At 57.8% G+C, this 56,391-nt stretch carries 55 protein-coding genes, 1 pseudogene and 1 riboswitch (1 of these 57 only partly in view); of the genes and pseudogenes, 16 read left to right on the top strand and 40 right to left on the bottom strand.

What is annotated here, in order from left to right; translation table 11 throughout:
* Positions 1-629: the 3' portion of a homocysteine S-methyltransferase family protein gene (locus C8N45_RS00290; protein ID WP_108384183.1), read on the top strand. The gene continues 244 nt to the left of window position 1, outside the view; 629 of the gene's 873 nt are visible here — the last part of the coding sequence; the start codon falls outside the window, past its left edge; it ends in the stop codon at positions 627-629.
* 15 nt (positions 630-644) lie between these two features.
* Positions 645-3,095, top strand: a complete 2,451-nt coding sequence (locus C8N45_RS00285; protein WP_108384181.1) for a GcvT family protein — start codon at positions 645-647, stop codon at positions 3,093-3,095.
* A 21-nt stretch (positions 3,096-3,116) separates the two neighbouring features.
* Here C8N45_RS00285 and C8N45_RS00280 read toward each other — a convergent pair whose 3' ends face one another.
* From C8N45_RS00280 to C8N45_RS00240, 9 genes are all read right to left on the bottom strand, one after another.
* Positions 3,117-3,467, bottom strand: coding sequence for a response regulator (locus tag C8N45_RS00280; protein ID WP_108384179.1), 351 nt, complete (start codon positions 3,465-3,467; stop codon positions 3,117-3,119).
* A gap of 114 nt (positions 3,468-3,581) precedes the next feature.
* Entirely contained in the window at positions 3,582-4,919 is a 1,338-nt protein-coding gene (locus C8N45_RS00275; RefSeq protein WP_108384177.1) for a S41 family peptidase, read from the bottom strand.
* A 12-nt stretch (positions 4,920-4,931) separates the two neighbouring features.
* Positions 4,932-6,017 carry a murein hydrolase activator EnvC family protein gene (locus C8N45_RS00270; RefSeq protein WP_108384175.1) on the bottom strand — a complete coding sequence of 362 codons (1,086 nt, stop codon included), beginning with the start codon at positions 6,015-6,017 and terminating at the stop codon, positions 4,932-4,934.
* On the bottom strand, positions 6,014-7,525 hold the full coding sequence (gene gpmI, locus C8N45_RS00265) for a 2,3-bisphosphoglycerate-independent phosphoglycerate mutase (protein WP_108384173.1): 1,512 nt from the start codon (positions 7,523-7,525) through the stop codon (positions 6,014-6,016). The genes C8N45_RS00270 and gpmI overlap by 4 nt, the downstream gene beginning before the upstream one ends.
* A gap of 102 nt (positions 7,526-7,627) precedes the next feature.
* Positions 7,628-8,098: a 23S rRNA (pseudouridine(1915)-N(3))-methyltransferase RlmH gene (rlmH, locus tag C8N45_RS00260; protein ID WP_108384172.1), complete on the bottom strand. Its 471-nt coding sequence runs from the start codon at positions 8,096-8,098 to the stop codon at positions 7,628-7,630.
* On the bottom strand, positions 8,098-8,559 hold the full coding sequence (gene rsfS / locus C8N45_RS00255; RefSeq protein WP_168769367.1) for a ribosome silencing factor: 462 nt from the start codon (positions 8,557-8,559) through the stop codon (positions 8,098-8,100). The genes rlmH and rsfS overlap by 1 nt, the downstream gene beginning before the upstream one ends.
* Positions 8,560-8,765: 206 nt before the next feature.
* A complete protein-coding gene (locus tag C8N45_RS00250; RefSeq protein ID WP_108384170.1) occupies positions 8,766-9,791 on the bottom strand; it encodes a zinc-binding dehydrogenase in 1,026 nt (341 codons plus the stop codon).
* A 57-nt stretch (positions 9,792-9,848) separates the two neighbouring features.
* Complete coding sequence (gene xth, locus C8N45_RS00245; RefSeq protein ID WP_108384169.1) at positions 9,849-10,637, bottom strand: exodeoxyribonuclease III; 789 nt, start codon at positions 10,635-10,637, stop codon at positions 9,849-9,851.
* 90 nt (positions 10,638-10,727) lie between these two features.
* The gene (locus C8N45_RS00240; RefSeq protein ID WP_108384167.1) at positions 10,728-11,711 is read right to left on the bottom strand and encodes an asparaginase; all 984 of its coding nucleotides are present in this window, start codon (positions 11,709-11,711) and stop codon (positions 10,728-10,730) included.
* Positions 11,712-11,906: 195 nt separating this feature from the next.
* On the opposite strand from C8N45_RS00240, the gene C8N45_RS00230 reads away from it, so the two are divergent.
* From C8N45_RS00230 to C8N45_RS00220, 3 genes are all read left to right on the top strand, one after another.
* Positions 11,907-12,437, top strand: coding sequence for an invasion associated locus B family protein (locus tag C8N45_RS00230; protein WP_108384164.1), 531 nt, complete (start codon positions 11,907-11,909; stop codon positions 12,435-12,437).
* Between the two features lie 116 nt (positions 12,438-12,553).
* Entirely contained in the window at positions 12,554-13,729 is a 1,176-nt protein-coding gene (gene rlmN / locus C8N45_RS00225) for a dual-specificity RNA methyltransferase RlmN (RefSeq protein WP_108384162.1), read from the top strand.
* A gap of 35 nt (positions 13,730-13,764) precedes the next feature.
* Complete coding sequence (locus C8N45_RS00220; RefSeq protein ID WP_133175912.1) at positions 13,765-14,169, top strand: hypothetical protein; 405 nt, start codon at positions 13,765-13,767, stop codon at positions 14,167-14,169.
* A 4-nt stretch (positions 14,170-14,173) separates the two neighbouring features.
* Here the strand turns inward: C8N45_RS00220 and C8N45_RS00215 are convergent, their stop codons facing one another.
* From C8N45_RS00215 to C8N45_RS00185, 7 genes are all read right to left on the bottom strand, one after another.
* A complete protein-coding gene (locus tag C8N45_RS00215; protein WP_108384159.1) occupies positions 14,174-15,298 on the bottom strand; it encodes a Gfo/Idh/MocA family protein in 1,125 nt (374 codons plus the stop codon).
* A 9-nt stretch (positions 15,299-15,307) separates the two neighbouring features.
* The gene (locus C8N45_RS00210; RefSeq protein WP_108384157.1) at positions 15,308-16,054 is read right to left on the bottom strand and encodes a sugar phosphate isomerase/epimerase family protein; all 747 of its coding nucleotides are present in this window, start codon (positions 16,052-16,054) and stop codon (positions 15,308-15,310) included.
* 18 nt (positions 16,055-16,072) lie between these two features.
* Positions 16,073-18,439 (bottom strand): glycoside hydrolase family 2 protein, encoded by a 2,367-nt coding sequence (locus C8N45_RS00205; RefSeq protein WP_245882503.1) that lies wholly within the window; start codon positions 18,437-18,439, stop codon positions 16,073-16,075.
* Positions 18,436-19,515, bottom strand: a complete 1,080-nt coding sequence (locus C8N45_RS00200; RefSeq protein ID WP_108384156.1) for an ABC transporter ATP-binding protein — start codon at positions 19,513-19,515, stop codon at positions 18,436-18,438. Before C8N45_RS00200 ends, C8N45_RS00205 begins: the two co-directional genes overlap by 4 nt.
* Positions 19,516-19,517: 2 nt before the next feature.
* Positions 19,518-20,501: a carbohydrate ABC transporter permease gene (locus C8N45_RS00195; protein ID WP_108384154.1), complete on the bottom strand. Its 984-nt coding sequence runs from the start codon at positions 20,499-20,501 to the stop codon at positions 19,518-19,520.
* On the bottom strand, positions 20,494-21,411 hold the full coding sequence (locus tag C8N45_RS00190) for a carbohydrate ABC transporter permease (protein ID WP_108384153.1): 918 nt from the start codon (positions 21,409-21,411) through the stop codon (positions 20,494-20,496). Before C8N45_RS00190 ends, C8N45_RS00195 begins: the two co-directional genes overlap by 8 nt.
* Positions 21,412-21,500: 89 nt before the next feature.
* The gene (locus C8N45_RS00185) at positions 21,501-22,727 is read right to left on the bottom strand and encodes an ABC transporter substrate-binding protein (RefSeq protein ID WP_108384151.1); all 1,227 of its coding nucleotides are present in this window, start codon (positions 22,725-22,727) and stop codon (positions 21,501-21,503) included.
* Between the two features lie 200 nt (positions 22,728-22,927).
* Here C8N45_RS00185 and C8N45_RS00180 point away from each other — a divergent pair, with 200 nt between their 5' ends.
* Positions 22,928-23,965, top strand: a complete 1,038-nt coding sequence (locus C8N45_RS00180; RefSeq protein ID WP_108384150.1) for a LacI family transcriptional regulator — start codon at positions 22,928-22,930, stop codon at positions 23,963-23,965.
* Positions 23,966-23,979: 14 nt separating this feature from the next.
* Here the strand turns inward: C8N45_RS00180 and C8N45_RS00175 are convergent, their stop codons facing one another.
* On the bottom strand, positions 23,980-24,825 hold the full coding sequence (locus C8N45_RS00175; RefSeq protein WP_108384148.1) for an LOG family protein: 846 nt from the start codon (positions 24,823-24,825) through the stop codon (positions 23,980-23,982).
* 187 nt (positions 24,826-25,012) lie between these two features.
* Between C8N45_RS00175 and dapD the strand changes: the two genes are divergently transcribed.
* Positions 25,013-25,840: a 2,3,4,5-tetrahydropyridine-2,6-dicarboxylate N-succinyltransferase gene (gene dapD, locus C8N45_RS00170; RefSeq protein WP_108384146.1), complete on the top strand. Its 828-nt coding sequence runs from the start codon at positions 25,013-25,015 to the stop codon at positions 25,838-25,840.
* 47 nt (positions 25,841-25,887) lie between these two features.
* Complete coding sequence (locus tag C8N45_RS00165) at positions 25,888-26,190, top strand: hypothetical protein (protein WP_108384144.1); 303 nt, start codon at positions 25,888-25,890, stop codon at positions 26,188-26,190.
* Here the strand turns inward: C8N45_RS00165 and C8N45_RS00160 are convergent.
* Positions 26,174-28,099 (bottom strand): hypothetical protein, encoded by a 1,926-nt coding sequence (locus C8N45_RS00160; RefSeq protein ID WP_108384142.1) that lies wholly within the window; start codon positions 28,097-28,099, stop codon positions 26,174-26,176. The genes C8N45_RS00165 and C8N45_RS00160 overlap by 17 nt on opposite strands.
* A gap of 100 nt (positions 28,100-28,199) precedes the next feature.
* Here C8N45_RS00160 and mnmH point away from each other — a divergent pair, with 100 nt between their 5' ends.
* Entirely contained in the window at positions 28,200-29,252 is a 1,053-nt protein-coding gene (gene mnmH / locus C8N45_RS00155; RefSeq protein ID WP_108384140.1) for a tRNA 2-selenouridine(34) synthase MnmH, read from the top strand.
* Here the strand turns inward: mnmH and C8N45_RS00150 are convergent.
* The 6 genes from C8N45_RS00150 to C8N45_RS00125 form a co-directional block, all read right to left on the bottom strand.
* Entirely contained in the window at positions 29,249-31,348 is a 2,100-nt protein-coding gene (locus tag C8N45_RS00150) for a slr1591 family oxidoreductase (protein ID WP_108384139.1), read from the bottom strand. The genes mnmH and C8N45_RS00150 overlap by 4 nt on opposite strands.
* Before the next feature lie 24 nt (positions 31,349-31,372).
* The gene (locus tag C8N45_RS00145) at positions 31,373-31,930 is read right to left on the bottom strand and encodes a pyridoxamine 5'-phosphate oxidase family protein (protein WP_108384137.1); all 558 of its coding nucleotides are present in this window, start codon (positions 31,928-31,930) and stop codon (positions 31,373-31,375) included.
* Positions 31,923-32,957, bottom strand: coding sequence for a lipocalin-like domain-containing protein (locus C8N45_RS00140; RefSeq protein WP_108384135.1), 1,035 nt, complete (start codon positions 32,955-32,957; stop codon positions 31,923-31,925). Before C8N45_RS00140 ends, C8N45_RS00145 begins: the two co-directional genes overlap by 8 nt.
* Entirely contained in the window at positions 32,947-35,331 is a 2,385-nt protein-coding gene (locus C8N45_RS00135; RefSeq protein ID WP_108384133.1) for an ABC transporter permease, read from the bottom strand. The genes C8N45_RS00140 and C8N45_RS00135 overlap by 11 nt, the downstream gene beginning before the upstream one ends.
* The gene (locus C8N45_RS00130; RefSeq protein WP_108384131.1) at positions 35,328-35,984 is read right to left on the bottom strand and encodes an ABC transporter ATP-binding protein; all 657 of its coding nucleotides are present in this window, start codon (positions 35,982-35,984) and stop codon (positions 35,328-35,330) included. The genes C8N45_RS00135 and C8N45_RS00130 overlap by 4 nt, the downstream gene beginning before the upstream one ends.
* 80 nt (positions 35,985-36,064) lie before the next feature.
* Positions 36,065-36,427, bottom strand: coding sequence for a VOC family protein (locus C8N45_RS00125; protein ID WP_108384130.1), 363 nt, complete (start codon positions 36,425-36,427; stop codon positions 36,065-36,067).
* A 134-nt stretch (positions 36,428-36,561) separates the two neighbouring features.
* On the opposite strand from C8N45_RS00125, the gene C8N45_RS00120 reads away from it, so the two are divergent.
* Positions 36,562-37,737 (top strand): acetyl-CoA C-acyltransferase family protein, encoded by a 1,176-nt coding sequence (locus tag C8N45_RS00120; protein WP_108385056.1) that lies wholly within the window; start codon positions 36,562-36,564, stop codon positions 37,735-37,737.
* A 42-nt stretch (positions 37,738-37,779) separates the two neighbouring features.
* On the opposite strand, the gene yaaA is transcribed toward C8N45_RS00120, so the two are convergent.
* The gene (yaaA, locus tag C8N45_RS00115) at positions 37,780-38,556 is read right to left on the bottom strand and encodes a peroxide stress protein YaaA (protein ID WP_108384128.1); all 777 of its coding nucleotides are present in this window, start codon (positions 38,554-38,556) and stop codon (positions 37,780-37,782) included.
* 143 nt (positions 38,557-38,699) lie between these two features.
* Positions 38,700-39,026, bottom strand: coding sequence for a heat shock protein HspQ (gene hspQ / locus C8N45_RS00110; RefSeq protein WP_108384127.1), 327 nt, complete (start codon positions 39,024-39,026; stop codon positions 38,700-38,702).
* A gap of 82 nt (positions 39,027-39,108) precedes the next feature.
* Between hspQ and C8N45_RS00105 the strand changes: the two are divergent.
* Together C8N45_RS00105 and C8N45_RS00100 are read left to right on the top strand one after the other, a co-directional pair.
* A pseudogene (locus tag C8N45_RS00105) lies at positions 39,109-39,989 on the top strand (AEC family transporter).
* 76 nt (positions 39,990-40,065) lie between these two features.
* A complete protein-coding gene (locus C8N45_RS00100) occupies positions 40,066-40,656 on the top strand; it encodes a transglycosylase SLT domain-containing protein (RefSeq protein ID WP_108384125.1) in 591 nt (196 codons plus the stop codon).
* Here C8N45_RS00100 and C8N45_RS22950 read toward each other — a convergent pair.
* The 3 genes from C8N45_RS22950 to C8N45_RS00090 form a co-directional block, all read right to left on the bottom strand.
* Complete coding sequence (locus tag C8N45_RS22950; RefSeq protein ID WP_133175911.1) at positions 40,633-40,893, bottom strand: hypothetical protein; 261 nt, start codon at positions 40,891-40,893, stop codon at positions 40,633-40,635. The two genes, C8N45_RS00100 and C8N45_RS22950, sit on opposite strands and share 24 nt — an antisense overlap.
* A gap of 56 nt (positions 40,894-40,949) precedes the next feature.
* Complete coding sequence (locus C8N45_RS00095; protein WP_108384123.1) at positions 40,950-41,432, bottom strand: RidA family protein; 483 nt, start codon at positions 41,430-41,432, stop codon at positions 40,950-40,952.
* A gap of 158 nt (positions 41,433-41,590) precedes the next feature.
* Positions 41,591-42,001, bottom strand: a complete 411-nt coding sequence (locus C8N45_RS00090) for a M14 family metallopeptidase (RefSeq protein ID WP_245882502.1) — start codon at positions 41,999-42,001, stop codon at positions 41,591-41,593.
* Between the two features lie 277 nt (positions 42,002-42,278).
* A riboswitch (guanidine-I (ykkC/yxkD leader) is annotated at positions 42,279-42,384 on the top strand.
* A gap of 215 nt (positions 42,385-42,599) precedes the next feature.
* Here C8N45_RS00090 and C8N45_RS00080 point away from each other — a divergent pair.
* From C8N45_RS00080 to C8N45_RS00065, 4 genes are read left to right on the top strand one after another with little or no spacing between them, the layout of a single operon-like run.
* Positions 42,600-43,364, top strand: a complete 765-nt coding sequence (locus C8N45_RS00080; RefSeq protein WP_309498317.1) for an ABC transporter permease — start codon at positions 42,600-42,602, stop codon at positions 43,362-43,364.
* Positions 43,361-44,128 carry an ATP-binding cassette domain-containing protein gene (locus C8N45_RS00075; RefSeq protein WP_108384116.1) on the top strand — a complete coding sequence of 256 codons (768 nt, stop codon included), beginning with the start codon at positions 43,361-43,363 and terminating at the stop codon, positions 44,126-44,128. The genes C8N45_RS00080 and C8N45_RS00075 overlap by 4 nt, the downstream gene beginning before the upstream one ends.
* Positions 44,109-45,353: an agmatinase family protein gene (locus tag C8N45_RS00070; protein ID WP_108384114.1), complete on the top strand. Its 1,245-nt coding sequence runs from the start codon at positions 44,109-44,111 to the stop codon at positions 45,351-45,353. The genes C8N45_RS00075 and C8N45_RS00070 overlap by 20 nt, the downstream gene beginning before the upstream one ends.
* Positions 45,343-45,786 (top strand): hypothetical protein, encoded by a 444-nt coding sequence (locus C8N45_RS00065; RefSeq protein WP_108384112.1) that lies wholly within the window; start codon positions 45,343-45,345, stop codon positions 45,784-45,786. Before C8N45_RS00070 ends, C8N45_RS00065 begins: the two co-directional genes overlap by 11 nt.
* Before the next feature lie 421 nt (positions 45,787-46,207).
* Here the strand turns inward: C8N45_RS00065 and C8N45_RS00060 are convergent, their stop codons facing one another.
* The 11 genes from C8N45_RS00060 to C8N45_RS00005 form a co-directional block, all read right to left on the bottom strand.
* Entirely contained in the window at positions 46,208-46,975 is a 768-nt protein-coding gene (locus C8N45_RS00060; protein WP_108384110.1) for an amino acid ABC transporter ATP-binding protein, read from the bottom strand.
* A gap of 15 nt (positions 46,976-46,990) precedes the next feature.
* Positions 46,991-48,289 carry an amino acid ABC transporter permease gene (locus C8N45_RS00055; protein ID WP_108384109.1) on the bottom strand — a complete coding sequence of 433 codons (1,299 nt, stop codon included), beginning with the start codon at positions 48,287-48,289 and terminating at the stop codon, positions 46,991-46,993.
* 3 nt (positions 48,290-48,292) lie between these two features.
* Entirely contained in the window at positions 48,293-49,534 is a 1,242-nt protein-coding gene (locus tag C8N45_RS00050) for an amino acid ABC transporter permease (RefSeq protein ID WP_108384107.1), read from the bottom strand.
* 122 nt (positions 49,535-49,656) lie between these two features.
* Positions 49,657-50,676, bottom strand: a complete 1,020-nt coding sequence (locus tag C8N45_RS00045; RefSeq protein ID WP_108384105.1) for an amino acid ABC transporter substrate-binding protein — start codon at positions 50,674-50,676, stop codon at positions 49,657-49,659.
* A 215-nt stretch (positions 50,677-50,891) separates the two neighbouring features.
* Positions 50,892-51,605, bottom strand: coding sequence for an ATP12 family chaperone protein (locus C8N45_RS00040; RefSeq protein WP_108384104.1), 714 nt, complete (start codon positions 51,603-51,605; stop codon positions 50,892-50,894).
* Position 51,606: 1 nt separating this feature from the next.
* On the bottom strand, positions 51,607-52,272 hold the full coding sequence (locus C8N45_RS00035) for an HAD-IA family hydrolase (RefSeq protein WP_108384102.1): 666 nt from the start codon (positions 52,270-52,272) through the stop codon (positions 51,607-51,609).
* Complete coding sequence (locus C8N45_RS00030) at positions 52,265-53,320, bottom strand: RluA family pseudouridine synthase (RefSeq protein ID WP_108384100.1); 1,056 nt, start codon at positions 53,318-53,320, stop codon at positions 52,265-52,267. Before C8N45_RS00030 ends, C8N45_RS00035 begins: the two co-directional genes overlap by 8 nt.
* Positions 53,317-53,676, bottom strand: coding sequence for a fluoride efflux transporter FluC (locus C8N45_RS00025; protein WP_108384099.1), 360 nt, complete (start codon positions 53,674-53,676; stop codon positions 53,317-53,319). Before C8N45_RS00025 ends, C8N45_RS00030 begins: the two co-directional genes overlap by 4 nt.
* Positions 53,677-53,856: 180 nt before the next feature.
* A complete protein-coding gene (locus C8N45_RS00020) occupies positions 53,857-54,669 on the bottom strand; it encodes a GNAT family N-acetyltransferase (protein ID WP_133175910.1) in 813 nt (270 codons plus the stop codon).
* A gap of 85 nt (positions 54,670-54,754) precedes the next feature.
* Entirely contained in the window at positions 54,755-56,080 is a 1,326-nt protein-coding gene (locus tag C8N45_RS00010; RefSeq protein WP_108384094.1) for a replication-associated recombination protein A, read from the bottom strand.
* Between the two features lie 233 nt (positions 56,081-56,313).
* On the bottom strand, positions 56,314-56,391 hold a 78-nt coding region (locus C8N45_RS00005), incomplete at its 5' end, for an EF-Tu C-terminal domain-related protein (RefSeq protein ID WP_211095447.1).

The raw sequence follows: 56,391 nt of genomic DNA, 5'->3' as shown, positions 1-56,391 counted from the left end.
CTTTGAAAGAGGTCGCAGGCCCCGGCAGGATTGCAGGCGCCATCGGACCTTTGGGCGCATCCTACCGCCCTGACTTGCACCCCGCGCATGATCTGGCGGTAGCGAAATATGCTGAAGTGGCGCTGATCCTGTCACCCTCCGTTGATTTGATCATCGCAGAAACGGTTGCATCAGTGGCCCACGCGCGCGCCGTGCTTGAGGCCGCGCTGACAGTTGGCAAACCGGTCTGGCTGGCGATGACCGTGGATGACCGTGACGGGACCAAGCTGCGCTCCGGCGAGCCTGTGGCCGATGTGCTGACCCAAATCGACGGGGCCGATGCCATTCTGGCGAACTGCTCTGCCCCCGAGGCGATCGGCGCCGCGATGGCTGTTCTGGCGTCAGGCCCGCTGCCCTTTGGCGGTTATGCGAACGGGTTTCAGCAGATCACGTCGGATTTTCTCAAGGACAAGCCAACGGTCGATGCGCTCAGCCCGCGCCGTGACCTTGGCCCCGAAGCCTACGCCGCTTATGCGATGGACTGGATCGCGCAAGGGGCCACAATCGTTGGCGGCTGTTGCGAGGTCGGCCCCGGGCATATCGCGACCCTAGCAGAGGCCATTCGTGCCGCTGGCCACACAATCGTCTAGAAACAGGTTTTCATCATGGCTCTGCCCCCCTCATCCGCACGCGTCGTCATTATCGGTGGCGGCGTCATCGGCTGTTCTGTCGCCTACCACCTTGCCAAACTGGGCTGGAAAGATGTTTTGCTGCTGGAACGCAAGCAGCTGACCTCCGGCACGACATGGCACGCGGCGGGGTTGATCGCGCAATTGCGCGCAACCGCGAACATGACCAAGCTGGCGAAATACAGTCAGGAACTCTATGGCAACCTTGAGGCCGAAACAGGCGTTGCCACCGGCTTCAAACGCTGCGGTTCCATCACCGTGGCCCTGTCCGACGCCCGCAAGGAAGAGATTTACCGCCAAGCCGGCATGGCCCGCGCCTTTGGCGTAGAGGTCGAGGAGATTTCACCATCCGAAGTCAAGAACTGCTATGCGCATTTGAATATCGAGGGTGTCACCGCCGGTGTCTATCTGCCACTTGATGGTCAGGGCGATCCGGCCAACATCGCCTTGGCGCTGGCCAAAGGGGCCCGACAGAACGGCGCGCAAGTCATCGAACACACCTTGGTCACAGGCGTCAGCCGCGATGGTCGCCGCATCACCGGTGTTGATTGGGAACAAGGCGGCGAACGAGGGCACACAACCTGTGATATGGTCGTCAACTGTGGCGGCATGTGGGGGCATCAGGTGGGACGGATGCTGGGCACCAACGTACCGCTTCATGCCTGCGAACATTTCTATATCGTCACCGAGGCGATCCCCGATCTGACCCAAATGCCTGTTCTCCGGGTGCCCGACGAGTGCGCCTACTACAAGGAAGACGCAGGCAAAATGCTACTGGGTGCTTTTGAACCAAACGCCAAACCATGGGCAATGGACGGCATTCCCGCCGATTTCGAGTTTGACCAGCTTCCAGAAGACTTCGACCACTTTGAGCCGATACTGGAGCAGGCGATCAACCGGATGCCGATGCTGGCCGAAGCAGGCATCCACACCTTCTTTAACGGCCCGGAATCCTTCACACCCGATGACGCCTATCATTTGGGACAGGCACCCGAGATGGATAACGTATGGGTCGCTGCCGGTTTCAATTCGATCGGGATCCAGTCGGCAGGCGGCGCTGGCATGGCCCTGTCGCAATGGATGGACACGGGCGAAAAACCGTTTGATCTGGGCGATGTGGATATCTCACGGATGCAGCCGTTTCAGGGCAACAAGACCTACCTTTTTGAACGGTCCAAGGAAACGCTTGGCCTGCTTTATGCAGACCACTTCCCTTTCCGCCAAAAGGCCACAGCGCGCGGCATCCGGCGCACTCCGTTTCACGCGCAACTGCTGGAACGGGATGCTGTGATGGGTGAGTTGGCGGGCTGGGAACGCGCCAACTGGTTCGCCCGCGAGGGGCAAAAACCGGAATATCAATACAGTTGGTCGCGCCAGAACTTCTTTGACAACGTCCGCGACGAGCATCTGGCCATCCGCCAGAATGTCGGCGTGTATGATATGTCGTCCTTCGGCAAATTCCGTGTCGAAGGACCTGATGCGACGGCATTCATGAACCATATCGGCGGCGGCCAATATGACGTGCCGGTGGGCAAGATCGTCTATACCCAGTTTCTGAACGTATCCGCAGGGATCGAGGCTGATGTAACCGTCACCCGGCTTGCAGAGGATCTCTATCTTGTGGTCGGACCAGCGGCCACGCGGGTTGCGGATTTCACGTGGATGCAGCGCAACAAAGGCGCATTCAACGTGGTCATCACAGATGTGACGACGGGCGAAGGCGTGCTGGCCATCATGGGACCGCGCGCACGTGACCTGTTGCAGGCTGTGTCGCCCAACGATTTCAGCAACACGGCCAATCCCTTCGGGACCGCGCAAGAGATTGAAATCGGCATGGCGCTCGCCCGCGCGCACCGCGTCACTTACGTCGGCGAACTTGGCTGGGAAATTTACGTGAGCACCGATATGTGCGCCCATGTCTTTGAAACCGTCGCAAAGTCAGGGGCAGATTTCGGGCTGACATTTTGCGGTATGCATATGATGGACACCTGCCGGATGGAAAAGGGCTTTCGCCATTTCGGGCATGACATCACCTGCGAAGACCATGTGCTGGAAGCCGGGCTTGGTTTCGCGGTCAAGACGGACAAGCCTGCCTTTATCGGCCGCGACGCTGTTCTGCGCAAACGCGACGCCGGGTTGGCGCGGCGTCTGGTGCAATTCCAACTGACCGATGCAGAGCCGCTGCTTTTTCACAACGAACCCGTCCTGCGCGACGGCAAGGTCGTGGGCCATCTGACATCAGGCGGCTATGGCCACTACGTCGGGTCGGCCATTGGCATGGGCTATGTGCCTTGCGCGCAGCCGGGGGAAACAGCTGCGGACATGCTGGCCAGCAACTACGAAATCGATGTGATGGGGACGCGCATCAAGGCGGTGGCGCAGCTTAAACCCTTCTATGACCCTACTGGTGAGCGGGCCAAAGCTTAGGGGTCAGGTCCGCGGCCGCAGTTAGGAAAAAATTGCAGCAACCAGATCATCTGCGGTCACGGGCTTGGTCAGGGCCACTGCGTTGGGATAGCGATCGACAGCCAGATTAACGTCACCGAAGCCCGACAGAAAGACAATCTTTGTCCCGGTCCCCGCAAAACGATCTGCAATAGGGTAGACCTCGCCATCTGGCAGGCAGACGTCGAGCAAGGCGGCATGAAAGCTTTCGTTCACCAGCTTCAGCCCCGCTTGCAAAGATTGCGCTGTCGTCACCTTGGCGCGAGCTTCCTCGAAGATATTCTTGAAGACATCCAACAGCAAAAAATTGTCCTCTACGATAAGGACTTTCAGGCCCGATAATTTCTGGGTCATAGGATTACCGTTCCGACTGATTTTGACACGATGTCATTTAGCGCCAAACAGGCAAGGTCGCAACTATAAGTTGCAACCTTGAATCTTGCTTGCCGAAACTGCTGCCAGTCTAAACTAGCGGCTTATCGGTCCAAGAGCGTTGAGCCCCTTGAGGATGTCGATGGCATAGGCCAACTGGTAGTCATCTTCGCGCAACTGCGCTGCGGCTTCTGCACGCGCGCGATCCTCTTCTATCTGGCGAATTTGATCTTCTGTCAGGCTGTCGTTATCCAGTGAGCCACGCAAATCCGCTTCGGACCGCAAGGTTGGCTGATCCTCTTCCCCTTCTTCGGATGCAGGGCGCGGGCGTGGCTGCTCGACAATGATGTCGGGCGAAATACCCAAGGCCTGAATCGAGCGCCCGGACGGCGTGTAGTAACGCGCGGTTGTCAAACGCATGGCCCCGTCGCCGCGCAGCGGTACGACTGTTTGGACCGACCCCTTACCAAAGGACTTCGTGCCGACCACGATGGCGCGGCGATGATCCTGCAACGCGCCAGCCACGATTTCGGACGCCGAAGCCGAGCCACCATTGATCAAAACGACGATCGGTTTACCCTGGGCCAGATCGCCGGGTTCGGCATTGAACCGTTCGCCATCCGCCGGGTCACGGCCGCGCGTTGACACGATTTCACCTGCGTCAAGGAACGCATCAGACACGTAGATCGCCTGATTCAGCAAACCACCCGGATTGTTGCGCAAATCAAGCACAATACCATCGACATTCTCGATGCCGCCCGCCTCTTCAACCTGGGCTTGGATACCCTCACGCAAGTTCGGATAGGTCTGGTCGTTGAAGGTTGTGACACGCAGAACAACGGCATTTCCTTCGGTCCGACTGCGCACCGCAGTCAGCTTGATTGTATCGCGAATGATCGAAATCTCGAATGGCTCCGGCTCGCCCTCTCGCACTACGGTGATGATGATTTCCGAACCGACAGGGCCGCGCATCATGTTGACCGCATCGTCTAGGGTCAGACCCAACACACTTTCGCCGTCCACGCCAGTGATGAAGTCACCTGCCAGCACGCCCGCAGCATCGGCAGGGGTGCCATCCATCGGTGAGACGACCTTGACCCAGCCTTCTTCCTGAGTGACTTCGATGCCAAGTCCGCCAAATTCGCCAGATGTCTGCACCCGCATCTTGGCTGCATCATCGGCAGACAGATAGCTGGAGTGCGGATCAAGCGACGTCAGCATCCCGTTGATGGCCGCTTCTATCAATTCCTTATCGTTGACTTCCTCGACATAGCCGCTTCTGATCCGCTCGAAGATGTCACCGAAAAGATCAAGCTGCTCGTAGACGCTTGCGTTGTTCTTTGATTCTTGCGCCAGCAATGGACCGGCAAGTTGGCTCGTGGCAAAAAGGCCCAATGCGGCACCGCCTACGGCGGCAATGATCAACTTTCTCATATCGTCGTTATCCTACTCTACTTCCAACGCAAACCATGCAGCGGGATTAACCGGAGCTTGCCCGTCTCTGACTTCAAGATAAAGCGTTTGCCGGGTTGCGGTACCGTCAAGTTGCGAATTTTGACTCAATTCTGCGTCACTTTGCTGTTGCTGCCCACCCATCAATCCAACAGGTGCACCTTGCGGAAGGATTTCGCCAACCGTCGCGAAACTTGTTTCCATTCCCGCAATGACAAACAATATCCCGGCGCTCGGCTCAAGGATGGCGACATGACTATAGTCAAGAAGCTCTCCCTCAAACAAGACTGTCACCTGGACCGGTGTCGTGACCAGCGCCCTTGGCTGTGTCGCAATGCGCACGCCCGGCCTGCCCGTGCCATCATCGGCCAGCACTTTTCCTGCGACCGGCAACGCAAGGTTTCCATCCGCCGACAGTGTGATGTCTGATGCGGGGACGGCCCCCAACAGGCCGTTGGCAAATGCATCCAACGTCTGCGAAGTGGCCAAAAGCAGCGTTGTCTGCACCGGGTCTTCTGAAAACCTTTGAGGCACCTCTGTGCGGTCCGAAATCGCTTGCCCCAATGCGCTGCGCGCGTCCTGTGCACCCGCAAGGCCGTCCCGCAATGTCTGCAAAGCCTCTGCGCGCAAGGACCGCACTCCGGCCAACCGGTCCAGTCTTTGCCGGAGCGTCGCAGCACGCCGCCTTACCGCCGGGGTCAGGTCTGCCAAGACGCCGCCCGCGCGCGCCGCCGCAAGTGCCCCGTCAGGATGGGCTTGCAGCACAGGAATGGGCGTGCGTCCGATTGACTGTAGCGCAGCAATGAGAGCCGACAGCTCTGCCGTTTCGGCTTCTAACGCTGTCTCAAGCTCTGTCTGTTCCGCAGCCACCTGTCGCAACCCTTCGTTGAGGGCGATGATCCCCGACTCATAGGCGCGCACGGTGTCGGTCAGGGCCTTGACCCTTTCGCCCTTACTTTGCGCTGCGACCAGACTGGCCTGCGCCTGATCAAGTTGCGCCATCGCATCCTGTGCGATCACCTCGGGGCTTTGCGCCCCTGCGGGCAAGGCCAGACAGAAAAGCAACGTGGCCAGCCTCATTTGATCAGACTGCGCCCGGTCATTTCGGCAGGCAATTCCAGCCCCATCAGGTCAATAACAGTCGGTGCAAGATCGGCAAGCCGCCCGTCACGCAACTGCGCCCCCTGCGGGCCACCAACCAGCGCCACGGGCACCGGGTTTGTCGTGTGGGCGGTATGCGGGCCTCCTGTTTCGGGGTCGATCATCATTTCGCAGTTGCCGTGATCGGCGGTCACAATCATCGCTCCGCCAGCGGCATCAAGCGCAGTCAGCACCTTGCCCAACCCCTGATCGACGGCTTCGCAGGCTTTGATGGCCGCATCCAGATCACCGGTATGGCCCACCATATCAGGGTTGGCATAGTTGGTGACGATCAGGTCATAGCCGGCTTCAATCGCCTTGACGAAATGCTCCGTCACTTCGCCCGCCGACATTTCCGGCTGCAAGTCATAGGTTGCAACCTTGGGCGACGGGGCCATGTAGCGGTCTTCGCCATTTTCAGGTGTCTCGATCCCGCCATTCAGGAAAAAGGTCACATGGGGGTATTTCTCGGTCTCGGCCAGCCGGAACTGGCGCAACCCGTGTTTTGCCACCCAGGCACCCAGCGTGTTCTGGATGTCGCGTTTGGGAAAGACTGTTTCGAATAATTCATCATGCCGGTCGGAATAGCTGACCATGCCCAACAGGGCAGTCATATCAGGTAGTTCACGCGCAAAACCGTCAAATGCAGGATCAGCAATCGCAGACAGGATTTCGCGCGCCCGGTCAGAGCGGAAGTTCAGGCAGAAAAACCCGTCGCCCTTGGCAACACCGGCATAATCACCGATGACGGTTGCGGGGATGAATTCATCTGTTTTGCCGTCTGCATAAGCCGCCTTGATCGCCTCTGCCGGGGTCGCGGCTTTGTGCCCCTCGGCATTGACCATCGCCTCATAGGCGGCTTGCACGCGGTCCCAGCGATTGTCACGGTCCATCGCGTAATAGCGGCCAATGACGGTGCAAATGCGCGCATTCTCCGGCAGGCCCGCCTCGAGCGTTTTCATAAAGGACGCAGCCGATGAGGGTGCCACGTCACGCCCGTCGGTGATGGCATGAATGACCACGGGCACCCCTGCATCGGCAATGATGTTGGCCGCCGCAATCATATGGTCGACATGACCGTGTACACCGCCATCGGACACAACGCCCATCAAATGCGCCCGCCCGCCGCTTGCCTGCATTTTTGCGATGAAGGCCTGCAGTGGGTCCGCCTTGGCAAATGACCCATCTTCGATCGCCAGTTCAATCTGACCAAGGTCCATCGCAACAATGCGACCGGCCCCGATATTGGTATGGCCTACTTCGGAATTGCCCATCTGGCCTGCGGGCAGGCCAGCATCACGCCCGTGGGTCACAAGCTGCGCATGTGGTCCCTGCATGATCTTGTCAAAATTGGGTGTCTCAGCCTGCCTGGGAGCGTTGCCTTCCACGGCATCGCGCAACCCCCAGCCATCAAGAATGCACAAGACAACAGGTTTCCGGGCAGACATCGCAAACTCCTTCGTTGTGAATTGTGCAAGGCTTAGCGCACCTGCAGCAAAAGATGAACATATCGTTTACTGTTCTCGCGACAACCCTGCGGACTGCCCGTATCAGCTGCGATGATAAGGTCCACCTGCCAGAATAGAGGCGGCGCGGTAAAGCTGTTCGGCCAGCATCACCCGGACCAGCATGTGCGGCCAGACCATTTTGCCAAAACTCAACGATGCATCTGCGCGGGCACGCAAGGCCGGATCAATGCCATCAGCGCCGCCAATGATAAATGATACATCCTGCCGACCCTGATCACGCCAGCGCCCCAATGTCTGCGCAAAGTCCGGCGACGCCATGAGCTTGCCACGTTCGTCCAGCGTGCAGATCAGGGCACCATCGGGGACCGCGCGTTCCAACAATGCGGCCTCTGCCGCCATGCCCCCGCCCTTTTTGTCTTCGACCTCGATCAGTTGCGCCGGGCCCAGCGCCAATGCCCGCCCGGTCCGGTCAAAGCGGGTCAGGTAATCATCATAGAGGTCACGCTCGGGGCCCTTGCGCAGTCGCCCGACCGCGCAAATCTGGACCCGCATCAGACTGTTGTCGCCGTACCTGGCTGCCACATCTTTTCAAGCTGGTAGAACTCGCGCACTTCGGGACGGAAAATATGGACAATGATATCGCCCGTATCAATCAGCACCCAATCGCCGGTGTCTTTGCCTTCGATCTTCGACAGAATACCAAATTCCTGCTTCAGACGGTCAGCCAGCTTTTCCGACATGGCCGTCACCTGACGTGTCGAGCGGCCGGAAGCGATCACCATATAGTCGCCCATTTCGGATTTCCCGCGCAGATTGATCTGCACGATATCCTCGCCTTTGTCATCATCTAGTGACTTCAGTACAGCCGCCAAAAGGCTTTCGCTGTCTGCGGTTTTGGGCGCGTTCACTGCGTGCGCCCCTGCGTTGGCCGGATCGTCGGCCGAGGTGATAAGAGACAGTGCATTGTCCTCCTTATAGCGCGCCGTCATGGCCCCGACGCAAGGCTTGTTCATAAAATAGCAACGCAGTTGGCGATTTTCAACAAATCTGACACCCTGCGCAGGCTGCCTTGGCGCAATTCAGCCGTTTGTGCAAGCCGCAGCAGGCGCTTGGAGGCATCCTCGATTGAATCGTTACCTCAAAACAATGACAATTTTTTAGGCTTTGAATAAAATGCAAAGGAATAAGGCACATCGGTAGACCTGTTGCGAAGCCCGCCCTAGCTGCGCGGATCTATGAAAGCTTTTCCGTCAGGTTTGGCCAAGACCCCCGGCAGTTCCGCCATCGCCTGCGACAAAGGCACGACCCCTGCCACATCCGTCGTCCACTTGCCTGTGACGAAACGCTCCTGAATCTCCATGAAGGCCTGTGTCACACGGTCGCGGTCGGTTTGCTTGAGCCAACGGGTCAGCCAGAACCCTTCGATCTGCTTGTTGCGAAAGATCATTTGCCCAAGGTTGGTCAGCTTTGGGGCCTGAGTCGACAATTTCCCGTAGTTGACCCAGCGCGCATGGTTTGGCATGGCAAAGAACAAATCCGCCGTGAACTGATCGCCAACCGCATCCAGCAGGATACGCGGCTTGTACCTGTCAAAGGCCGCCTGCGCTTGGGTCAGCGCATCATCATCGCTGCTGACAATCACTTCTGCTGCGCCAAGTGCGCGCAACATGTCGGCCTGTGCGGCGCGGCGCACAACGGCAATCGGCTTGATCCCATGATCGCGCCCCAACGCGATCAGCAACTTGCATAATTGCGAGCCTGCCGCGTTCAAAACAAAAGAGTCCGCCCCCGCAGCTTTGACAATATCGAACATGGCAATCGCGGTCAGCGGATTGACCACCTGACCAGCCGCATCGGTTTCGGCCAGATCAGGACGGCAGGGAACAAGCCCTTGCAGATCGGTCATCGCATATTCCGCCCATGTGCCGGACCCGGTTGCATAAAAGCTGACCCGCTGCCCCAAAAGCGGGGTTTCACCTGCCACGACCTCGCCCACGGCTTCAAATCCGGCGGGCATCCCGTGCACGCGCGGCTGACCATATTCACCCTTGATGAAATGGATGTCCGACGGGTTCACGGCTGCCAGATGCACCTTGATCAATGCCTGTCCCGCGGCGGGGACGGGCAAAGCAATGTCGCGCAGTGCCAGATAAGGGGAAAGGTCTGACAGGTTTGGCCCGGTGTGGCTGTCGGCGTAACCGCTGTGCAACTGCACCATGGCTTTCATCGTCGTGGGCAGGGTCATAGGCGTATCCTTCCTTTAATTTATCGGGCCTTTTTTATGGCGTCAGGCACGGGGGCCCTAAAGATCAAACGTGGCAAATACGGGGGCATGATCGCTTGGCTTGTCCCATCCGCGCACATCCCGCAGAACGCGACTTGAATGGGCTGCATTCTTGATGTCGGGAGTGGCCCAGATGTGATCCAGGCGGCGGCCCTTATCGGCGGCGTCCCAATCCTTGGCACGGTAGGACCACCAACTGTAAAGCCGCCCGTCGGGGATATCCTTGCGGGTCACATCGGTCCACGCGCCAGCCTCCATCACCTCATTGAAATGGTCCACTTCAATCGGGGTATGGCTCACGACTTTCAGCAGTTTCTTGTGATCCCAAACGTCGTCTTCGCGCGGTGCGATGTTCAGATCTCCCACAAGGATGGATTTCTGCGGCTTGTCCCTCGAAAAGGTGTCGCGCATTTCGGTCAGGTAGTCGAGTTTCTGACCAAACTTTTCGTTGACGGTGCGATCAGCCACATCGCCGCCTGCGGGGACATAATGGTTATGGATCGTCACCCCGTTGTCCAGCCGTGCGGCTATATGGCGGGCATGGCCAAGGCTTGCGAAATCCTCGGCCCCTGCCTCAACCATCGGAATCTTGGAAAAGATTGCGACCCCGTTATAGGACTTCTGCCCCCGCGCAACCTTGTGGGAGTAACCCAGTTGCGCAAACTGCTCTGTCGGGATTTTGTCCACCACGCTTTTGCATTCTTGCAAACACAAGACATCAGGCGCCTCTTCACGCAGCAGGCGGGCCACGATATCTTCGCGCAGCCTGACAGAGTTGATGTTCCAAGTGGCAAGGGTAAAGGTCATGAGGGGGCGTTCCTTGTTGCGGCGTGTGCTCGATGCCGGTCTATGTGCCCGTACGGGGGTGAATGTTCAACCAAGCGCGGCGCAACCGGGTCATCGCAACGCTGCCGCTGGCCTAATGTGGCCCGTGACTGTGCCACGCCGATTGGCAATCGGCGGGTTCATCCGTGCAATAGCTGCCGGATGCAACGCATCCAGCACCCCCAACTTGACTAGAATCGCCGCAATCACACATTCCGCCGCACGGGTTGATCCGTCGGCCGCCTTGACCGCGACACCCAATCGTTTTTCGGGGATTATGGCGGTAAACACGCCCTCGGCCCCTGTCTTGATTGTGACCTTGCCTTGCATGGCGCGCATCAGTTCGGTGCAGGCGCGTCCTTCGCCCGCGACCAGCGCAGGGTGTGCCGCCATCGCCTGCACAAGCCGCGATGCCGCAGTGCTGCGCGCGTCAGAGCGGTCATGTGCACTCGCGAAGAACGCCATCGACCGGGCCAGCCCATGCAGGGTGCAGGCATGGTTGGGGGCCGAACAGCCATCGATCCCGTAGAGCGGGCTGGTTTCCTGCACGGTTTCCTCGAACGCGGATTTGCACAATTGCTGAATCGGATGGTCGATCAGTTCATAATCCGGCCCGGCGCCGATATGCTGGGTCAGATGCAAAAAACCCGCATGTTTGCCGGAACAGTTATTGTGAATTTGGCAGGGCGTTTGATCGGATTTGATCAAGGCCGTCTTGATCGCCGGATCGCGGGGCATCTGCGGACCGCAGCGAAAATCATCATCTGTCAAACCAAGGTCACGCAACCACGCGCCGACGCGGTCGATATGGATCGCGGCACCACTATGCGAAGCGCAAGCCAGCGCCAACTGTTCATCGCTGAGCGCAATGCCGCTTTCCACCAGCGGCAGGGCCTGCACCATCTTGCACGATGAGCGGGGAAAGATCAGCTTGTCCGGATCACCCCAGCACTGCACGATTTGCCCCAAATCATCGCAGACCACGGCGTGCCCCTGATGCACAGACTCAAGCAAATCGCCACGCCAGACCTCTACCATGTCAACCGGTTTACCCATGCTGTCTTCACTTTCCACTTTGATTTCGTTTCAGATTGACCGGCCCGTCGTGTTTGGGGCTTTCCCAGCGGGTCGATTTCTTGTTAGGCTATGGGCTATCGAGTTAAGTCAGGTCCTGCCAGTAGAAAAGCTGCGCAAAGATGCATCAAGGTATCAATGGGACGGCAGAGGCAAGGACAGCTTGGAGGCTGTAAGATGATTTCTATGATTTCGCGCATGATAGGCGTATCCGCCACGGTTTTTTGGGTCGGGTCAGCAGTGGCCCAAGAGGAAAGTAGCAGTCGGGTGGCTGCCAACACCGACTGGAGCGTTTTCGTCGAGAGCAACCCGAATGAATGTTGGGCTGTGTCCGCCCCGAAGGAAACGGTCAATACGCGTGATGGCAATGTCGTCACGGTCCGCCGTGGCGATATCCGGCTGATCGTATTCTATCGCCCCGGCAAAGGCGTAAACGGGCAGGTGATGTTTGCTGGCGGCTACCCTTTTGCTGATGGCTCGACCGTCGATTTGAAAATTGACGATACGACGTTCCAGATGTTCACCGAAGGCGAGTTTGCATGGCCTGCGACTCCCGAAGATGACGCCAAATTCGTGGCGGCCATGAAGCGCGGCGCCACGGCGATTGCCACCGGGCGGTCGGGCCGGGGCACTGTGACGCAGGACACTTTTAGCCTGCTGGGCTTTACCGCAGCGGTCGAAGAAGCGGAAACCCGCTGCACCGGTTGAGAGGTGCGCCTCCGGCGGGGATATTTTTGGCCATAAGAAGTTGGGCACGCTTTCCTTGTGAAGGCGGCCCTTTTTTCTTATATGAACGGCTTGACCCCTGACCAGCGAGACGCTCCATGGACCCCAAGGCCCCGATCACCCAAGATGTGCTGACGATTCCGCGCAAGCAGCCTGACGGCCCCCAAAACCTGATCGGGCTCACGCGTACGCAGATGCGCGATGCCCTGATCGCGGCAGGCACCCCAGAAAAACAGGCCAAGATGCGCGTCGGTCAGATCTGGCAGTGGATCTACCATTGGGGCGTCCGCGATTTTGCGGCGATGACCAATCTGGCCAAGGATTACCGCGCAATGCTGGCCGAAAAGTTTGTGATCGCAGTCCCCAAAGTTGTGACCCGGCAGGTGTCGGACGACGGCACCCGCAAGTATCTGTGCCGCATCGCTGGCGGTCACGAGGTCGAAGTTGTCTATATCCCCGAAACCGATCGCGGAACCTTGTGCATTTCCAGTCAGGTTGGTTGTACTCTGACCTGCTCTTTCTGCCATACCGGCACCCAAAAGCTTGTCCGCAATCTGACGCCCGCGGAAATCATCGGTCAGGTGATGTTGGCCCGTGATGATCTGGGCGAATGGCCGGAGCAGGGAACCCGGTCCGATAGCCCGCGCTTGTTGTCCAATATAGTCCTGATGGGGATGGGCGAGCCGCTTTATAATTTTGAGAACGTGCGCGACGCGATGAAAATTGCGATGGACCCAGACGGGATTCAGCTGTCCCGTCGCCGGATTACCCTTTCGACCTCGGGCGTCGTGCCCGAAATTGCCCGTACCGCTCAGGAAATCGGCTGTCAGCTGGCCGTGTCCTTTCACGCCACAACAGACGCGGTGCGCGATGGGTTGGTTCCGATTAACAAACGCTGGAATATCGCTGAACTGCTGGATGCCCTGCGGGTCTATCCCAAAGTGTCGAATTCCGAGCGGATCACCTTTGAATATGTGATGCTGGACGGGGTGAACGACAGTGATGAAGACGCCCACCGTCTGGTTAAGCTGATTGAGGGTATCCCTGCCAAGATCAACCTGATCCCTTTCAACGAATGGCCCGGCGCGCCTTATCGTCGGTCATCCAACAACCGCATCCGCGCCTTTGCCGATATTGTTCACAATGCGGGATATGCATCGCCAGTGCGCAAGCCACGCGGCGAGGATATCATGGCCGCTTGCGGTCAATTGAAATCCGCGACAGAGCGCGCCCGGAAGTCGCGTGCCCAGATCGCGCAGGAAACCGGGCTTTAACCGTATCTTCACCATGTCCGAGCGATATGGTGCGTATGAAACAAATTTTACTCAACCTCCCGCCCGAACTTGCCGACGCCCTTGAACATCTTGGAGGGCGCGACGATCAGGCGATAGGTGTTTTGGTGTGCGCTGCCCTGTCGCGCGATTTTCAGCGCAGTAAGACAGCGCGCGCAGCAAGGGTTGAAAAGCAGCTTGCGCCGTTACGCGCCGAATTGGAGCATGATCTGCGATCGGCCACCAGTTGGGCAGACCTGCAAAACAGATTGCATCGCCGCGGGTACTATTTCGCGAAATCCGGCGGCGGCCTTTGTCTTGAGGATCTGGCCGGGCGCAGGCTGTGCAGCCTGAGCGATCTTGGCTATAGCCACGCAAGGATGCGGCGCCGGTTTGGCGGCCCGATGAAACCATCGGACGCGCCACCTGTCATGGTCGGCTAGCCGGTCAGGCCAGCAGGGCGCGCGCCTCTTGCGGCGACAATGCTGCGGGACGTGCGCAAGTGGTTGTCAGATCGATGAACCTGCGTTCTTCGCCAGCCCTCAGGATGCTTGTCATGACATCAACGGCATGCACGGCCAGATCGACGCTACAGCGATGCGCGCGCCCTTCGGCAATCGCCGTCGCCATATCGGCAAGTCCTGCACAGCGATAGTTCGCCCGCGTGCCGTCATCCTGATTAGGCACACCGAATGGATGATCCCAAGTGGGAAGCGCCCTGATTTCCTTATCCGGCCCGCCGATTTCGACTGTCCCACCAAAGAAATTCGGGTCCGGCACAAACAGCGATGCATCTTCGCCGTAAAGCTCCATCGGGCTGTGTCGGTTGGCCCAGACATCCCAGCTGGCCCCAAGGGTCACAGTGGCACCATTTGCGAATTCAAGCAGTGCGTGAATGTTCGTGGGTGTTGAAACCGGGATCTGTTCACCGGTGCGGGGCCCGCTGCCGATGGTCCGCTCTGCAAAGGTGGTTGTCGCCAGCGACGCCACCGATTTCACAGGCCCGATCAGTTGCAGCAGGTTCACCACGTAATATGGGCCGATATCCAACACGGGGCCCGCGCCCGGCTGAAAAAAGAAATCCGGATTCGGGTGCCAGCTTTCCATGCCGTGCCCCATCACATGGCATGTGCCCCCGATGATGCGGCCCACATCGCCGGCGTCAATCGCAGCACGCGCCTGCTGATGCGCGCCCCCAAGAAACGTATCAGGGGCCGACCCGACCCGCAGGTTCTTGGCAGCGGCAAGTTCACGCAGCTTTTCCGCCTCTTCCAAGGTCAACACCAGTGGCTTTTCGGAATAGGCATGTTTGCCCGCTTCAAGAATCTGGCGGGTCACGTCAAAATGCACCGCGGGGATCGTCAGGTTGACAACCACATCAATATCCGGCGCCTTGAGCAGGTCAGCGACAGTTTCGGCGCGCAGGTCGAACTCTGCGGCCTTTGCCCGTGCTGCGTCCATGTTGATATCAGCCACAGCCTTGACCGAAAGCGATTTGAACATGGGCGCAAGACGGCAGTAGGCGGTTGAAATATTGCCGCATCCAATGATGCCAACGCCAAGTTGTGTCATGTGTTTTCCTTAGAAGTTCTGGATCGCGGCCAGCGACCGGGTCGCAAAGCGTTGGTGGTCCTTGGGGTTGTCATGTTCAACGACGTAATGATCGCACCCCGCCGCCTGCAATGCGGTATGAATGGCGGGCCAGTCCATTGTACCGTGGCCCACATCGGCCCAGCCGTCCTCGTCCGTGCATTCGCCTGCGGCGGCCACATCCTTGATATGGGCGGCGGCAATCCGTCCGCTGTATTTATTGATCCAGGCGACGGGGTCCTCTCCGGCGCGTGTGACCCAGCCCAGATCAAGCTCCATCATCAAATCGTCAGATGCTCCCATCATCAGATCAAGGGGGAATTCCCCGCTGGCAAGCTTGGTCAGTTCAAAATCATGATTGTGCCAGCCCCAGACAAGGCCCGCATCCTGCACTGGCTTGCCAATCTCGGCCAACCGTTGGCCGAACGCGGCCCAGCCGGCGGCATCCGTGGGGCGCTGATCTGGTGCGATATGAGGGGCGAATACTTTTTTGACTCCCAGATCCTTGATGATTTGCAGCATACCCGCCGGATCGTCAGCCAGCAACTGATGCCCGACATGGCTGCTCGTCATTTGCAGGCCTGTCTCTGCAAGTCCGGCTTTCAACCCTTCCAGATCATTGAACAGGCCATTATAGCCCTCGACTTGGGTAAAGCCTGCGTCCGACAGCATTTTCAGCGTGGCCCCAATCGGCGGAAAGTTGCGGGAACAATAGAGCTGGTAGGATATGTTAAGCATTGTACTTCCTTGATGGCGTTATCGGTAAGTTGCGCTGTGCAAATCACGAAACGTGAATGTCGCAGCCGCATCGGGATCGGCTGGCGTGAAGCACATGGTCGTTTCAGTCTCTGGCAACAGGGTCAGGACGTTCTGATCAAACCGACCTGCAATGTCTGCTTCGACCGCAAAGAAATGCGCCAGCCCTTCCGAACGAACGTGAATCACATTGCCTTCCACACGAAGCAGGAGCTGGGGCGATTGCAGGTCATAGGATTTATAGGGGCGCGGGGCAAAGGTATCATGGGTTTGCTGCCCGTCGGCGGTGCGCCAGACATAATGCAGCATTTCTTGCGGCCCGATTTGGTCGGCCGCGACATGCAATGCGTCAATTGAGGCAGCGTCAGTCATGACCTCGGCCTGCCCGATCTGACGCGTGCGCCCGTCCATAGCCAGCGCATAAGCGCTGATCGCAACGGTTTCCGGCTGTGGCGCATCATTGACGACCCGCAACATGTAGCCGCTGTCATCCGGGACCGCCGTGACCAGCAAAGGTGCAAAAAAATCCTGCGCCATATGGTGCATCAGCTTCCAGTCACCCTGATGGTTCAGGGAAGCCCACGAACAAACCGGCCAGGTGTCATTCAATTGCCAGATCAGCGTGCCCATGCAGTGCGGTTTCAGGCTGCGCCAATGGGTGACGGCAGTTTTGATCGCCAGCCCCTGCTGGATTTGGGACAGATAGACAAAATCATCGAACTTTTCCGGCCAGCGGAAATAGCGAAACATCGTCTCGGCGATCCGGGCATTGCCGCCTGCGTTCTTCTGGTGACTTTCCAGAACAGGGGCGGCGATATTCTGATCCTCTGGCCCGGCGAAGCGTTCAATTTCGATCATCGACGGATAGCTTTGAAAACCGAATTCCGAGCAAAAGCGCGGGCTGACATCGCGGTAGTGGTCAAAGTCGCGGCCTTCGTGCCAGACTGACCAGAAATGCATGTCGCCGGATCCGTCATCGTGCCACGCATCGCCGAAATTCATCGGGCCGGGCGATGGTGATGACGGCCACCAATTCGCGGTGGGGTCGATGTCTTTCAATGCCACCTCAAGCGTGCGGTTCAGACGGTCGTAATTCACGAGATAGCGGTCACGGTCCTTGATCGAACAGGCGTACCAACCCAATGCCCCGATCAGTTCATTATCACCGCACCAGACAGCAAGGCAGGCGTGATGATGGATGCGGGCCACATTATCAGCGACCTCGGCCCTGACGTTGGCCAGGTAGCTTTCGTCAGAGGGATACAGGTTGCAGGCAAACATGAAATCCTGCCAGACCATCAAGCCCAGTTCATCGCATGCATCATAGAAACTGTCCGGCTCATAGCGCCCGCCGCCCCAGACGCGAACCATGTTCATGTTCGCATCCACGGCAGATTGCAGCAACGCGCGGGTCTTGGCGTCTGTAATACGGCCTGGCAAAGCATCTGCGGGAATCCAGTTGGCACCTTTGCAAAACACATCGCGGCCATTGACCCGAAATTTGAACCCAAGCCCCGCGCTATCTGTCTCAGCCACCAGTTCCATAGTGCGCAAACCGACCAAGCGCGTGGCCGTTGCTTTAGCGACGGTAACGGCAAGCCGATAAAGATGCGGGTCGCCCTGCCCTACGGGCCACCAAAGCACGGGGTCAGCAATGCGGATGGAAAAGTCACAAACCCCATCCACACAATCGGCCATGACCGTCTGCCCGGCCAGTGTTGCAGTCACCGCACCCTGCCAATTGTTGACATAAGCGGTGATCTCCACATCCACAAAGCCGTCGCCATGTTCCTGCACGATCGCCATCCGGTCGATGCGCGGGGCTGCTGATGGCTCAATTGCCATCTTTCCATAAATGCCGAACGGAGCCAGCGCGATGTTCCAATCCCAGCCAAAATCAAAAGCTGGTTTGCGCAGCATATTCCCGTTTGGAATCGGGCAGTTATCACTTTGCGGCAAATCAAACGGGTGGGCTTCCTGCCTGGCGGAACCTGCCGCGACAACATTGTGAAATGTCACGCTGATGGTATTGCTGCCCACACGTCCAACGCCGTTTAGTGAGACGCGGTAGGTGCGAAAGGCATTCTCGGCCTCCAACACGATGATATCGTTCACCCGAACCGTCACGACCGTATCGACTTCGGACAGGACCAGATCGACATCTGTCTCCGTCAGGTCAAACCCGCGCGTTGCTGTCCAGTCGCGTTCACAAATCCAGCGCAAGTCATATTCGTTCCGCCCCCAATAGGGGTCAGGGATCAACCCTGCGGCATGCAATGCGCTGATACCGTCAGTGGGCATCGCCATGGTACAGGCATAGGCCCCACTGTCGTCAGACAGCGCCCAGTCTCCTGAGAGGTCATTCAAATTCGGTTCTCGCTGGCCTTGTCAAACAGTGACGCCCGCGCAGGATCAATCCCGATCGCAAGTGCCTCGCCTGCCTTGACAATCGCCTGCCCGTCCATCCGGATGCGGAACCCGTGCTGGCCCAGTTTGGCATAGATCAGGGTGTCAGAACCCATAGGTTCGACCAGATCAACGTCAACAGTATATTGCAGCGGCGCATTACCGACCAATTCGCCCGTGACCACATGCTCTGGCCGGATTCCGATTACTGCAGCACGGTTACTTGGTTGGCCCTCGACGTATTCGTAGCCGGTCATCGGCATGGCCATGTCGTCAATCCTGAAACTGCCGTCTGCGAACTGCCCCTCAAGAAAGTTCATCGACGGCGAGCCGATGAAATCCGCGACATATAGATTGCGCGGCCTGTTATAGATTTCATCCGGGCTGCCCAATTGCATAATGGCGCCGCCTTTCATGACGGCAATCCGGTCCGCCAGCGTCATCGCCTCGACCTGATCATGGGTCACGTAGATCATCGTATTTTGCAACTGGTTGTGCAGGCGCTTCAATTCCACCCGCAGGTCAACGCGCAGCTTGGCATCAAGGTTCGACAGCGGTTCATCGAACAAGAAAACATCCACATCCCGCACCAGTGCACGCCCAATGGCCACCCGCTGCCGCTGCCCACCTGACAGGGCACCGGGTTTGCGGTCCAGCAAGGCTTCGATCTGTAGAATACCGGCGGCACGTGCCACGCGTTCTTCAATCTCGGCCTTGGGCAACTTTGCATTCTTGAGCCCGAACGACAGGTTCCCCCGCACCGTCATCTGCGGATATAGCGCGTAGGATTGGAACACCATGCCGATGCCCCGCTCTGACGGTTCGGCCCATGTGACGTTCTGGCCCTTGATATGGATTTGCCCGTCCGTCACTTCCAAAAGGCCCGCGATACAGTTCAGCAGGGTTGATTTGCCACAGCCCGATGACCCCAGCAGGACAAGGAATTCGCCCTCGTGAATGTTCAGGTCCAGCTCTTGCAGCACTTTGACAGCGCCAAAAGCCAGATCGAGTTTCTTGATTTCAACAGAATAGGACATAGTCAGCCTTTCACAGCACCGGCTGCAATGCCGCGTACGAAGAGTTTGCCAGAGGCGAAGTAAATGACGAGTGGCACCAGACCGGTCAGCAGAGTTGCCGCCATATTGACGTTATATTCCTTAACGCCCTGTACCGAATTCACGATGTTATTCAGCTGCACAGTCATCGGATAAATATTGGGTTTGGTGTAGATCACGCCGAACAGGAAGTCGTTCCAGATGCCCGTTACCTGCAAAATGATCGCGACGACGAAAATCGGCAGCGCCATAGGCAGCATGATCTTGAAATAGATCGTCCAGAACCCCGCCCCATCCACGCGGGCGGCCTTGAACAACTCTTCGGGCACCGAGGCAAAGTAATTGCGGAACAGCAACGTCAGAATCGGCATCCCGAATATCGAATGCACGATCACCAGCCCTGACAGCGACCCCATCAGGCGAATGCGGCCAAACGGTTCCATTCCCAGCGCCTCAAGTATCGGGTTCATCCATGACACCAGCCAGGTGATTCCGTCACCGCTTTCGCGCAGCATGATCACCAGCGGGTACAGCATCGTCTGATAAGGGATAAAGGCGCCGATGATCAGAACGGTAAAGAACGTCTCGGACCCTTTGAACTTCCAGTTGGCCAGCGCGTAACCATTGACCGACGCAATCGAAATCGACAGCACCAGCGACGGGACCAAAATCCACACCGAATTCCAGAAACCCCGCGACAGCCCATCGCAATTGATGCCGGTGCAGGCTTCCGACCATGCCTTGACCCATGGCTGATAGGTGATCTCAAGCGGTGGGCCAAAGACGTTGCCCATCCGAATTTCGGGCATACCCTTGAGAGACGTGACCATCATCACATAAAGCGGCAGCAAGTAGTACAAGCTGACCACAATCAATGTGCCATAGAGGAAAATATTCCCCCGGCTCAGCCGTTTTTTGGGCTTCGGCCCTTGCGGGACAACCCCGGCATTTGCGTTCAGATCAGCCATTTTTCTTCCCCCCGAATTCAAGATAGGCCCAAGGGATCAGAATGATCACAACCGAAACCAGCATCATCGTGGATGCCGCAAACCCCTGCCCAAGGTTCTGCGCCTGAAACATGTAGTTGATGACGTATTTTGCGGGCACTTCGGAACTGATCCCCGGCCCCCCGTTGGTCTGGGCCACGACCAGATCGTAAAGTTTGATGATACCGGACGCGATCAGCACAAGTGACGTGATAAAGACAGGGCGCATCATCGGAATGATGACCTGCACATAGGTTTTGACGGTACCAATCCCGTCGACCCGTGCGGCTTTCCAGATGTCCTCATCAATGCCACGCAGACCCGCCAGCATGATGCACATGATCAGGCCGGTCCCTTGCCACAAGCCCGCAATCAGCAGGCCAAACATGACCGTTTCGGGGTTGTTGAGCGGATCAAAGTTAAAGCTCTCCCAGCCCCAACCACGCACGACTGACTGAAATCCGAATTGCGGGTTCAAAATCCATTGCCATGCCAGCCCGGTCACAACGAACGAAAGTGCAAATGGATAAAGAAAAATGGTGCGGAATGTATTTTCAAAGCGGATCTTGCGGTCAAGGCACGCGGCCAGACAGAAAGCCACAACCAACGTGAAGGTCAGTGAAAAGAACCCGTAGAGAGCAAGGTTCTTGACCGAAATGATCCAACGGTCGCTGTCCCACAGGCGTTCATATTGCGCCAGTCCGACCCAGTCGCGCTTGGGCAACATCCGCGAACCGGTGAAGGAATGCAGGACGGTCCACAATGTACCGCCAACGAAAACGCAAAGCGCCGTCAGGATCATCGGGATCGAAGCAATCTTTGCCATCTTGTTCTTGAACATCCGGTTCGGCTTGCGAACCGTCTGAACCGGGGGGTCCGAGGCCACGGTCATCGTGTCGGCTCCATCATCAGGAAATAGGGGAATGTTGTTGCGGGCACGGCGATGCGTTCGCCCCGTGCCCGCATGATCAGAGCAAAGCGTCAGTCAGCGCGTGCGATGATGTCGGCATATTTCGCCTGCGCTTCGCTGGCTGGCATGTCCGACGACCAGAATTGCGCCATCAGGTCCTCGATCTGGGTTTGCGTATCAGCAGACAATGACTGGTCGCCCGATGGCAGAACACCACCGTCCGCCAGAATACCCAGACCCTTTTGCATACAGCCGTTTGCTGCCGCCATGTCAATGTCGCCGCGCACGGGCAATGATCCTTTGGCAAGGTTGAACGACACCTGCACTTCGGGCGAAATTAGAAGTGCGGCCAGCTCTTTTTGCGCAGCAGTGATTTCAGGGTCATCATTGACCGGGAAATAGAAAGCGTCACCGCCGGTATCCAGAATGGGGTTCAATCCCAGACCGGGCAGGCAGGAGTAATCCTCGCCTTCGACCTGTTGTGCGACAGAAAACTCGCCCTGCGCCCAGTCACCCATCAGCTGCGCACCAGCGGTGCCTGTGATGACCATATTGGTTGCCTGGTTCCAGTCCTGCACGTTGGATTCGCGCGCCAACTCGCGCGCAGATGCGACAGCTTCGAACACAGCCGTATACTCGGGCCCGCGGGCCACATCAGCGTTCTTGTTCACGGTTACTTCACGCCATGCATCCAGACCGGCCACGGCGATGGTGATCGCACCAAAGGCAAGGTTCTGCTGCCAGCCCTGCTGCCCCATCGCCAGCGGCGTCACACCTGCTTTTTCCAGTGCAGGCGCAGAGGCTACAAATTCATTCCAATCCGATGGCACGGCAACACCGGCCTTTTCATAGGCGTCATGCGAAAGCCACAGCCACTGGGCCGAGTGGATATTGACCGGCACGCAGTAAATCCGGCCGTCCAAAGTGCAGGAATCCAACAGGCTGGAGGGGTTCACGATGTCGCGCCATCCGCCAGCTTCAGCCACATCGGTCAGGTCCAGCAACAAACCTGCTTCGATCAGTTCTTCTGCCTGCCGTCCGTGGTTCAACTGTGTCGCGGCCATCGGATCGCCACCCAGAATCCGCGAAATGATGATCGGACGTGCAGTGCCCCCTGAACCCGCAATCGCGCCGTCCACCCATGTGTTGCCCGTGGCATTCCATGCGTCGGCGAATTTGGAAACGGCTGCGGCTTCACCACCCGAAGTCCACCAGTGGGTGACTTCAAGTTCTACCGCCGATGCAGCTGACGCACTGACGATCGCCGTTGCGGCAAGCAGTTTTGTTCTGAAATTCATTTTGGTTTTCCTCCCTGTTACTAAATCGTTGTAGTAGAGCCTATATCGATTTAGATTGACCTAGCAAGAGTTTTTAAGCAACATTAACTGAAACATCCTGCAAAAAGTAAGCGACTGAAGTCGTTGGCCTTTTGTGGGACGGCGCATATATATCGCCGCAAGAACCAGCGAAATGCTGTGAAAATAGGACCTTGGACAAGATGCCGGGAAGTAAACTGTCAGCCGAGCAGAGAAGTGCGCTTCTACCGGCTGGTACCAAGCCAACGCTGAAAACCATCTCAAAAATCAGCGGGTTGGCCGTGCCCACGGTGTCACGCGCGCTGAATGACGCGCCCGATATCGGGCGCGACACCAAAAAGCTGATTCGCCAGATCGCGGACGAGATTGGATATGTGCCCAACAGGGCCGGTGTGCGTTTGCGAACCGGCCGGACAAATGTGATCAGCCTGATCATGTCCACCGAACATGACAATCACACCGCCCGTCTGATTTCATCAGTGGCAGAAGGATTGCAGGGCACAAACTTTCATCTCAATGTCACCCCTTACGCACCCGGCGACGATATCATGAAACCCATCCGCTATATTGTCGAAACCGGGTCCGCTGATGGTGTGATATTCAACCAGATCGAACCCAATGATCCGCGCATCGCCTATCTGATGGAGCGTGATTTTCCATTTGCCACCCACGGGCGCAGCAATTGGTCGGACCAGCACGCCTATTATGATTTTGACAATGAAGCCTACGGGCGACGCGCAATCAACATGTTACATGCGCGCAACCGCAAACATGTAGCTGTCGTGGCCCCGCCCCAAAAACAAAGCTATGCCTTGCATCTTGTTGCCGGATTACGCGAGCGGGCAGAGGCCAACCAGCAAAGCCTGTTTATCCTTGATACGGTCACAAGCGACAGCCCCAGCCCCGATGTGGCCGACGCACTGATCGCACATCTGAAGGCACACCCGCAAACGGATACAGTTGTGACAGCATCCGCCGGTGCCGCAATGGGTGCCGTCGCCGCCGCCGAAGCCTGCGGCCGCACGATTGGCAAAGACTTTGATATCTTTGCCAAAGAGGCGGCGCCGTTTCTCAAACTTGTCCGGTCGGATATCCTGACGATGGCAGAATCAGTTGGCTCTGCCGGGGAATTTCTGGCCAAGGCCGCCATTCAGGCGATCCGCCATCCCGAACTTGCGCCGATGCAACATCTTGAGGTCCCGGAAAAACCGGAACAGTGATCTGCGTCAGGGTCCTAACGCCCCGGTATAGCCCCGCGTTTTTCGCCCTTGCCTTCCCAACTGTCCAATGCGGCGACCGCCTCTTCTGCGGTCTCGACAAAGCGGAACAGCGACAGGTCATCTTCGGAAATCGTGCCTGCATCGGCAAGCGCCTCCCAATTGATGATCTTTTCCCAAAAAGACCGCCCGAACAGCAGGAACGGCACCCGCGCCATGCGTCCCGTCTGGATTAGCGTAAGCGCTTCAAACATCTCGTCCAAGGTGCCAAAACCACCGGGAAAAACGCAAACAGCCCCGGCACGCATCAGAAAATGCATCTTGCGGACCGCGAAATAGTGGAAATTGAAACACAACTCTGGCGAGACATACGTATTGGGCGCCTGTTCGTGCGGCAAAACGATGTTGAGCCCGATTGACTTGCCCCCCGCATCCTCTGCGCCGCGGTTGCCCGCCTCCATCACACCCGGCCCGCCGCCAGTGGCGATCACATCGTCGGTACCGCCATTTTCCACAGATCGTTTTGTCATCATCTGCGAAAACCGGCGCGCTTCGGTGTAATATTGCGAAAGGTCGGCCAGTGTTTGCGTGCGCGCCGTGTCCTTTTGCGATGGTTCAGGGATGCGGGCCCCACCGAACAGAACAATAGTCGAATTGATACCGGCCTCGTTCATCAGCATCTCGGGCTTGAGCAGTTCGAGCTGCAACCGCACTGGCCGCAGTTCTTCGCGACACAGGAACTCCTCGTCCGCAAAGGCCAGCGCGTAAGACGGCGCACGGGTTTGCGGCGTGTCGGGGATATGAGTCGCTGCCTCGCGATCCTCATGACTATCACGCAACGGGTGATTTCGGTGATCTTTCATAGAACTGTCCCTTGGGTCGTTTGCGCCAAGGTTGCCGCTTGCGCCTTAAGATGCAATCAATCTTGTCGCGCGCGCGGGCTGTTTTTCAGGAATGTTCCATTGAACCACCCCATCATCATCATGCGGCGTTGATTGATCCTGCCGGTCGGGCTACTTACCCGCTTAAATACAATGATCGGAGACTGACATGTCCAACGCTGCCCTTGAGACCGCCATCGAATCCGCATGGGAGGCCCGTGATACCATCACCCCAGCCACCACAGGTGAAACCCGCGAAGCGATCGAGGATACGCTGCATGCGCTCGACAGCGGCTCATTGCGCGTCGCCGAAAAGCAGGAAGATGGCAGTTGGCATGTGAACCAATGGGCCAAAAAGGCGGTTTTGCTGGGCTTTCGCATCAAGGACATGGAACAGCAGGATGGCGGTCCGCAAGGCTCCGGTTGGTGGGACAAGGTCGACAGCAAGTTCAAAGGCTGGGGCGACAACCAGTGGAAGGCCGCAGGTTTCCGCGCCGTTCCCAACTGCGTTGTGCGCAAGTCGGCCTTTATCGCCCCCGGCGTGGTACTGATGCCGTCATTCGTGAACCTTGGCGCCTATGTTGACGAGGGCACCATGGTCGATACCTGGGCCACCGTCGGATCATGCGCGCAGATCGGCAAGAACGTGCATCTGTCAGGCGGCGTTGGCATCGGTGGCGTGCTGGAACCCATGCAGGCGGGCCCCACGATCATCGAAGACAATTGCTTTATCGGGGCACGGTCCGAAGTCGTCGAAGGCTGCATTGTGCGTGAAGGGTCCGTGCTGGGCATGGGTGTTTTCATCGGCCAATCCACCAAGATCGTCGACCGTGAAACCGGCGAGGTCATGTATGGCGAAGTACCGCCTTATTCGGTGGTCGTTGCAGGCTCCATGCCGTCAAAGAACAACGTGAACCTTTATTGCGCTGTAATTGTCAAGCGCGTGGACGAGCGGACCCGTTCAAAAACGGGCATCAATGAGCTACTGAGGGACTAGGCCCTCTTGCCCCTTCCTCGGGGCACCATCCCTTTTGGAGTGATCGTATGTTGATCAGCCGCACGCTTGCCCGCAGACGCATCAATGCGGGCAGGCCGACATCGCGGAAACAGGCGTGGATTCCGGTGGCCCTTGATACGGCCCTGATTGTCATTGTGCTTGCACTTGCTTTGCAGCCCGCACTTTTCTTTGTTTACTATATGCAACTGTCGCTGTTCTGGCTCGCACTCTTCTTTTTTATCCTGTTCTTCCTGCCCGCCCAAATTGTGATCGTCATCTCGACGATATGGGCGGTCCGGTCGCGTTGGATTGATCAGGATGAGCGCACGAACCCTAATCGCGGCGGATAACACCGGTCACGGCAGCCGCGCCAATCGCCGTGACGATCCAGCCAAATGCCGTCAGCAGCCACCTGATCCACCAGAGCCACCAGCCCCAGGGTCCGCGCGTTGTTGATGGTGCCCAAGATGCCTCTTGCCCCAGTGAAATGATCGGAACGACCACATCGACGGCGTAGGCCAACGGGTGAAACGTCTCGTAATCGCGGCCTTCGGTCAGGACGGTGGCACCATCGGGGGCCAGCATGTATTTGTCCGACCAGACCTGCGCAGGGTTCTGAACGCGTACGTCAGTTGCCAGTGCCTGCCAACCCGGCGACATCAGCACAGGGCCAATTGTCGGGGCGAAGTCACCCTCTTTCCATGCGCGGTCGGCCAGAAACCAGCCAATCGCAATGAGGGTAATCAGCACGTAGAAGCTGCGCTCTGGCCTATGCCCATAGCCGACGACCAGGCCAAATATCCGGTCTGCAATCACACTGCCGATGCTGCGGAGTTTCTTGCGCAGAATATAGCTGTTCTGCTCGGCCCGGAATTGCTGCCGGGCCAGTTGCAGTGTCAGGGCGTCGGTAAAAGAGGGCGCGCCATCAGGGGGGAACAGCATCACAAGCCGTGCAAGTTCTTCGTCAACTGGCCTGCGTGCGGAAAGTTTTGCGAAGGCGTCAGCCCTGTCTGAGTCCGGCAGTTGCCCGGCGGCAACCAGATCACGCCGCCATTGCCGTTCACGCCGCCAGCGGGTGCGCGATGCGCGTCGCTGTTCTTTTTCCTTGGCGACCATGATGTCACGCGCGTCCGACTTGTGCCCGGTGTCGCGCAGAAGCTTTGCAAGCTGTTCGTACGGCTGCGGATAGAATTCGCGGCGCGATATGGCCCCTTTCTTGAGCCATGCGAGCCGTTCACCTACATCAATCCCGCCATGCAGAATGTCATAAATGAACCCACTGAGGAACAGGCCATCTGTCTTGACCCAACTTTCGTGATCATCCCAAAGGTCTCCCACATGCGCCGATGTCAGATCGACGGTGCCGGTCAGCCCCTTGATCCTACGCCAGACGAACCCTTCGCGGACAACAAGCCGTTGCGCATTCAGCGCCAGCCCGTCAGGATTGCGCAAGGTCCCGTGTGAACAATCCAGCACACCACCGATTTCGGCCCCCAGAAAGCTGACCTCGCCGGTACTGTTGGCATAACAGCAAAGCACATCGCCCTGAATGCGCGCGCTTTGGGCTTGCAGCGCATGCCCCGCCGGATTGCTCAGGTCGGACCCAATGCAAACCAACTGCCCGTCGATGCGCGCCCCCAGCAGGCTGACCATCCCTTCGGCCACGGTTCCTTCCAGCAGCACGCTACTGGACACGGACATGCCCTGCGCCTTGATCGCAGACCTGCCCGGATTACGCAGTGTCGCATGGACACAAGACAGATGCCCGCCGATTTCGGACCCCGACAGAGAGATTTTTCCGTCCGAACGCGACCCGTTCAGGGTGACGTTACCACTGACCTGCACCCGCGATGCATTGATGCCATCGACCAATATGCAATTGACGATGGCCAGCCCGTCCGCCCGCAGTTGTACCAGTTCCGCCCGCTGCGCCAGATGACAGTTGAAGAAATCAATCGGTCCGTGTGCCCGGGTAAAGCGCAGGTCCAACAGCCCGCCGATCCATGCCCCATTGACTGTGATGCCCGATGGTTGCGTCTGAAAATCCTTGCACCCCCCCAAAATCAGATAGCGCAACAAGGCCGCCCTGATCAGAACGTGCGGTGCCTTGTGGTTTGGCACTCTCTGGCTGATATTTGCCGTTTCCCCCCGGCTCGCCGCGTTGATCAGAACAAGCTCGGCCGGGGTCAGCAAGTCATCATCGCGCAATTGGACGACTTGCGCCCAATGGGTGATCATATGCAGGTCGTCATAAGTCATCAGGTGCAGGCTAGTGCAGATCACGCAGGATTAGAATCCTATTTTCATCTGCCCATGGACCCACTTCCTTTGCCCGGATGTCTGGGTTAGATGCGGGCACATGCCAGTGACCTTTGACAGCCTTGATGCGATCCTGAACCACGGTTTTGACACTGTGATTGATGTGCGTTCGCCCGCCGAATTCGCACAGGATCATATTCCGGGTGCGATCAATCTCCCCGCGCTGGACAACGGTCAAAGGGCCAAGGTTGGCACAATCTACAAGCAGATTAGCCCGTTTGACGGGCGCAAGGTCGGTGCCAGCATGGTCATTCGCAACTTGGCTGACCACATCAGCGGGCCATTGGCAGACAAGGACGGTGCGTGGCGGCCGCTGGTCTATTGCTGGCGCGGCGGGCAGCGGTCGGGGGTTTTTGCGACGCTCCTGTCGGAAATTGGCTGGCGCGCCCAGACCATCAATGGCGGCTACACCAGTTTCCGCCGTCTCGTGAACAAGACCCTTTACGACGTGCCACTGCCGCATCGGCTGGTTTTGCTGGATGGCAATACCGGCACAGCCAAAACGGACCTGTTGCACAGGCTGGCTGCACGCGGCGTACAGACATTGGACCTTGAAGGGCTGGCCGCGCATCGCGGGTCGCTGCTGGGGGCCATGCCCAGCGGCCAACCGGCACAAAAGGGGTTTGAAACCGCCCTCGCCGTGGCCTTGAATGGCTGTGATCCCGACCGCGTAGTGGTGGTCGAGGCCGAAAGCAGCAAGATTGGCAAGCTTATCCTGCCGCCGATGCTATGGACTGCCATGCTGGCCGCCCCGCGCGTCGCGATGGACGTGCCTTTGGGCGCGCGCGCACAGTACCTGTCGCGGGCCTATCATGATGTGATTGCCGATACAGAAAAGTTAGCCCAACGGCTTGCCCCGCTGCGCTGGGTGCGCGGCCATGCGATTGTTGATCAATGGATTGCCTTGTCTCAGGCGGGCGACTTGGTGGGGCTGTCAAAGGCATTGGCCCAAGACCACTATGACCCGGCCTATGCAAAATCACGGCGCATCAACGAACGCGAGGTGATTGCGACAGTGTCAGCAGCAACACTGGATGATCAGGGTCAGGAAGCCGCGGCCGACGCCATCATTGCAGCCATCGCAAGGCTTTAGTGCAAAAGGATCTGCCCCGATGCGTCTGTGATTTCACCGATTACCACTGCGGGATAGCCTGCGGCTAGCAAGTCGCCGATGATTGTCTCTGCCTCCCCCGACGCGACTGCCGCCAGCAATCCACCTGCCGTTTGGGGATCATAGACCAGATCAAAGGTTTCTCCGTCAATCAGCCCGGCGCCAGCAACGTTATCATCAAAAATGCTGGACTGTATGCCTTTCGCGGAAAGCTCCGCGGCCCCGTCCATCAACGGAATGGCGTCAGTTTGCAGGGCGGCCCCGACACCGGATGCATCACAGATTCCGCGCAAGTGCCCCGCCAGTCCAAAGCCGGTAACATCGGTCATCGCATGGGCACCGCGTAAAATCTGCGACGCGGCAGCTTGCCCCTTTATCATGTGCGCAAAACAGGCCATCACATCGGCACCACGGGCCTTGCCCGCCATTTCAGCCGCCATGATGGTACCGCTGCCAATCGGCTTTGTCAGAATCAGCGCATCACCCGGCCGCGCGCCCGCCAGCGTGATCGGTTTGTCGCAAAGCCCCGTCAGCGTGAATCCAATCGTCAGTTCCTCGCCCAGTGACGTATGCCCCCCCACGATCCTTGCGCCCGCCTGTGCCATGACGTCCGTGGCAGTTTGCATGATTTCGGCCATCGTGCGCGCCTGCAAGTCGCCCGACAGCGGCGGCAGGATAATGCTAGCCGTCACAGCCTGCGGCGTGGCGCCCATTGCCCAGATATCGCCCAGCGCATGGACCGCCGCGATCCGCGTCATCAGGACCGGATCAAGCGTCAGCGCGCGCAGATGATCGGTGCTGATCACCTGACCAGGCTGCACCATCGCCGCGTCATCGCCGAATTGATCGACAAGCATGGTTTCCAGCGTCGCACGTCCAACTTTCGCGCCGCACCCCCCGCACATCGGCTTATCGCCAAGTGCTTCTTTCAGGCCCTTGGCATGTCGTTTTGGCAAGTGCGGCGCTGCCATCTGCGGCAGATCATCGAACTGGTCCATGAATTTGCGGTCAATATGATCCTTCAGCTTCCACAACACCGGTCCTTCGCGCGCGGTCCCGAATTTTTCGGCCAAGGCGGATTTGCCTCCCATCGACACCAACTTGAGGTAATCCTTTTGCGGCCTGTAGCGGCGCAGCGCACCGCCTGACAGGGCAGCGCGCAGATTGTCAAACAGCACCGGCGCTTCGCGCACGGCATAGACACCCGCCTTGGGGCGCGGATCGAATGCAAGATGGGCACAATCGCCAACGGCAAAGATATTGGGATCGTTGGATTGCAGATGCGCATCAACGGTGATGAAACCCTCGTGCAGGTCCAATCCGGTCGTTGCGATCCAGTCATGCGGTTTCGCGCCCGCCGCGCCGGTGGTGAAATCGCTGCGGATGGTGCGGCCGTCTGTCAGAGTTACACCTTCAGGAAAGACCTCGGACACGTCCGCATCTTCGATGATCTCGACCTTTTGCGCGGTCAAGGCGGCCATCATTCTTGAGCGGGCCTTATATCCCAAGGCACTCAACACCCGGCTGCGGTCGATCAGGCGGACTGTCGGGTTGCGATCCCTGAGCGCATGATGCATCGCCATCGCCAATTCCGCCCCGGCGACGCCGCCGCCGATAATCGCGATCTGCGGGTCTTGGGCGGTGGCCCGAAATTCATCCCAACGCGATGCAAAGGTGCCCAGCGGTTTAGCCGGAATGGCATGGGCACTGAAACCCGGCATTTGCGGCATCGCAGAGGTGATCCCAACATCTATCGCCAACACATCATAGGCAATCGGCGGGTGCCCATCCACACTGACCGTTTGCGCATCACGGTTGATGCCCGTTGCATAGTCATTGATCAGGCGCGCACCCGCGAAACGCGCCAACCTGACCAGATCGATATCCAGCTCATCGCGACTATAGTGCCCTGCCACAAACCCCGGCAGCATCCCTGAATAGGGCGCGGTCGGGCCGGGGTTGATGACGGTCAGCCGCACACCAGGTAGCGGGTTCATCCCCCATTGGCGCAGTACAAGCGCATGGGTATGGCCGCCCCCCACCAATACAAGGTCGCGTGTCAAAGGAAATGTTTTCATAACCGATCCTTAGCGGGCTTGGACCTAAGGCGAAAGCCATTGCCCGACCCAGTCATCGGAACGTGAATAGATTGCGCGCTGATGGTCGCGCCCAAGGTAAACCGCATCAATTGTCAGCACTTCGCAGTCAAGCACGGCAAAGGCGTCTGGGTCAGGGCGTTTCTGATAGGCCAGCCGCTCCTCAATCGGGTGCCCGGGCACAGGTGCAACCCCATAGCTCAGCTGGCTGTGGTCCGGGACCTTTTCCCACAGATCGCGCACTGATGCACCTGACCGCACAGTCACCTGCAGGCTCAGCCGGACCTGAAGCGATTTCCGGTGATCCCAGATCACCAAGGCAGCACGCGGATTTGCTTTCAGACTGCGCACCTTGTCCGAGTAGATATCTGTATAGACGGAAACAGTTCCTGCCTCGGGGTCGGCGCCGCGTATCACAACGGTCCGCGCCTCTGGCCAGCCGTGCGGGGACACTGTGGCAAACGTCGGGGTCTTGGCGGGGTGATCAGGATCAATCAACCCCTGCACAATCGTATCCCAGACCTCATCGCGCATGCCCTTGCGGGACTCGAACCATTCACTCATAGCCTGTCATCTCCAGATAGCCTGTGCCCGTATGACTGCCGGATACACGCACCGGCCCTTCCCAATAGGGCACCGATGTTGTCATCCACGCATCGGGATTTATAGCATCTACAGTGACGTTGACACCCTTTGCAGGCAAGCTGACCGCCCACGATACCGGGACTTCGCCACCCTTGGTTTGGTATGTTTCACCCGGATCGGCAGTGAAAGCCCCGTCGGGAAAAGCCGTCGTCGCCCCGTCCGGCGCGATCCATGTGGCCGAGGTGTAGCTGTTGCCATCGGTCTGCTGCAAGCGAAAGCCCATCAGCTTGGCACCATCATCAAACGACAATGAAAACCAGTCCCAGCCGGTTTGATTGTCCGCCAAGGGCTGCGATGACCATTCCCTGTCGAGCCAAGCGTTACCAGTGACCGCAACCGTCCCTTCAGGCAGGTCCAGTGTGCCCGCAATTTCAAAGAAGGGCTGCGAATAATAGTAAGACGCCTGCCCTTGCGCGGATTTCACCGAAAATCCCTTGTCCCCGTGAAACACCAGCGGCCCCCGCGCGGTCAGCGCCATGTCATAGCCGAAAGTCGGTCCACTGGCGGTCATGTCCAAGGTCTGCCAATCCCCTGACAATGTCCAATCGTCAATCCATGCTTCAAACGGGTCAGCCACAACACCTGCTTGCCCGATGCCGCCACGTGCCAGCCGTTCGCTGACGTGATGTGCCGTCGGGGTGGTCACCGCTGCATGGCCCATCCAGATCTGTGGCGCGCGCCAGCCATCGCCTTTTTCCGGGGCCAAGGCAGATCGGAACAATGTCCATTGCAGGCCGTAAGGCGTGCCATCTGCTGCCTGAAGGTTTGCGGTCAGATACCACCATTCGATCCGGTAATCATTGTGCGGGCCATGGTCGGCAGGGAAGTCGAACGCAGGGTCCGGGGTCGGTATGCTGAAGCCTTCGGCGTCGCTGCCCAGCCCCGCAAAGCCCTGTGCGAATGCTGCAAAAGGAAACAGACAAAAAATCCAAACTCTAACGTTCATTGGAAAACACCTTGAGCAAATCCGCAGGCGGCGTGCGGGCCAGTTTACGTGCGGGCCAAAGGGCGGCCAAGGCTGCGGCCAGCAAAGCAAAGAGCCCCAGTCGTGCATAGTCCCAAGGGAAGATATACATCGGCAGTTGCCAACCAAAGGCAGCTACATTGACAACTGCCAGCAGCGCCCACGCCAGCGCCAGCCCCAAAGGCAAGGCCACAATCGCCGTGAGCATAGCCAGCAGAACCGCGCGCATCAGTTCCAACCTGCCCAGCCGCGCCCTTGTCATCCCCATCGCCCATGCCGGGGCCAGTTGCGGGACGCGCATCGTGGCAAGCGTCAGCAGGCTCATCAAAATGGCAAAGCCTGCAACGGCGAGTGTGAGGATATTCAGCGCCGTCGTCACCGTAAAAGTGCGTTCAAATATCGCCAGCGAAATTGCCTTGATCCCCGCCTGATTGATCGTCTGGCTGGGTGGAATTCCCGTTTGCGCCTCTAATCCCGCCACGAACTCCGGCACTTTTTCGGCTGGCATCCGCACACCGAACCGGTCAGGCATCACATCGGGGTAAAGCCGAAAAAACTGCGCTTCATTGATCAAGGCTTGCCCAATCGGGTTGCCGTAGTCGCCGTAAACACCCGCCACAGTGAAGGTCTGATCCTGCAAGCGTATCTCATCGCCCAGATCAAGCCCTGCCCGTCTGGAAAGCTGTTCGTTGATCAGGATCGTCTGCCCCGCAAAAGTCGTATCCCACGGGTCGGGCGTGGCCTGCAAAAAGGCCCAGTTGTCACGGTAGGTCGCATGGTCACGCGCGCCGAATACCTGCGTGGGCTGACCTTCAATGTCTGTCTCGGCGCTTTGGATAGGCAAAAGCGCATCGGCAGTTTCGGCGGCATAGGCGATCAGGGCTGCAGTCTGGCGCGCATCTTCGGTGCTGACATAAAGCTCGGACGCGAGCCGTTGGTCCAGAAACGCCGTAAATGTCAGCCGAAAACTGGAAACCATGGTCGACACGCCCACATTGGCCGCCATCGCCAACAGCAGCGCCATCAGCGCCAGTGACAAGCCCGGCAATTGCTGGCGCGTATCCGCCCAGAACCACTGGGCCGTGACCGACTTGGCCAACCCGCCAGCCACACGCAATATCTGGTCAAGGATCAGCGGCAGAGCAAGCGCCGCCCCGATCAGCAAGGCCCCAAGCAAAGTGAATCCACCGATCAGACCGTCGGCTGTGACCATCAGAACCGCTGACATGATCAACAGGCAGACCGCGATTGCCCCTTGTGCCAGTGCGCGCTTTCCCGCAGCCATGGCAAGGGCGCGGTGCTGGGCGGCGGCCAGCAAAGGCATGCGTGACAGCTTGTAAAGCGCACCGCTTGCCGCAAGTGCGGTGCCGCCAAGTGCGATGGCAAGACCCGACAGCCACCATGACGGGCGCAACTGCAAGGTCCCTGATACATCCGCCCCATAAAGCCCGCGCAGGGTCGCAGCCACATCAGGCAGCAGCAGGGCCGCAATCACATACCCCAAAGCCACGCCAACGATGCCTGCGACCAGCGCGAAAATCATCAGCTCCGCCGCCATCAGAATGATCAGCCGGCGCAACGGCAGGCCAAGCGCACGCAGCGTGCGCACAACGGGCCTGCGCTGTTCAAAGGCCAGCCCGATGGCGCCGTTCACAATGAAAATCCCCACCGCAAAGGACAACAGTCCAAAGGCCGTCAGATTGAGGTGAAAACTGTCAGTCAGCCGCCCTACATCAGACCCACCCTGCGCCTGTTGTCGCGTCAACTCCGGCGCAATATCAGCCAGCGCCGGTCGCCCTTGGGGCTGTGCCGGCAAGACAATCAGACTGTCGATCCGGCCAGACTTTCCCAGCAGGTCTTGTGCCACGCCGATATCGGTCACGGCGGTGCCCGGCGCTGTCTGGGGGCTGATGATTACGTCAAGATCAGGCAGCCGTGCTGCGGTTTCGGCATTGCCAAACAACTGACCCGCGCCGGTTAGAAAACTGCCGATATCCGCATCCTGGGACAGGTTGACCGGGCCAATCCCGCCGGGCGCTGTCAGCGGCTCGACCCCGACAATGCGCACCCCGTCCAATCGGCCCTGTACCACAGGGCTGACCAGCCAGCCCGCACGCCGCAAGCGCACATATATGGTCTGATCCATCGGCTGGCCGTCGCGGCGCGTCAGCCTGTCATATTGCCCTTCGCCCAATGTGGCGGCGGCGGCATCATAGCTGGCGCGGGCTTCGGCATTGACCGCCTGCACGCCGGACCACAGGGCCGTCGCCAAGGCAAGACCCGCCAAAAGTGTGAATAGTTGCAGCGGGTTACGCCACCAGTGTGACAGCAGCGCATGCAACGTCGCCCTTGTCATGCGACCTGACCTGCGCGCAGATGCAGACGTCTTTGCATCCTGCCCGCCAGAGCGTCGGAATGTGTCACCATCAACAGTCCGGCGCCGGTTACCGTCACAAGCTCAAGCATCAGGTCCATGACCACTGACGCCGTGGCCTCGTCCAGATTACCGGTGGGTTCATCGGCCAGCACAAGGCGGGGTTTGGGGGCCAGCGTGCGGGCAATCGCAACGCGTTGCTGTTGGCCGCCGGACAATTGTTCGGGGTATTTGCCCATTTGCGGGGTCAATCCCATACGATCCGCAAGCACCGTCAACCAGTCAGGATCATATCGACCAGCAAGACGCGCCTGAAACGCAATATTGTCTGACACTTTCAAACTGGGGATCAGGTTGAATTGCTGAAACACCACGCCTACCGTACCGCGACGCAAATCGGCACGGCCATTGTCATCAAGTGCCGCAATATCGACGCCATCCAGCATGATCTGCCCCCGGTCAGGCGTATCAAGCCCGCCGATCAGATGAAGTAACGTACTTTTGCCACTGCCGGATTCACCCGTCAGCGCCAGCGTTTCACCCGCGTCGAGCGTCAGGCCGATACCGCGCAGCACTTCAAAGGGGCCATCGGCGGTGGCGTATGTTTTGTGAATATCTTTGACGTCTAGCAGCATGACCCCTCGCTTATCCGTGACCTATCACGTCCGATTGCGAAGGAAACGCCCTTGCGACAATTTACACCGTCGAAAACGGGTCAGACTGGCGCGGCTATGAACTCCATCCGGTTGCCCACGGGATCGTTGCAGAAGAAGCGGCGCACATCAGGCAGTGCCGTATCCCACGTCACCGGATAGCCCTTGTCCGCCAGATCGCGGGCCAAAGCGTCAATATCCGCGACTGCAAACGCCAAATGGGCCTTTGTTGCCGGGTGAAAATCGAGGTCCACTCCGAAATGCACCTGCAATTCCCCCGCATTGGCCCAAAATCCGCCCCTGCCGCGCAATGGCGCAGGTTTGGGTATCTCAACCATGCCCAGAGCATCGCAATAAAAGGCTCGCAAGTCATCCTCTGAACCCGCAGGGAGCGCCAGTTGAATATGGTCAAGTGCTTTGATCATAGCGCCCCGGATAGCATACATTAGCATACATCAAAACAGGCCAGAAACGAACGTCCGTTTTCATATGACCTCACGTTTTGCTGTTCACCCCGAGCAGACAGGATACAGTTGCGCAAACAGCAAGGGAGGCCACATTGACAGATATCGTAATTCTTGGCGGCGCACGGACCGCAATCGGCACATTTGGCGGGTCGCTGGCCGGAACCAGCCCGATTGAACTGGGCACGACAGCGGCCAAAGCGGCGCTGGAACGTGCACAGGTCGCGGGTGATAAGATTGGCCATGTGGCCTTTGGGCAGGTGATCAATACCGAACCAAAGGACATGTACCTGAGCCGTGTCGCCGCGATGCAGGCCGGTGTGCCTGACAGTGTGCCCGCGATGAACGTCAACCGGCTTTGCGGGTCGGGGGTTCAGGCCATCGTGTCCGTGGCCCAGTCGCTGATGCTGGGCGATGCCGACTTTGGACTGGCGGGCGGTGCTGAATGTATGAGCCGGTCTCCCTTCATCATTGCCGATCAACGGTGGGGCGCCAAAATGGGCGATATCGTCACGCAGGACATGATGCTGGGCACCCTGAATTGCCCATTCGGAACTGGCCATATGGGGGTGACTGCTGAAAACGTGTCGGGTGAATTTGGGATCAGCCGCGCAGAGCAGGACGCTTTCGCCCTGCAAAGCCAGCAGCGCGCGGCTGCGGCGATGGCGGCCGGGCATTTTGACAGCCAGATCACCCCGGTCAAGGTCAAACGAAAACGCGAGATGGTGGATTTCGTCACTGACGAACATGCCAAAGCGACAACAGCAGAGGCCCTTGCAGGCCTGCGCCCGGTCTTTCAGAAGGACGGAACCGTCACGGCTGGCAACGCCTCTGGCCTGAACGACGGCGCGGCCGCCATCGTGCTTGCCACCGCGGATGCCGCTGAGAAAGCAGGCCTGACGCCCAAATTCCGCATCCTCGGCTACGCCCACGCCGGTGTGCGGCCAGAGGTCATGGGGATCGGCCCCATCCCTGCGGTGCAGAACCTGCTGGCCAAAACCGGGCTTTCGGTTGGCGATTTTGATGTGATCGAATCCAACGAAGCTTTTGCAGCACAGGCGCTTGCAGTGTCAAAAGAGCTTGGATTTGACCCGGCCAAGGTCAATCCCAACGGTGGGGCCATCGCGTTGGGCCATCCGGTCGGTGCGACGGGGGCCATCATCACGATCAAAGCCATGTACGAGTTGGAACGTACCAGCGGAAAACGCGCATTGATCACCATGTGCATCGGCGGCGGACAAGGTATCGCTATGGCGATTGAACGAATCTAGGTCCAAAAAGAAGCCGTCATCCCGCCGCGCGCCAGACCAGATTCATGCAGCGGCGGGATAGTCCCGCAGGAACACCCAATTGTTGCCCTCTGACAGGTCCGCGTCATAGGCGTAACCACCCGTGACGAAATCCTTGATTCCTTCAGGGTCAGTTAACCTGTTCTCAACGACAAAGCGCGCCATTGCCCCGCGTGCGCGCTTTGCGAAAAAGCTGACGATGCGCGGTTTGTCGTCTTTGATCTCCATGAACACAGGCGTAATGACCCGCAGTTTCAGGGCCTTGCGGTCGGCGGCACCGAAATATTCCTGACTGGCGCAATTGATCAGCGTATCTGCACCCTGCGCCGCGGCTTGCGCGTTCAGGGCCTTGGCGATGGTGTCGCCCCAGTAGTCATAGAGCGACTTGCCCCGCCGCGTTTTCAGTCGGCTGCCCATTTCCAGACGATATGGCTGGATCGCGTCCAGTGGACGCAAGACACCGTAAAGGCCCGACAGAATGCACAAGTGATCCTGCGCCCACATCAGGTCATCTTCGGTCAGGGTTTTTGCCTCCAGCCCCTGATAGGTGTCACCATTGAAGGCCAGCGCGGCAGGTTTCACCACATCCGAGGTCGGCTCTGGCTGGAAGGCCGCAAACCTGTCGCGGTTCAACCGGGCCAGATCGTCAGAAATACTCATCAGGGCCTTGAGATCTTTCAGCGTCAGGTTCTTGGCGGTTTTCGCAAGGCTGATCGCTTCTTTTTGAAAGGCAGGCTGGGTCGGCGCAATGTCCACAGGGGCCATATCAAGGGATTTTGCGGGGGAGACGGTGACGAGCATTCTACATTCCTTTCAGACTTGAGCGGAGATGTAACATTCACACGGACAAAGACCAGCCCCCGCACGCATTTGCACGCTTTCGCGGCAAGCTTACGGCCAGCAAGGCAAAAAACCGGAGTTAATGGGGGCCGTATTGAACGGGCTTAGTTCAGTTGCACCTGAAGCGGATACTGGCCATCCTCGAACGGGCCAAACAGGTCGTCAACATCGGGGTGATCGACAGGCTCACCAGAATAATCCGCGACAAGGTTCTGTTCGGATACATAAGCCACATAAAAACTTTGGTCATTCTCGGCCAGCAGGTGATAGAACGGCTGGTCCTTTTTGGGCCGGCTGTCTTCGGGGATGGCGTTGTACCATGCATCGGTATTAGAAAAGATCGCATCCACATCAAATACCACGCCGCGAAACGGATGTTTGCGGTGACGGACCACTTGGCCCAAATGATATTTCGCGCGCGTCTTAAACATAATTCACAATACCCCGAAATCGATATAAGCGGTGAAACGGTGAAAAGTCCACCATATCGGCTAAATTTTTGGGAAACAGTTTGTGAACATTGCACTGACAGTTTTGAATATCACCGCACCTGTTTTCATTCTCGCAGCCATCGGCTTTGTCTGGGTCAAGCTCGGGTTCGAGTATCGGGTCCAGTTTGTGACGCGGCTGGCAATGACCTTGTCGGTGCCGTGTTTGGTGTTTGTGGCCCTGATGCAATCCAAGGTGGAGCCGACTGCTTTGGCAACTCTGTCCTTTGCGGCCCTAGCCGCTTACGCAGTCATCATGATCGCCAGCTTTGCCGTCGTGCGTCTGATGCGGCTGGATGTGGCAACCTTTGTCGCCCCGCTCGCCTTTGGCAATACAGGTAACTTAGGTCTGCCGCTGGCGCTGTTCGCCTTTGGACAGGAAGGGCTTGGGTTGGCCGTGGTCGTCTTTGCTGTGATGGCAATCTTTCCTTCACGATTGGCATCTGGATCGTGTCAGGCGGCGGGTCGCTGCGCCGCGTGGTGCAGGAACCACTGGTCGGAGCAACGGTGCTTGGTGGCATCTTTCTGTGGCAGGGCTGGCAGACGCCAGTTTTCCTGACGAATACGCTGGATCTGATCGGGCAGATCGCGATTCCGATCATGCTGATAACGTTGGGGGTCGCCGTAGCGCGGCTGGAGACCAAAGCATTGGGTCAGGCGTTTGTATTGTCCGTGATCAAATTGGCGATCTGTTTTGCAATCGGCTGGGGTACGGCGATGTGGTTCGATCTGGATAAGGTGGCGAGCGCCGTCCTGATCCTGCAGGTGACCACGCCGGTGGCTGTGACCTCTTATCTGCTGGCCGAAAAATACGGCAGCGATGCCCGCCCGGTAGCCGGGTTGGTCGTGGCCTCGACCCTGCTGTCGATTGTGGCAATTCCGGTTATTCTTGCCTTCGTGATGTAGCCGGGACGTCTTTATCGTTCACAGGCGCAAATTCCTTCGCTATAGTTTGAAAAAAACATATAAAAGCGAGCGGCAAATGAGCAGTTTCCTTCGCGCGATGATATTGATGCTGGTTTTGGGCAGCTGTGGTGGTGGGTCAGGCTATGGCAGCGCCCCGCGGGACCTTGATAACGCCTGTAGTATCGTGTCGCAGCGCCCCGAATATCTTCGCGCCTTCAAAACGGTTGAACGCCGCTACGGTGTGCCGGTGCCTTCCCTGATGGCGATCATCTATCAGGAAAGCAAATTCATTTCCGACAACCGGACACCGCACCGGTATGCATTGGGTGTGATCCCGGTCGGGCGGCAGTCGTCGGCATTTGGCTATTCGCAGGCGCTTGACGGGACATGGAAAGAATACCAGCAGGCCAAAGGCGGGCGCCGCGCCCGCCGTGATGATATCTATGCAGCGACCGACTTCATGGGCTGGTACATGGAACAGACCGTGGCAGAGACCGGCGTGCCGATCTATGACACCCGCAACCAGTATCTGGCCTATCATGACGGGCGTACGGGGTTCAAAAGAGGCACATGGAAATCCAAAAGCTGGCTAGTCCGCATCGCCGGAGAAGTTGAAACCCGCGCTGTGCTGTACGACACCCAGCTAAGGTCCTGCGGGCGGCGGTAAATCAATATAAAAACCGCTGCGCCAGTCGGCGCGGCGCGTCGTACGTGCACGTGATCCTCCACTGAAGGAGCCCCGGCGACCATCAAAATCATTTTCGCCATCGGCTAAAAGGAAATGGAGCAAGTCGCCTCCTGCCGCTGCGACTAAGGCGCTTCCCGAAAAGCTGTGGATCAGGTATTTCGCGAAACGCTGTCGGTGGTGCGCATTTTTCCATCTATCTTCCGGGATTTCGATCATGTTGCGAAACACCGGTGCTGCGCGCACGGAATGAACGTGCGCTGCTGCTGTATAATCTATTCGATTTCCACTTCACCTTCGATTTCCATCGCAAACCCAAGCGGCAGCGCGCTCACGCCAATCGCCGACCGCGCGTGGCGACCAACGTCCCTTCCGAATATACCTATTATCAGATCACTAAACCCATTGAGCACAAGGTGCTGCTCTGTATAGCCCGGAGCGGATGTCACCATTCCGAATACCCGTGACCAGCCAGTAATTCTGGATAGGTCGCCAATCTCGGCCTTGATATTTGCGAGGACAGAAAGTGCAACCTGCTGCGCTTCGTTATAGGCCTCATCGGTTGTGAAGTCGCTTCCCACAACGCCAAAAGGGCCGGCAATGCCACCATCCATTGAATTCTTGGGGTGACCTGAAAAAATAAGGCGGTTGCCGCGCAGGTTCACAAAGGAGAACGGCAAATGCAGACCATTGGGAACCCTTGTTGGTGCGGGTAAGTTGAACCCAAGCTCACTCAGTTTTTCTTCGATTGGTCCCATGAAGAATCTCCTGTAAAGATCGTTTACCTGTCAGCTTAAAGAGTATCTATTGCCGTGTCAGCTTTGGACCCTCGGACAAAAACGTTCTCGCGGTATTGCGCTTTTGGCGAGTGTTGCGTGCTGATGTGAGCGGCGCGGGTTTTGCGGGCGATGCGACTTCACGCGGTTCCTGGGGGCATGCGCCGGATAGCCCGATCTGCTGGTGCGACGGGAGTGCGGGGCCGGGTCACCCCGACGCCGTTAAACACCCACGCATTGAGCAGATTGACCGCATAATCTGCCAAAGGCAGGATCACTCGCCCGCGGATATCGGGCGCACCAAGTGTACGCGCAGGGTTTGCCACCGAGATCTGGCCTTCATATTCGTCACCATGAACGCCAGCCAAAATCATCAGGGCCGGGCATTGACGAAGCATGAAAGAGGAAACCGCCATCAAGACCCTTGCCGCCGTGGCCCATCCGACACGATTGGCCGCATTTCGGCTATTGGTGAAATCCGCGCCAACGGCGTTCCAGCGCTGACGATAGCAGAGCGATTGGTGGCAAAGCCATAAACGTCGTCTGGCCATCTCGCCATCCTGAAGCGCGCCGGCCTGCTGACAATCACGCGCAAACGGCGCGAAATCAGAACCGGGTCGAATTCACACACTGCGGGAAAAAGCTGCCGTTGCCTTAAGTGTAATGAACGCCCTCGTGCATATGAATATCGCCTTGACCAGTTCTTATTGGACCTTCTGGAGAGGCACGTCTGAATATTTCGCCCGAAAAATAGGCAGGTTCAAGGTGAGTAAGGGAATTGGTGAACGTCACAGTTGAGCGACGACTGGGTCTCATCGTTAGGTTAGAGTGCAGGATAACTAGGGTTCCGCCCACGTGCTGGGGTCAGGTCCAAGAGTTATCGCCGTCTGCCCTCAGGTGGTTCGGTACACGGCGGGGCAAAATCCCGGGAGGCTACTGTGCAGGTTTGACCAGCGCTTCATGTTGCCACCCACGCGGTCATTCCACTTTGAGCAATTGAACGTGACCTTCCGGTTTGACACGACCTACATGCAAATGGCGGCCGATGGTGATCTCTAAGGAATATGCCCGCTGCGATGCAACTTGCGGCGGGCGCTTCATATGCGCCTGATCAACATAAAGCCTGGACGTCCTTTCGCGGTGTTCTTGATGTTGCTGCCCTTCTTATTCGTCTTTTTGACCTATGCAATCGGCTCTGACATCCGGCTGTCAGCGAACCCGCAGGACAAGCTGCTACCCGCACCTGACAAGATATGGGACACGATGGTACGTCTGGTCAGCGAAGGTGACAGGCGCACCGGGCGTATCCTGTTTTGGCACGACACCTGGGCCAGCCTGCAACGGCTTGGCCTTGGCATCGGAATCTCGGCGTCCGTCGGGTTGTTATTTGGTCTGCTGATCGGGCTATTTCCACTCGTGCGAAGCTTTCTGGCGCAATTCGTGGCGGTCTTGTCCATGATCCCGCCACTGGCATTGTTGCCGATACTTTTTATTGTCTTTGGACTGGGCGAGTTATCCAAAGTCGTCTTGATCGTCGTTGGCACATTGCCATTCCTGATCCGTGATCTGAGCCAACGCGTGATCGAGATACCGGAAGAACTGCTGGTCAAAGCCCAGACTCTGGGCGCTTCGAGCTGGGTCATCGCCATCCGGGTGGCATTACCGCAAGTCATGCCGCGATTGATCCAGTCGGTGCGCCTGTCCCTTGGACCTGCATGGCTCTTTTTGATCGCAGCCGAGGCGATCGCATCTGACGGGGGCCTTGGCTATCGTATTTTCCTGGTGCGCCGTTACCTCGCAATGGATGTCATTTTTACCTACGTCATCTGGATCACGATCTTGGCATTCTTGATTGACTGGGGGCTGCGCTGGATATCGCGGCGTTTCTTCCATTGGGTGCAGGAGGGACTATGAGCTTTGTCACCGTCAAGAACGTATTCCAAACCTACGGCAGGCGCCCAATCATAGAGCGCGTCAATGTCGAGATAGAAGAAGGCGAATTTATCTCGATTGTTGGTGCGTCGGGCTGTGGCAAGTCCACTTTTCTGCGGTTGCTGCTGGCACAAGAGACCCCCACGTTTGGCAGCGTCAGCATTGCAGGCGCAGCCCCCGCCACCGAACCCGGGCTTGATCGTGGCGTCGTGTTTCAACGCTATTCGGTATTCCCTCATCTGACAGTGCGCGACAATATCGTGGCTGGCGGAAGCTTCCGCCGCCCGTGGGGGCGGTTCTTTGGGGCTGAACGAAAGGCGGCCATGGCGCGCGCTGATGAAACGCTGGCACGCTGCGGTTTGGACCATGTGGCCGATCAATATCCAGCGACGTTATCAGGCGGCATGCAGCAAAGGTTGGCCATCGGGCAGGCCTTGGCGGCGCGCCCACGGGTTTTGTTGCTTGATGAACCCTTTGGCGCGCTTGACCCGGGCACGCGGCTTTCCATGCATGAGTTCCTGACCGAGTTGCGGGCCGAGACCCTGATGACGGTCTTTATGGTCACCCATGATCTGCATGAGGCCTTCAAACTTGGCGACCGCGTCTTGGTTTTCGACAAACCGCGCTGGGACCCTCACGACCCGAACGCCTATGGCGCGACGATTACTTTCGACTTTGATGCCCGCGATGGCGGCATCCCATTCCAAGCACTTGAGGAGAAGACACATGTTTTGCAGGCCCATTGATCGGACGCGCTCACATCATCCGCGCGATCAGATCGGTGATAGCCGCCGCTATCACCACCCCGACCTGACGAAGCTGCGAGGCTGGAAAGCCATGCAGGCCGAAGAAGGGCTGCCTGAAACCGGCTGGGATGAAGAAAAGAAATGGGCGCTGCGCATGGGGCTGACCGGTGCTGACAGCATCGAGGATAAGTCTATTCCGACTTTTGCGCGCGGCGAGCTGCCACACTACGCGGGCATCAATACCTTCCTCAAGGCACCCTATGCGGAAGACGCGACCGAGGTCGGCGATTATGACGCCACTGTTCTGGGTATCCCGTTTGACGGTGGCACGACGTATCGTGCGGGCACACGGTTCGGTCCGCAGGGATTGCGCAAGATCTCGGCGCTTTACACGCCCTACAACTATGAAACGGGCGTAGATCTACGCGAACAGATGACGCTGTGTGACGCGGGCGATGTTTTTACAATTCCCGCGAATATCGAAAAGACCTTTGACCAGATAACACGCGGTGTCAGCCATGTGTCGTCATCGGGATCATTGCCGATCATGATTGGTGGAGACCATTCCATCGGTTTTCCCTGTGTGCGGGGGATCGCGGAATGCACTTCCAAGAAGATCGGGATCATCCACTTTGATCGCCATGCGGATATTCAGGAAAAAGACCTTGATGAACGCATGCATACGACACCCTGGTTCCATGCTACCAATATGCCCAACGTACCGGCAAAGAACCTTGTGCAAATCGGCATCGGTGGCTGGCAGGTCCCGCGCGAGGCCGTGAAGGTCGCGCGCGAACGCGAAACCAACATCATCACCATGGGCGATATGGAAAAGATGGGGATCGACAAGACCGTCGAGATGGCACTCGAGATGGCGTGGGACGGGGTCGATATGGTTTACCTGTCATTTGATATCGACAGCATCGATTGTGGCTTTGTCCCCGGCACCGGTTGGCCAGAGCCGGGCGGTTTCCTGCCGCGCGAAGCATTGGCTCTCGTCAGCAAAGTTGCCGCCGAGGGGATTTGCAGCATGGAGTTGGTGGAAGTCGCTCCGCCCTATGATCAGTCTGAAATCACGGCCTTGATGGGCACACGGGTTATCGTTGATGTCCTTGGTTCGCTTGTATCATCCGGTAAATTGGGCGCACATAAGCGGCATATGGACAAACCGGTCACCATTCCGCACGGCGAATTCGAAGGAAAGAGGTGGTCCAATGCCACATGATATCGTGAACGGCCATATCGGTCACATCGGGCACAACCACGCGCATGACGGCGAGCACTTGCACAGCCACATGCCAGATGCGGACCGCGCCGAAGAACTGAAGGTTTTGACAACACAATTCATCGAAGGGTTCATCGATGCCAAAGACAAAATGTCCTATCTGCGCATCGCCGGCGTGCCTTTGGAAATGGCCGACCCCGAAGGCGGACCGACAATGAAGCTGGTGGACGTCACGCTGACTACCGAATGGCAAGTAGGTACAGCGTCGCCATCCTTCGGATCACGCGAACTCAGCTATCTGCCCTATCCGGGACCGATGGTGACAGAGCGGACTAATATGGGACTGATCTATGTGTCTTTGCGGACAAAACACGTCGAGGATTTGCGCAGCTTCATGAAAAGCCACCAGGCCGCAGGGGCAATAGGCAAATGAAGACCGGAATATTTTTTATGGTTCTCGTCGCAGCCACACCTGCGGCCGCGCATCAAGAGGTTGTCATCGTCGCGTCGGCGCTTCCATTGGCGGCAGGCCTTGTTGCGATTACTCTGGCTGGCTTGGTTGCTTGGCGAGACCGCTTTTGAACAGACATCGGGCAGGTGTCTAACAAGCACAAATAAGGTTTCAACTGATGAAACTGCTGCATTTTCCGTAATGGAAGAGGCCAGACGATCCGTCGAAACCGCCGTCGCACCGACCGTCAGCACGCTTTCCCATAGTCGCAACACGACCCTCGCGGCTGCGTTCCTGGGCCCTTCATGATGAACTCATCAAGCCTATCCGTCGCAAGAGAAGGGACCAAAAAGGATGGATGAGCGCGTGTCAGCGCCGGACGAATGCCCGGCGCTGCGGTGTTCTAGTGACCCAGAATCTGGCTCAGGAACAGTTGCGTCCGCTCTGACTGCGGGTTGAGGAAGAATTCCTCTGGCTCGTTCTGTTCAACAATCTGGCCTTGATCCATAAAGATCACGCGGTTGGCCACCTGCCGTGCAAAGCCCATCTCGTGGGTCACACACAGCATGGTCATGCCTTCCTCGGCCAGTTCGATCATCGTATCTAGCACTTCCTTGATCATCTCAGGGTCAAGCGCCGATGTGGGTTCGTCAAACAGCATGATACGCGGCTTCATGCAAAGCGAGCGGGCGATGGCCACACGCTGCTGCTGCCCACCTGACAATTGGCCCGGATACTTGTTTGCCTGATCAGGAATTTTCACCTTTTCAAGGAAATGCATCGCCGTTTCTTCGGCTTCCTTCTTGGGTGTCTTGCGCACCCAGATCGGAGCCAGCGTGCAGTTTTCCAGAATCGTCAGATGCGGGAAAAGGTTGAAGTGCTGGAAACACATGCCAACCTCTGACCGGATCTTGTCGATGTTTTTCAGATCAGACGACAGCACCGTCCCATCCACTACGATCTTGCCCTGCTGGTGTTCTTCCAGCGCGTTGATGCAGCGGATCAGCGTCGATTTGCCAGACCCGGACGGGCCGCAGATGACAATGCGTTCACCCCGATAGACGGTCAGATCGATGTCGCGCAGAACGTGGAACGTGCCGTACCACTTGTTCATATTCTCGATCGTGATCGCAAGCTCGTCCGAGACTTTCATTTGTGTTGCTTCGGCCATGATAAAAGCCTCCTCCTAGCGATGGTCGGTTGCGAGCCTGCGCTCCAACCATTGTGAGTATTGTGAGATGCCGTAGCAGACGACGAAGAATAGCAGTGCTGCAAACCCGAAGAGTTCCCAGTAAATCCCCTGCCAGTCAGTTGATGCCAGAATTGGCCCGCGGATCATGCCGACCAGATCGAACATCGAAATGACGGAAACCAGCGTTGTATCCTTGAACAGGCCAACGGCCACATTCACGATGCCGGGGATGGAAATCTTCAGCGCCTGCGGCAGGATGATCAGCCGCATGGACTGCGCGTAATCCAGCCCCAGACTGTCGCCTGCCTCATACTGGCCCTTTGGCAACGCCGCCAGACCGCCCCTGATGACCTCGGCGATGTAGGCCGCTGAGAACATCGTGATCATGATCACAACACGCAGGAACAGATCGACCGTCGCTTCGGGCGGAAAGAAGTATGACAGCATGACGCTGGCCACGAACAGCAGGGTGATCAAAGGCACGCCGCGAATGAACTCAATGAAGATCACGCAGATGTATTTGATCAGCGGCATGCTGGACTGACGCCCGAGTGCAAGCGCGATCCCAAGCGGTACCGACAGCGACACACAGGTCACACCCAGCATCATGTTTAGCATGAAACCACCCAAATCACGACTTGCAACCGAGCGCATCGCCCCTTCGGTGATTTCCTCATCGGGGATGATCAGGCCGCCCAGGTTCCACACAATCAGCGCCGCAACGATGCCTGCGAAAAAGCCCAATGCAAAGCTGCCCTTGACGTATCTCTGGTACACTGCCGCGCCAGCGACGACGCCCACAAGTGCCACAATCGGTGTCAGGATCGAGCCACCCCAGATCAGATAGAAGGCGATGAAAGGATAGAGTGCCGTGAAGATCAACAGCTTGCGCGGCAGATCAAAGAACAGGACAGGCGCCGCTGCAAAGAACAACAGGATGAACGCCAGTCCCGGCCGCCAGTACAGATCGGCAGGATACTGGAAACCGAACAAAAGCTGGTTCCAGCGTTCCGTCAGCACCGCAAAACAGGCTCCCGTCGCCCCGTCTAGAATATCGCGGCAAACCGACAGGCTGGGCGACACCCAAACCCCGTTCAGCAGCCATGGCAGCGTGCCCTGCAGGATCAGATAGATGACCAGAAGAGCAACGATTGTCAGGATGCTGTTAGGGATCGTGGCAAACAGATTGTCCTTGAGCCATTTTGTGGGCCCGGCCGCATTGGGCGGCGGCGGGGCTGCCGGCACGTCTTCGGTGCGGACAAAGGCGATGGAGCGGTCATGATTATTGGTCATCGCTTAGCGCTCCTTCAGCTTGATTGCGTTGTTGTAGACATTGATCACCGCAGAAATGAGCAACGAGATCAGCAGATAGAACAGCATCAACAGCAACACACATTCGATTGCGCGACCGGTCTGGTTCAGTGTGATCCCGCCAAGCGTAGCCGTGACATCGGCATAACCCACCAAAATCGCCAGCGACGAGTTCTTGGTGATGTTAAGGTAGTTGGAAATCAGCGGTGGAATAATGACCCGCAAGGCCTGTGGCAGGATCACAAGGCTCATGATCCGGCCGGGGCGGATGCCCAACGCGGCGGCCGCCTCTGTCTGGCCTTTGGATACGGCCTGAATACCGGCGCGGACATTTTCAGCGATGAAGGCCCCGGTATAGATCGAGAGCGCAAACCAGATTGCGATCAGCGGCGCACCGATCTTGATGCCCCCTGCAAAGTTGAACCCGCGCAAGGCAGGAATCTCGAAAGTAAGACCGAGGATCAGAAAGGTCAGGATGAGCGGCGCAAACCAGATCGCCAGATTTGTCATCAGTGTCTTGGGGCGTATACCCGTCGCTTCCTGAATCCGGGTTGCGCGCGCTGTGACAAAACGGGTCGCAATCAGTGATCCGATCAGCAGCGCAATGACGAGAAGCCAATCCCAAATGGCGCCAAGTTCAGCAGCGCCAAAGCCACGTGTGAATTGCGGGAGCGGAATATAGACACCCCGGTTTGTAAAGGCCGCAAGGCCTAGAAACATGGACGCCGCAGGGTCATCGCCGCGGAAATCCCGGGGTGCGGCTAGAACGATCGTCATGATTCCGTAGATGATCAGGATCCAGATCAGTACGGGGATATTTCGAAAAATCTCGACATAGATCGCCATCAGTTTGGCGACCAGCCAGTTGTTTGACAGGCGCAGCACACCGGCCAGCACACCGAAAACCGTCGCGGTTACACAAGCCAGAACGGCCACCAGAAGGGTGTTGAGAATACCAACAACAGCAGCGCGCAAGTTACTTGATTGGCTGGTATATTCGATCAGTGTCTGGTTGATATCATAGCCTGCCGGAGCGGCCAGAAAACCAAAGCTGATCTCAAGCCCCTGCGCCGCCAGATTTTCGAACAGATTATCAAGAAGATATCCAATCGAGGCAGCTAGAACGATAAATGCAATCGCCTGAAATGTGTAAGATCGATACCGCGTGTCATTGATAAGCATAGACGGGCGGAATGACCCCTGTGGCGGGTCGGTAATCGATGTCATTATGTTTCCCCGTGGTTCCGGCATCATTTTGTGCGGTCAATTGTTTCGACCTGCGCGTGCCGTTTGTCGTTTAAGTGAAAAGGCGCAGATTTCTCTGCGCCTTTTGTTCTTGTCAGCCGACCCTAGCGGAACGGTGGAGAGTAGATCAGACCACCGTCGGTCCACTGAGCGTTCAGACCACGCGCAAGGCCGATTGGTGTGTTCTCACCAATGTTCTTTTCGAACAGCTCACCGTAGTTGCCGCCAGCCGCAATAGCGTTCTTGGCCCAGTCGGCTTCCAGCCCCAGCATCGCGCCCAGTTCACCTTCGGTGCCCAGCAGACGGTTGATTTCAGGGTTGTTGCCTGCTGCTGCGCCCAGCTCTTCGACGTTGGCAGATGTCACACCCAGCTCTTCGGCTGTGATCAGCGCGTTCAATGTCCAGCGTGCGATATCACCAAAGTCGTTGTCGCCGTGGCGAACAAGTGGGCCAAGCGGCTCTTTGGAGATGATTTCAGGCAACAGAACATGATCGGCCGGGTTTTCAAACGATGCGCGTGTCGCGGCAAGGCCCGATGCGTCAGTTGTGTAGACGTCGCATGCACCTGCGAGATACTGCTGCTGCGCTTCCGCGTTGGTTTCAATCGGCACCGGCTCGTAAGAGATGTTGTTGGTGCGGAAGAAATCAGCAAGGTTCAGCTCTGTTGTCGTACCTGTCTGGATACAGACAGTCGCGCCGTCCAGATCCTTGGCCGAGCTGACGCCCAGCTCCTTTGGAACCATGAAGCCCTGGCCGTCATAGTAGTTCACGCCAACGAAATCGAACTTCAGGTCAACGTCACGGCTGAATGTCCATGTTGTGTTCCGTGCCAGCAGGTCGATCTCGCCGGACGCCAGTGAAGTGAAGCGGGTCTTACCGGTGGTTGGTACAAACTCGACAGCAGTCGGGTCGCCAAAGATGGCGGCGGCAACAGCGCGGCATACACCAACGTCAAAGCCAGTCCAAACGCCGTTTGCGTCGGGTGACGCAAAACCAACCAGACCAGTTGTCACGCCGCAGTTCAGCGAGCCGCGCTCCTTGATATCATCAAGCGTTGCAGCTGAGCCCATGCTGGCAGCAAGGCCAGCGACAGCCACGGCGCCGAAAAATACGGTTTTATTCATTTTTACCTCTTCCTGAGTTCCAGCCCCCAACATGGGGGCCGTCAGTTATTATGCTGCCTGAATTGGCAGTTCATGTGGATGAGATCAGTCCCCTGTCTCGGTGATCCAGAGTGTGCGGTTTCTCGGCCTGAGGTCAAGTGCTAGGATTCTAAAACTGATAAGTAATGCCTAAAAATCGGGCAGTTTTATCGAAGTAGTTCAAGCACCGCGCGCTTTCAAACTTGCTGTGAGAGCCCATAGAATCGGGCTGCATGCAGAAAGTCATCCTGCTTCAACCTAGCGTTGGATTCTGCTTCCTCGTCATTGCCCCACTGTTCAAGCTGCCATTGTTCGTCAATCCGCGACAATTCCCACGCGACCTCTGGATTGAGATGCTCGCGGACAACCGCAACCGCCAGCACGAACGAGCCGGACAAGCTGATTAAATCATGTGCAGCGGTCAGGGCGAACGCATCAAGGTCCTTGATTTCCGCCTGCAAACGGGAAAGATCATCTGCGTTCTGCGGCTGGTACATCACCCCGACGCCAACGGCCAAACGGGCATTCAACTGTGTCGCGGCCCAGTCCAGCACCGGGTCCCAGCCCGCGTTTTGGCGGGCGACCAGACCTTGCGGTTCGCTGGCACGGTAGCAAAGAAGGTCACTGTCCGCATATTCAGCCAAATGCGCGATGACCTCATCGCGCTGCGTGCTGACCTTGTCGATGGCAGAGTTCGCGCTGCGCGTAACCGGCATTGTGCGCGGATCAACCTTGTCCTGTTGTGCGTCCCACTCCATCGCGACGGCCTCGGCCATGGCCATGGTCGGCATTGTCAGCGGCGCCTTGCCGGGCGTTTTGACGTGCCGCCCATCCAGCAGGACTGTATAGCCGCCGTCAGTGGGCGTTGCTGTCGTCTGTTTCCAAAATCTCTTGGGTTGCCAATCGCTCATTCTAGTTGCCTGTCAGTTGGTCAACGGCCTCCGGAAGGGCCGCGAAATCCTCTATCAGGACGTCGGGCCGCAGGCTGTCGGCAGGATGATACCCCCAACTGACGCCAATCGTGCGCACGCCGGCAGCACGGCCCATGTCCATGTCAAATGTCGTGTCCCCAATCATCACCGTCCGTGCGGCATCCACCCCCGTGTCATTCAACGCGGTGAGGATCATCGACGGATTCGGCTTTGACGGGTGGTGATCGGACACCTGTTCACTGTGAAAGAAACCGGTCAATTCGTAATATTCCAGCAACTTATCAAGCCCACGCCGGGATTTGCCCGTCGCGACGGCCAGAAAGGTCTCTTCCTGTGCGGCCAGCGATTGCAGCACATCCATCGCACCCGGAAACATCGGCCCGAATTTGCGCTGGCTGTCGCGCAGGTCCATGTAACTGTTCTTGTATCCCGCAACCAATCGGGCACGCCGCGCTGCATCACTGTCGGGGCAAAGCTGGATAAACGCTTCGTCCAGTGAAAGGCCCACGATGGAAAGCAGGCGTTGCCGGTCGGGCAAATCAAGCCCCTCGCCTGCAAACGCAGAGGTCATGGCAGCAACGATTTCAGCCTGACTGTCAACGAGTGTTCCGTCGACGTCGAATATCACAAGGCGTAAATCACTCATCGGGCATATTGAACGGATCAACAGGGGCGTGGCCGACGACCCAGCCCACAAAGTCCCACGTGTTTTGCATATGCTCTGGCAAGGGGGCCGTCAGATGCAGGGTGGCACCTGTCACCGGATGCTCGATCGTCAGGCTGCGCGCATGCAGATGTAGCTTGCGCCCGATTTCGCTGCCCATGCCCGCGCCCCAGCCATCGCCAAGGTTTTCCTGACCTGACCCGCCATATTTGCCGTCACCAATAATCGGATGACCGATTTCCGCCATATGTGCGCGCAATTGGTGGGTGCGGCCTGTAATCGGGACCAGCGCACACCATGACGCGCGGCTGGCGAGCGTATCCATGACCGCATAATCGCTGGTCGCACGCTTGGCCCCTTCGGTGCTGTCGATATCGCGGGGATGCACGCAGCGCATCTTTTCATTCTCGCCGCCGCGACCATGACCGGGGGCCTTGACCAGCCCATATTTGATTGTGCCCGCGCGCGGATGCGGAACACCGGCAACGGCGGCCCAATAAATCTTGCGGGTCTCACGATGCTTGAGGTTTTCAGTCAGTTGCTTTGCCATCATCCGGGTGCGGGCCAGCAACAGGACACCGGAAGTATCCTTGTCCAGACGGTGTACAAGACGGGGCTTTTCATCATAGCCGAACGTCAGTGCCTCTGACATGCCATCAACGTGACGGGTTGTCTTTGATCCGCCTTGCGTGGCCAGACCTGCAGGTTTGTTGATCGCAATGATATGGTCGTCTTTATAGATGACACAGGACTGGATCAGCTTGGCATCTGCCTTGGTCACACCATGCTTGGCCAGTGACCGCAGCGCATCTGCCTCTTCCTCGGTCGGAAGAGGCGGGATGCGGACCTTTTGGCCCACTTCGAGGCGTGAATTAGACTTCACGCGGCCGCCATCGACGCGCAATTCGCCCTTGCGGCACATCTTTTCAATGCGGCCCTGGGTCAGATGCGGGAACAGCCGACGCATATAGCGGTCCACCCGTTGATCGCCGTCATCAGGTCCAACGACCCGTGTTTGTACGCCACTCATGTTGTCATTTCCTTTGCCAACCACAGCCCTGCCCCGCACGCCGCAAGAGAAAGCAGCACAGAGGCAAGCACATATGTCCCCGCTGCTGTCAAGCGACCTGCCTCAACCAGACGCAGCGTATCCAGAGAGAATGCAGAAAAGGTTGTGAACCCGCCCAAAATGCCCGTCATGACGAAAGGCAGCCAATGCTGCAAGCCCCGCGCCGTCAGGATCACCCAGACAAGCCCGATCACAAATGACCCCAGCACATTGATCGCCAATGTTCCATACGGGAACGGCAGCGAGACACCGACAAGAAACCGGCCCACAGCACCCAAAGCGCCCCCAAGTGCGACAGAGATCAAAGGTGAAATCATGCCCGTCCTGTGGCGGTTCAATGCATGGATGTCAATTCCTAGGGCCGCATACCATGCCGCGCAGTCTTAGACGGACCTCGGCCCGGGTTCGGGCGCGACCTTCCTTTGGCACGGGGACAGTAACGGCCCATATCGCTCTTGAAATATGTGGCTGAGCGGGACCAAGCGGACAAGCACAGATCACTTGGTCATTCGGCCCGCACCAAACGCATCCGGATCAATCGCAAGCAAATCCACAGTGTTCGTTCGTGATAAGGCGAGCTTCGAACAAAGCGCCTCGGAAGGCAGGTTGCCCGCACGAATTCCGGTGAAACATTCGGAAAACCCCAGCTCTTCTCGAACATCGTGCAAGACCATCGCACCCAATGTCAGGGCGATACCTTCGCCACGCCGCGTTGCATGTGTCGAAAGCATTCCCCACCAAACCATCCCTTTCTTTGGATGGGCGTCGTGGAACTGTGCGACGGCCGCCGCAGCCCCGACGACACGCCCATCAGGGTCTTTCGCATAAAGGAATACGCTCGGCAGTTCGAAACCCCGCAGGAATGACCCCATGGGAAGCAGGACATCGCAGCTCTGCGTGAGACTATCGAGATTTTTCAAATCTTGTATAGACGTGTCCGCAGCTACCGCACAGACTTCAAGGTCAGCGGGCAACCCACGTTTGGCAAGAATTTCATCGGCGGCTTCAAACGTCGCTGCCGAACCTTCCCAGTGGTCGTAGACATCCGTTACCAAGCCGACATCCTCCAATCCGGCGCGGCGCGCGGCAAGATGCTCCTGCGGCATCCCGTCGACTGGCGCGACCCCTTGCAAACGTGCGAGCGCAATTTGCTGTTCGAGGTTATGTTCGGAAAGATTTGCCAGCCCCACAACGCGACCATGGCAAGCATAATCCGGGTTGTCCCGCAACAGTTTCCAAAGACTGTCAGCGCGCATCTGAAGGCGTTGTTGATCGGAGTTGCCGAAATACTCGGGATCGAATTTATCCATGGCAGGATGGTTTAATTAAACGTCGGCAGTGTCAAGGAACCCTTGGAGCTGCATGATCTACGTCGAACAGTAAGCCATACATGCCTCAGTTCGTCTTTCGTTTGTCCCGAAGGCGCGCAAAGTAATCCACGCGCTTTTTCATTTCGCGTTCATACCCCCGTTCAGGTGGGTCATAGAAGGGCATGCGTTCCATATCATCGGGAAAGTAATGCTGGCCGGAAAATCCATCCTCGGCGTCATGGTCATAGGCAAATCCGTCGCCATAGCCCTGATCTTTCATCAGTGACGTCGGCGCGTTCAGAATATGTTTCGGCGGCGATTTGGACCCGGTCTGTTTCGCCACCCGCATTGCATCCTTGAAGGCCCTGTAGGCGGCATTGGATTTCGGTGCGAGCGCAAGGTAGATCACCGCCTGCCCCAATGCCAGTTCACCTTCTGGAGAACCCAATCTTTCATAGGTCGCCCAGGCATCCAGACACAAGCGCGTGGCCTGCGGGTCGGCAAGGCCGATGTCCTCGACAGCCATTCGGGTGATCCGGCGCGCCAGAAAACGGGGGTCCTCGCCTGCGGTCAGCATCCGCGCCAGCCAGTACATCGCCGCATCGGGGTCGGACCCGCGCACGGATTTATGCAGCGCAGAGATCAGGTTATAATGACCATCGCCGGACTTGTCATATTGTGCCGCACGGCGTTGCAGTCTGGTCGCCAGTTCCTTGGCGCCCAGTGGCGTGTCGGATTTGATCGTCGTGGCCTGTTCGATCAGGTTCAACAGGGCCCGCCCGTCCCCATCGGCCATCTCTAACAGGGCCGCGCGCGCATCTGCGGCAAGTGGCAATTGCCGGTCGAGCATTTGCTCTGCCCGGGCCATCAGTTCCGCCAATGCATCATTCTCGAGCCGCCGCAGGACAAGGACCTGAGACCGCGATAGCAGCGCTGAATTCAGCTCAAACGAAGGATTTTCCGTCGTGGCCCCAACCAGAACGATGGTGCCATCCTCCATATGCGGCAGAAACCCGTCCTGCTGGGCTTTGTTGAAACGGTGGATTTCGTCCACGAACAACAGCGTGCCCTGCCCGATGCGTGCGCGGGTCTTTGCGGCCTCGAATACTTTGCGCAACTCGGCCACGCCGGAGAAGATCGCGCTGATCTGGACAAACTCACGATCTGACGCATCAGCCAGCAAGCGCGCTATCGTGGTCTTGCCCACCCCCGGTGGCCCCCAAAAGATCAGCGATGACAAGGCGTTAGCGGCCAACATCGCACCCAACGGAGCATCGGGCGCCAGAATATGATCCTGGCCGATCACCTCGTCCAGACCCGTTGGCCGCAGCCGGTCAGCCAGCGGCCGGTCGCGGGACTGGCTTGCAGGATCGGTTTGCTGCTGTGGCGGTGCGCCGAAAAGATCAGACATATGTACGGTGTACCTGACAGAGCATCGCTTGGGAATTGTCGCGACACTGTTTTACGGCAAAAGCCGCAGCGGTTGCTGCGGCTTTGGGGGGATGGATCGGGATCCATCTTACGGTTGGGTGTCTGTGGTGCCCCGGTTGTGAGGGGCACCTAGAGGATCGTTGTTGCGGGACACTTTCGGTGATTGGTCTAATCACCTGTCGCGTCCCACCGGTGTCGTTCGCTAATCGTCGATTATTCGACGATTTTCGAGACGACACCTGCACCCACAGTCCGGCCGCCTTCGCGGATCGCGAAGCGCAGGCCGTCTTC

This window comes from Yoonia sediminilitoris, from assembly GCF_003058085.1.
GTDB classification, from domain to species: Bacteria; Pseudomonadota; Alphaproteobacteria; order Rhodobacterales; family Rhodobacteraceae; genus Yoonia; species Yoonia sediminilitoris.
Note: the sequence above shows the minus strand (reverse complement) of the source record. Positions and strands in the feature narration are given on the sequence as shown.

What these genes read in the sequence shown, in the direction of transcription:
- C8N45_RS00090 (WP_245882502.1), bottom strand. Translation starts at nt 42,001, where the DNA reads ATGGCCAGACGACGTTTATGGCTTTGCCACCAATCGCTCTGCTATCGT.
- C8N45_RS00100 (WP_108384125.1), top strand. Translation starts at nt 40,066, where the DNA reads ATGAGCAGTTTCCTTCGCGCGATGATATTGATGCTGGTTTTGGGCAGC.
- C8N45_RS00050 (WP_108384107.1), bottom strand. Translation starts at nt 49,534, where the DNA reads ATGACATCGATTACCGACCCGCCACAGGGGTCATTCCGCCCGTCTATG.
- C8N45_RS00215 (WP_108384159.1), bottom strand. Translation starts at nt 15,298, where the DNA reads ATGACACAACTTGGCGTTGGCATCATTGGATGCGGCAATATTTCAACC.
- C8N45_RS00080 (WP_309498317.1), top strand. Translation starts at nt 42,600, where the DNA reads ATGTTGCTGCCCTTCTTATTCGTCTTTTTGACCTATGCAATCGGCTCT.
- C8N45_RS00280 (WP_108384179.1), bottom strand. Translation starts at nt 3,467, where the DNA reads ATGACCCAGAAATTATCGGGCCTGAAAGTCCTTATCGTAGAGGACAAT.
- hspQ (WP_108384127.1), bottom strand. Translation starts at nt 39,026, where the DNA reads ATGTTTAAGACGCGCGCGAAATATCATTTGGGCCAAGTGGTCCGTCAC.
- C8N45_RS00250 (WP_108384170.1), bottom strand. Translation starts at nt 9,791, where the DNA reads ATGACCCTGCCCACGACGATGAAAGCCATGGTGCAGTTGCACAGCGGT.
- C8N45_RS00040 (WP_108384104.1), bottom strand. Translation starts at nt 51,605, where the DNA reads ATGAGCGATTGGCAACCCAAGAGATTTTGGAAACAGACGACAGCAACG.
- C8N45_RS00240 (WP_108384167.1), bottom strand. Translation starts at nt 11,711, where the DNA reads ATGGGTAAACCGGTTGACATGGTAGAGGTCTGGCGTGGCGATTTGCTT.
- yaaA (WP_108384128.1), bottom strand. Translation starts at nt 38,556, where the DNA reads ATGCTCGTCACCGTCTCCCCCGCAAAATCCCTTGATATGGCCCCTGTG.
- C8N45_RS22950 (WP_133175911.1), bottom strand. Translation starts at nt 40,893, where the DNA reads ATGATCGAAATCCCGGAAGATAGATGGAAAAATGCGCACCACCGACAG.
- C8N45_RS00010 (WP_108384094.1), bottom strand. Translation starts at nt 56,080, where the DNA reads ATGTCTGATCTTTTCGGCGCACCGCCACAGCAGCAAACCGATCCTGCA.
- rlmH (WP_108384172.1), bottom strand. Translation starts at nt 8,098, where the DNA reads ATGCGGGTCCAGATTTGCGCGGTCGGGCGACTGCGCAAGGGCCCCGAG.
- C8N45_RS00075 (WP_108384116.1), top strand. Translation starts at nt 43,361, where the DNA reads ATGAGCTTTGTCACCGTCAAGAACGTATTCCAAACCTACGGCAGGCGC.
- C8N45_RS00185 (WP_108384151.1), bottom strand. Translation starts at nt 22,727, where the DNA reads ATGAATTTCAGAACAAAACTGCTTGCCGCAACGGCGATCGTCAGTGCG.
- C8N45_RS00060 (WP_108384110.1), bottom strand. Translation starts at nt 46,975, where the DNA reads ATGGCCGAAGCAACACAAATGAAAGTCTCGGACGAGCTTGCGATCACG.
- dapD (WP_108384146.1), top strand. Translation starts at nt 25,013, where the DNA reads ATGTCCAACGCTGCCCTTGAGACCGCCATCGAATCCGCATGGGAGGCC.
- C8N45_RS00165 (WP_108384144.1), top strand. Translation starts at nt 25,888, where the DNA reads ATGTTGATCAGCCGCACGCTTGCCCGCAGACGCATCAATGCGGGCAGG.
- C8N45_RS00070 (WP_108384114.1), top strand. Translation starts at nt 44,109, where the DNA reads ATGTTTTGCAGGCCCATTGATCGGACGCGCTCACATCATCCGCGCGAT.
- rsfS (WP_168769367.1), bottom strand. Translation starts at nt 8,559, where the DNA reads ATGAACAAGCCTTGCGTCGGGGCCATGACGGCGCGCTATAAGGAGGAC.
- gpmI (WP_108384173.1), bottom strand. Translation starts at nt 7,525, where the DNA reads ATGTCTGCCCGGAAACCTGTTGTCTTGTGCATTCTTGATGGCTGGGGG.
- C8N45_RS00055 (WP_108384109.1), bottom strand. Translation starts at nt 48,289, where the DNA reads ATGACCAATAATCATGACCGCTCCATCGCCTTTGTCCGCACCGAAGAC.
- mnmH (WP_108384140.1), top strand. Translation starts at nt 28,200, where the DNA reads ATGCCAGTGACCTTTGACAGCCTTGATGCGATCCTGAACCACGGTTTT.
- C8N45_RS00140 (WP_108384135.1), bottom strand. Translation starts at nt 32,957, where the DNA reads ATGAACGTTAGAGTTTGGATTTTTTGTCTGTTTCCTTTTGCAGCATTC.
- C8N45_RS00220 (WP_133175912.1), top strand. Translation starts at nt 13,765, where the DNA reads ATGAAACAAATTTTACTCAACCTCCCGCCCGAACTTGCCGACGCCCTT.
- C8N45_RS00270 (WP_108384175.1), bottom strand. Translation starts at nt 6,017, where the DNA reads ATGAGGCTGGCCACGTTGCTTTTCTGTCTGGCCTTGCCCGCAGGGGCG.
- C8N45_RS00135 (WP_108384133.1), bottom strand. Translation starts at nt 35,331, where the DNA reads ATGACAAGGGCGACGTTGCATGCGCTGCTGTCACACTGGTGGCGTAAC.
- C8N45_RS00030 (WP_108384100.1), bottom strand. Translation starts at nt 53,320, where the DNA reads ATGAGTGGCGTACAAACACGGGTCGTTGGACCTGATGACGGCGATCAA.
- C8N45_RS00230 (WP_108384164.1), top strand. Translation starts at nt 11,907, where the DNA reads ATGATTTCTATGATTTCGCGCATGATAGGCGTATCCGCCACGGTTTTT.
- C8N45_RS00045 (WP_108384105.1), bottom strand. Translation starts at nt 50,676, where the DNA reads ATGAATAAAACCGTATTTTTCGGCGCCGTGGCTGTCGCTGGCCTTGCT.
- C8N45_RS00180 (WP_108384150.1), top strand. Translation starts at nt 22,928, where the DNA reads ATGCCGGGAAGTAAACTGTCAGCCGAGCAGAGAAGTGCGCTTCTACCG.
- C8N45_RS00125 (WP_108384130.1), bottom strand. Translation starts at nt 36,427, where the DNA reads ATGATCAAAGCACTTGACCATATTCAACTGGCGCTCCCTGCGGGTTCA.
- C8N45_RS00150 (WP_108384139.1), bottom strand. Translation starts at nt 31,348, where the DNA reads ATGAAAACATTTCCTTTGACACGCGACCTTGTATTGGTGGGGGGCGGC.
- C8N45_RS00160 (WP_108384142.1), bottom strand. Translation starts at nt 28,099, where the DNA reads ATGACTTATGACGACCTGCATATGATCACCCATTGGGCGCAAGTCGTC.
- C8N45_RS00175 (WP_108384148.1), bottom strand. Translation starts at nt 24,825, where the DNA reads ATGAAAGATCACCGAAATCACCCGTTGCGTGATAGTCATGAGGATCGC.
- C8N45_RS00190 (WP_108384153.1), bottom strand. Translation starts at nt 21,411, where the DNA reads ATGACCGTGGCCTCGGACCCCCCGGTTCAGACGGTTCGCAAGCCGAAC.
- C8N45_RS00025 (WP_108384099.1), bottom strand. Translation starts at nt 53,676, where the DNA reads ATGATTTCACCTTTGATCTCTGTCGCACTTGGGGGCGCTTTGGGTGCT.
- C8N45_RS00065 (WP_108384112.1), top strand. Translation starts at nt 45,343, where the DNA reads ATGCCACATGATATCGTGAACGGCCATATCGGTCACATCGGGCACAAC.
- C8N45_RS00275 (WP_108384177.1), bottom strand. Translation starts at nt 4,919, where the DNA reads ATGAGAAAGTTGATCATTGCCGCCGTAGGCGGTGCCGCATTGGGCCTT.
- C8N45_RS00195 (WP_108384154.1), bottom strand. Translation starts at nt 20,501, where the DNA reads ATGGCTGATCTGAACGCAAATGCCGGGGTTGTCCCGCAAGGGCCGAAG.
- C8N45_RS00200 (WP_108384156.1), bottom strand. Translation starts at nt 19,515, where the DNA reads ATGTCCTATTCTGTTGAAATCAAGAAACTCGATCTGGCTTTTGGCGCT.
- C8N45_RS00285 (WP_108384181.1), top strand. Translation starts at nt 645, where the DNA reads ATGGCTCTGCCCCCCTCATCCGCACGCGTCGTCATTATCGGTGGCGGC.
- C8N45_RS00020 (WP_133175910.1), bottom strand. Translation starts at nt 54,669, where the DNA reads ATGGATAAATTCGATCCCGAGTATTTCGGCAACTCCGATCAACAACGC.
- C8N45_RS00095 (WP_108384123.1), bottom strand. Translation starts at nt 41,432, where the DNA reads ATGGGACCAATCGAAGAAAAACTGAGTGAGCTTGGGTTCAACTTACCC.
- xth (WP_108384169.1), bottom strand. Translation starts at nt 10,637, where the DNA reads ATGACCTTTACCCTTGCCACTTGGAACATCAACTCTGTCAGGCTGCGC.
- C8N45_RS00145 (WP_108384137.1), bottom strand. Translation starts at nt 31,930, where the DNA reads ATGAGTGAATGGTTCGAGTCCCGCAAGGGCATGCGCGATGAGGTCTGG.
- C8N45_RS00035 (WP_108384102.1), bottom strand. Translation starts at nt 52,272, where the DNA reads ATGAGTGATTTACGCCTTGTGATATTCGACGTCGACGGAACACTCGTT.
- C8N45_RS00130 (WP_108384131.1), bottom strand. Translation starts at nt 35,984, where the DNA reads ATGCTGCTAGACGTCAAAGATATTCACAAAACATACGCCACCGCCGAT.
- C8N45_RS00210 (WP_108384157.1), bottom strand. Translation starts at nt 16,054, where the DNA reads ATGCTTAACATATCCTACCAGCTCTATTGTTCCCGCAACTTTCCGCCG.
- rlmN (WP_108384162.1), top strand. Translation starts at nt 12,554, where the DNA reads ATGGACCCCAAGGCCCCGATCACCCAAGATGTGCTGACGATTCCGCGC.